At 63.1% G+C, this 57671-nt stretch carries 48 protein-coding genes (1 of these 48 running past the window's edge); 23 read left to right on the plus strand and 25 right to left on the minus strand.

All coding sequences use genetic code 11. The features are described from left to right. Together FVF58_RS38000 and FVF58_RS38005 are read left to right on the plus strand one after the other, a co-directional pair. Positions 1-395, plus strand: a 395-nt coding sequence (locus FVF58_RS38000; protein ID WP_281291334.1) for a group II intron maturase-specific domain-containing protein, incomplete at its 5' end; no start/stop codon positions are given. Between the two features lie 198 nt (positions 396-593). Next, positions 594-1454 (plus strand): class I SAM-dependent methyltransferase, encoded by an 861-nt coding sequence (locus FVF58_RS38005; protein ID WP_149674824.1) that lies wholly within the window; start codon positions 594-596, stop codon positions 1452-1454. A gap of 83 nt (positions 1455-1537) precedes the next feature. On the opposite strand, the gene FVF58_RS38010 is transcribed toward FVF58_RS38005, so the two are convergent. Continuing rightward, positions 1538-2011 carry a YqhA family protein gene (locus FVF58_RS38010; RefSeq protein WP_149674825.1) on the minus strand — a complete coding sequence of 158 codons (474 nt, stop codon included), beginning with the start codon at positions 2009-2011 and terminating at the stop codon, positions 1538-1540. Positions 2012-2444: 433 nt separating this feature from the next. Between FVF58_RS38010 and FVF58_RS38015 the strand changes: the two genes are divergently transcribed. Continuing rightward, a complete protein-coding gene (locus FVF58_RS38015) occupies positions 2445-3200 on the plus strand; it encodes an IclR family transcriptional regulator (RefSeq protein WP_149674826.1) in 756 nt (251 codons plus the stop codon). A 91-nt stretch (positions 3201-3291) separates the two neighbouring features. Here FVF58_RS38015 and FVF58_RS38020 read toward each other — a convergent pair whose 3' ends face one another. Then, positions 3292-3858 (minus strand): VOC family protein, encoded by a 567-nt coding sequence (locus FVF58_RS38020; protein WP_149674827.1) that lies wholly within the window; start codon positions 3856-3858, stop codon positions 3292-3294. Between the two features lie 143 nt (positions 3859-4001). Here FVF58_RS38020 and FVF58_RS38025 point away from each other — a divergent pair, with 143 nt between their 5' ends. The 3 genes from FVF58_RS38025 to FVF58_RS38035 all read left to right on the plus strand — a co-directional run bounded on the left by FVF58_RS38025 (position 4002) and on the right by FVF58_RS38035 (position 7895). Continuing rightward, positions 4002-4853 carry a fumarylacetoacetate hydrolase family protein gene (locus FVF58_RS38025; protein WP_149674828.1) on the plus strand — a complete coding sequence of 284 codons (852 nt, stop codon included), beginning with the start codon at positions 4002-4004 and terminating at the stop codon, positions 4851-4853. A 59-nt stretch (positions 4854-4912) separates the two neighbouring features. Beyond that, complete coding sequence (gene mhpA, locus FVF58_RS38030) at positions 4913-6445, plus strand: bifunctional 3-(3-hydroxy-phenyl)propionate/3-hydroxycinnamic acid hydroxylase MhpA (protein ID WP_149674829.1); 1533 nt, start codon at positions 4913-4915, stop codon at positions 6443-6445. Positions 6446-6563: 118 nt separating this feature from the next. After that, on the plus strand, positions 6564-7895 hold the full coding sequence (locus FVF58_RS38035) for an MFS transporter (RefSeq protein ID WP_246217371.1): 1332 nt from the start codon (positions 6564-6566) through the stop codon (positions 7893-7895). A gap of 351 nt (positions 7896-8246) precedes the next feature. Here the strand turns inward: FVF58_RS38035 and FVF58_RS38040 are convergent, their stop codons facing one another. Together FVF58_RS38040 and FVF58_RS38045 are read right to left on the minus strand one after the other, a co-directional pair. Next, the gene (locus FVF58_RS38040) at positions 8247-9074 is read right to left on the minus strand and encodes a DUF2182 domain-containing protein (protein WP_149674830.1); all 828 of its coding nucleotides are present in this window, start codon (positions 9072-9074) and stop codon (positions 8247-8249) included. Further along, a complete protein-coding gene (locus FVF58_RS38045; RefSeq protein WP_149674831.1) occupies positions 9071-9838 on the minus strand; it encodes a DUF899 domain-containing protein in 768 nt (255 codons plus the stop codon). The genes FVF58_RS38040 and FVF58_RS38045 overlap by 4 nt, the downstream gene beginning before the upstream one ends. Before the next feature lie 136 nt (positions 9839-9974). On the opposite strand from FVF58_RS38045, the gene FVF58_RS38050 reads away from it, so the two are divergent. Together FVF58_RS38050 and FVF58_RS38055 are read left to right on the plus strand one after the other, a co-directional pair. Beyond that, entirely contained in the window at positions 9975-11195 is a 1221-nt protein-coding gene (locus FVF58_RS38050) for a helix-turn-helix domain-containing protein (protein WP_149674832.1), read from the plus strand. A 9-nt stretch (positions 11196-11204) separates the two neighbouring features. Continuing rightward, positions 11205-11891, plus strand: a complete 687-nt coding sequence (locus FVF58_RS38055) for a Vgb family protein (RefSeq protein ID WP_149674833.1) — start codon at positions 11205-11207, stop codon at positions 11889-11891. 216 nt (positions 11892-12107) lie between these two features. Here the strand turns inward: FVF58_RS38055 and FVF58_RS38060 are convergent, their stop codons facing one another. Beyond that, on the minus strand, positions 12108-14228 hold the full coding sequence (locus FVF58_RS38060; RefSeq protein WP_149674834.1) for a glycoside hydrolase family 28 protein: 2121 nt from the start codon (positions 14226-14228) through the stop codon (positions 12108-12110). 936 nt (positions 14229-15164) lie between these two features. Between FVF58_RS38060 and FVF58_RS38065 the strand changes: the two genes are divergently transcribed. From FVF58_RS38065 to FVF58_RS38075, 3 genes are all read left to right on the plus strand, one after another. Next, positions 15165-16463 carry a TAXI family TRAP transporter solute-binding subunit gene (locus FVF58_RS38065; protein WP_149674893.1) on the plus strand — a complete coding sequence of 433 codons (1299 nt, stop codon included), beginning with the start codon at positions 15165-15167 and terminating at the stop codon, positions 16461-16463. A gap of 166 nt (positions 16464-16629) precedes the next feature. Then, a complete protein-coding gene (locus tag FVF58_RS38070) occupies positions 16630-17703 on the plus strand; it encodes an AI-2E family transporter (protein ID WP_149674835.1) in 1074 nt (357 codons plus the stop codon). Positions 17704-17821: 118 nt separating this feature from the next. After that, complete coding sequence (locus tag FVF58_RS38075) at positions 17822-19525, plus strand: Na/Pi cotransporter family protein (RefSeq protein WP_149674836.1); 1704 nt, start codon at positions 17822-17824, stop codon at positions 19523-19525. Positions 19526-19561: 36 nt separating this feature from the next. Here the strand turns inward: FVF58_RS38075 and FVF58_RS38080 are convergent, their stop codons facing one another. The 10 genes from FVF58_RS38080 to FVF58_RS38125 form a co-directional block, all read right to left on the minus strand. Further along, on the minus strand, positions 19562-22657 hold the full coding sequence (locus tag FVF58_RS38080) for a complex I subunit 5 family protein (protein WP_149674837.1): 3096 nt from the start codon (positions 22655-22657) through the stop codon (positions 19562-19564). Then, positions 22651-23025, minus strand: a complete 375-nt coding sequence (locus FVF58_RS38085) for a sodium:proton antiporter (RefSeq protein WP_149674838.1) — start codon at positions 23023-23025, stop codon at positions 22651-22653. The genes FVF58_RS38080 and FVF58_RS38085 overlap by 7 nt, the downstream gene beginning before the upstream one ends. Before the next feature lie 16 nt (positions 23026-23041). Then, positions 23042-23758 (minus strand): hydrogen gas-evolving membrane-bound hydrogenase subunit E, encoded by a 717-nt coding sequence (gene mbhE / locus FVF58_RS38090; RefSeq protein ID WP_246217372.1) that lies wholly within the window; start codon positions 23756-23758, stop codon positions 23042-23044. Further along, the gene (gene mnhG / locus FVF58_RS38095) at positions 23758-24102 is read right to left on the minus strand and encodes a monovalent cation/H(+) antiporter subunit G (RefSeq protein WP_149674840.1); all 345 of its coding nucleotides are present in this window, start codon (positions 24100-24102) and stop codon (positions 23758-23760) included. Before mnhG ends, mbhE begins: the two co-directional genes overlap by 1 nt. Before the next feature lie 3 nt (positions 24103-24105). Further along, complete coding sequence (locus FVF58_RS38100) at positions 24106-24348, minus strand: hydrogenase subunit MbhD domain-containing protein (protein ID WP_149674841.1); 243 nt, start codon at positions 24346-24348, stop codon at positions 24106-24108. A 3-nt stretch (positions 24349-24351) separates the two neighbouring features. After that, a complete protein-coding gene (locus FVF58_RS38105) occupies positions 24352-24612 on the minus strand; it encodes an MrpF/PhaF family protein (protein ID WP_149674842.1) in 261 nt (86 codons plus the stop codon). Beyond that, entirely contained in the window at positions 24605-25108 is a 504-nt protein-coding gene (locus tag FVF58_RS38110) for a Na+/H+ antiporter subunit E (RefSeq protein ID WP_246217373.1), read from the minus strand. Before FVF58_RS38110 ends, FVF58_RS38105 begins: the two co-directional genes overlap by 8 nt. A gap of 134 nt (positions 25109-25242) precedes the next feature. Beyond that, positions 25243-26148, minus strand: a complete 906-nt coding sequence (locus FVF58_RS38115; protein ID WP_149674844.1) for a cation diffusion facilitator family transporter — start codon at positions 26146-26148, stop codon at positions 25243-25245. A 143-nt stretch (positions 26149-26291) separates the two neighbouring features. Continuing rightward, complete coding sequence (locus FVF58_RS38120) at positions 26292-27392, minus strand: NAD(P)-dependent alcohol dehydrogenase (protein ID WP_149674845.1); 1101 nt, start codon at positions 27390-27392, stop codon at positions 26292-26294. Between the two features lie 306 nt (positions 27393-27698). Beyond that, the gene (locus FVF58_RS38125) at positions 27699-28436 is read right to left on the minus strand and encodes a protein-L-isoaspartate(D-aspartate) O-methyltransferase (RefSeq protein ID WP_149674846.1); all 738 of its coding nucleotides are present in this window, start codon (positions 28434-28436) and stop codon (positions 27699-27701) included. 212 nt (positions 28437-28648) lie between these two features. Between FVF58_RS38125 and FVF58_RS38130 the strand changes: the two genes are divergently transcribed. The 6 genes from FVF58_RS38130 to FVF58_RS38155 all read left to right on the plus strand — a co-directional run bounded on the left by FVF58_RS38130 (position 28649) and on the right by FVF58_RS38155 (position 39300). Next, positions 28649-28942 (plus strand): GYD domain-containing protein, encoded by a 294-nt coding sequence (locus FVF58_RS38130; RefSeq protein ID WP_149674894.1) that lies wholly within the window; start codon positions 28649-28651, stop codon positions 28940-28942. Between the two features lie 27 nt (positions 28943-28969). Continuing rightward, positions 28970-29173, plus strand: a complete 204-nt coding sequence (locus FVF58_RS38135; protein WP_149674847.1) for a hypothetical protein — start codon at positions 28970-28972, stop codon at positions 29171-29173. An 871-nt stretch (positions 29174-30044) separates the two neighbouring features. Further along, positions 30045-31280, plus strand: coding sequence for an efflux RND transporter periplasmic adaptor subunit (locus tag FVF58_RS38140; RefSeq protein WP_149674848.1), 1236 nt, complete (start codon positions 30045-30047; stop codon positions 31278-31280). Positions 31281-31295: 15 nt separating this feature from the next. Then, positions 31296-34427: an efflux RND transporter permease subunit gene (locus FVF58_RS38145; RefSeq protein ID WP_149674849.1), complete on the plus strand. Its 3132-nt coding sequence runs from the start codon at positions 31296-31298 to the stop codon at positions 34425-34427. Further along, positions 34424-37756 carry an efflux RND transporter permease subunit gene (locus FVF58_RS38150; protein WP_149674850.1) on the plus strand — a complete coding sequence of 1111 codons (3333 nt, stop codon included), beginning with the start codon at positions 34424-34426 and terminating at the stop codon, positions 37754-37756. The genes FVF58_RS38145 and FVF58_RS38150 overlap by 4 nt, the downstream gene beginning before the upstream one ends. Positions 37757-37797: 41 nt before the next feature. Beyond that, positions 37798-39300 (plus strand): efflux transporter outer membrane subunit, encoded by a 1503-nt coding sequence (locus FVF58_RS38155; protein WP_425469007.1) that lies wholly within the window; start codon positions 37798-37800, stop codon positions 39298-39300. Between the two features lie 587 nt (positions 39301-39887). Here the strand turns inward: FVF58_RS38155 and FVF58_RS51840 are convergent. Further along, positions 39888-40172: a hypothetical protein gene (locus tag FVF58_RS51840; RefSeq protein WP_188131062.1), complete on the minus strand. Its 285-nt coding sequence runs from the start codon at positions 40170-40172 to the stop codon at positions 39888-39890. Positions 40173-40197: 25 nt separating this feature from the next. Between FVF58_RS51840 and FVF58_RS38160 the strand changes: the two genes are divergently transcribed. Beyond that, a complete protein-coding gene (locus FVF58_RS38160; protein WP_188131063.1) occupies positions 40198-41436 on the plus strand; it encodes a tetratricopeptide repeat protein in 1239 nt (412 codons plus the stop codon). Between the two features lie 260 nt (positions 41437-41696). Then, a complete protein-coding gene (locus tag FVF58_RS38165; protein WP_149674853.1) occupies positions 41697-43355 on the plus strand; it encodes an FAD-dependent oxidoreductase in 1659 nt (552 codons plus the stop codon). 130 nt (positions 43356-43485) lie between these two features. Here the strand turns inward: FVF58_RS38165 and FVF58_RS38170 are convergent, their stop codons facing one another. From FVF58_RS38170 to FVF58_RS38185, 4 genes are read right to left on the minus strand one after another with little or no spacing between them, the layout of a single operon-like run. After that, positions 43486-44334, minus strand: coding sequence for an amidohydrolase family protein (locus FVF58_RS38170; RefSeq protein ID WP_149674854.1), 849 nt, complete (start codon positions 44332-44334; stop codon positions 43486-43488). Next, entirely contained in the window at positions 44331-45179 is an 849-nt protein-coding gene (locus tag FVF58_RS38175) for a sugar phosphate isomerase/epimerase family protein (RefSeq protein WP_246217374.1), read from the minus strand. The genes FVF58_RS38170 and FVF58_RS38175 overlap by 4 nt, the downstream gene beginning before the upstream one ends. Then, positions 45176-45916 carry an SDR family NAD(P)-dependent oxidoreductase gene (locus tag FVF58_RS38180; protein ID WP_149674856.1) on the minus strand — a complete coding sequence of 247 codons (741 nt, stop codon included), beginning with the start codon at positions 45914-45916 and terminating at the stop codon, positions 45176-45178. Before FVF58_RS38180 ends, FVF58_RS38175 begins: the two co-directional genes overlap by 4 nt. A gap of 19 nt (positions 45917-45935) precedes the next feature. Further along, the gene (locus FVF58_RS38185) at positions 45936-47267 is read right to left on the minus strand and encodes an MFS transporter (RefSeq protein WP_149674857.1); all 1332 of its coding nucleotides are present in this window, start codon (positions 47265-47267) and stop codon (positions 45936-45938) included. A gap of 223 nt (positions 47268-47490) precedes the next feature. On the opposite strand from FVF58_RS38185, the gene FVF58_RS38190 reads away from it, so the two are divergent. The 3 genes from FVF58_RS38190 to FVF58_RS38200 all read left to right on the plus strand — a co-directional run bounded on the left by FVF58_RS38190 (position 47491) and on the right by FVF58_RS38200 (position 49839). Continuing rightward, positions 47491-48405, plus strand: a complete 915-nt coding sequence (locus tag FVF58_RS38190; RefSeq protein ID WP_149674858.1) for a LysR family transcriptional regulator — start codon at positions 47491-47493, stop codon at positions 48403-48405. Between the two features lie 312 nt (positions 48406-48717). After that, positions 48718-49098, plus strand: coding sequence for an SHOCT domain-containing protein (locus tag FVF58_RS38195; RefSeq protein ID WP_149674859.1), 381 nt, complete (start codon positions 48718-48720; stop codon positions 49096-49098). A 186-nt stretch (positions 49099-49284) separates the two neighbouring features. Further along, positions 49285-49839 carry a hypothetical protein gene (locus tag FVF58_RS38200; RefSeq protein WP_246217375.1) on the plus strand — a complete coding sequence of 185 codons (555 nt, stop codon included), beginning with the start codon at positions 49285-49287 and terminating at the stop codon, positions 49837-49839. 82 nt (positions 49840-49921) lie between these two features. On the opposite strand, the gene FVF58_RS38205 is transcribed toward FVF58_RS38200, so the two are convergent. Beyond that, positions 49922-51388, minus strand: a complete 1467-nt coding sequence (locus FVF58_RS38205; protein WP_149674860.1) for a metal-dependent hydrolase family protein — start codon at positions 51386-51388, stop codon at positions 49922-49924. A 206-nt stretch (positions 51389-51594) separates the two neighbouring features. After that, positions 51595-53181, minus strand: a complete 1587-nt coding sequence (locus FVF58_RS38210) for a phospholipase D family protein (protein ID WP_149674861.1) — start codon at positions 53179-53181, stop codon at positions 51595-51597. Positions 53182-53450: 269 nt separating this feature from the next. Between FVF58_RS38210 and FVF58_RS38215 the strand changes: the two genes are divergently transcribed. Continuing rightward, the gene (locus tag FVF58_RS38215) at positions 53451-54200 is read left to right on the plus strand and encodes a hypothetical protein (protein ID WP_149674862.1); all 750 of its coding nucleotides are present in this window, start codon (positions 53451-53453) and stop codon (positions 54198-54200) included. Here the strand turns inward: FVF58_RS38215 and FVF58_RS38220 are convergent. From FVF58_RS38220 to FVF58_RS38230, 3 genes are all read right to left on the minus strand, one after another. Next, positions 54195-55748 (minus strand): phospholipase D family protein, encoded by a 1554-nt coding sequence (locus FVF58_RS38220; protein ID WP_149674863.1) that lies wholly within the window; start codon positions 55746-55748, stop codon positions 54195-54197. The two genes, FVF58_RS38215 and FVF58_RS38220, sit on opposite strands and share 6 nt — an antisense overlap. A gap of 31 nt (positions 55749-55779) precedes the next feature. Next, positions 55780-57195 (minus strand): DUF2252 domain-containing protein, encoded by a 1416-nt coding sequence (locus FVF58_RS38225; RefSeq protein ID WP_149674864.1) that lies wholly within the window; start codon positions 57193-57195, stop codon positions 55780-55782. A 433-nt stretch (positions 57196-57628) separates the two neighbouring features. Beyond that, a protein-coding gene (locus FVF58_RS38230) for a FadR/GntR family transcriptional regulator (protein WP_149674896.1) crosses the window boundary here: on the minus strand, positions 57629-57671 show its 3' end. Its footprint extends 635 nt past the window's final position; 43 of the gene's 678 nt are visible here — the last part of the coding sequence; its start codon lies off the right edge, out of view; the stop codon is at positions 57629-57631.

Here is a 57671-nt window from a genome sequence, read left to right on the forward strand (position 1 = left end):
TCAAACGCAAGGTGGCGGCCAAACCGCTGCTGGCGTTCAAACAGCGCATTCGTGACCTGACCCGTCGTTCTGGCGGGCGCAGCATGAAGGACGTGGTGGAGCGGTTGCGGCCCTATGTCCTAGGTTGGAAGGCGTACTTCCGGCTGGCGCAAACGCCACGAGTCTGGTTGGAACTGGACGAATGGATGCGTCACCGGTTGCGAGCCCTCCAGCTTAAACACTGGCGCCGTGGCACCACCATCTACCGCGAACTGCGTGCGCTGGGGGCATCGGCCGATGTTGCGCAACAGGTGGCGGCCAACAGTCGCCGCTGGTGGCGCAATAGTGACCGGCTGCTCAACCGCATGCTGACCATCGCTTACTTCGACCGGCTGGGGGTACCCCGACTCTCCTAACCTCAACTCCCCGAACCGCCCGGTGCGGACCCGCATGCCGGGTGGTGTGGCAGGGGTACGGCCTCATAGCCGTCCCCTATGCCGATTGTACCTGCACGGTCTATTTCAGATGATATTCTCGTCGCATTGCCCGATGCGGATGGTCTGTGAAAACGTTCTCCGCGATTCGCTAACGACCAGGAAACAGGATTGAAAGTCATGAACGACAAGGGAGATGCGGCGCCGGACAGCACGGCAGCGCGAGTCGCCTTGTGGCGCGCTCTGCATGTCGAGGCCGATGCCCCGCCCCACGTGCTGGAAGACAGAATCGGCCTGCAACTGCTGGCGCCCGGCGACGGATGGCGCAGTCGCGGGGACATGGACCCGCAATTCACGCGCCCTTTCCGCGCTTCGATTGTGGCTCGCGCGCGCTTCATCGAGGATCTGGTCGTGGAGCAGGCCGGCCGCGGGCTGACACAGTACGTCATTCTCGGCGCGGGCCTCGACAGCTTCGCGCAGCGCAGGCCGGAGATCGCGTCTCGCCTCGCGGTGTTCGAGGTCGATCAGCCGGGGCCGCAGGCATGGAAGCGTCAGCGCCTGATCGAGCTTGGCTTCGGCGTGCCGGATTGGTTGCGCTTCGTGCCGGTCGACTTCGAGGCGGGAGAAACCTGGCGAGACGGGCTCACGGCTGCCGGCTTCGATGACAGCAAGCCGGCGATCGTGGTCTCCACCGGCGTCAGCATGTATCTGACGAAAGAGGCGAACGCGGCGACGCTGCGTCAGGTTGCGGACCTCGCGCCAGGCTCGACGCTCGCCATGACGTTTCTGTTGCCGTTGGAGATGGCCGACCCCGAAGTGCGGCCCGGGCTCGAAATGGCGGAGAAGGGTGCGCGTGCGAGCGGCACGCCTTTCCTGAGTTTCTTCACGCCGCAGCAGGTGTTGGCGCTGGCCCATGAAGCTGGCTTCCGGGAGGCCCGGCATGTGTCGGCGGCCGATCTTACGCAGCGCTATTTCGCGGGCAGACCGGATGACCTGCGGCCGCCGAACAATGCCGAGGAATTGCTGGTCGCCAGCACCTAGCTGTTTGCATGGGTATTGCGCCGGTGCGGCAATTCGAATGATCGGTTCGTCCTGAAGCCGGCCGCGTGGCTATCGCGGCATCATTACCGCCGGCTGTTGTTCTTCATCAGAAAGAATGTCAGCGCGGCAATTAGCAGTGCTAGCGCGCCGCCAAAAGCCGCGATTTCACGCGTACCGTCCCAGGCGACGGCTTCGCGCAGAAACAGAACGGCGAGGACCGCGATCACGACGCTGACCAGATTGCCCTTCAGGTCTTCGAGATTGTTGACTTCGAGCCACTTGGGCAACGGCAGCTTGTCGTCGATGAACAGCGAATAGAGGCCGATGCTGATGATGTAGACGGCGATAGCGATCAGAAAGACGTCGACCGCCTCGACGATCCCGACCGCGAATATCTTCACCGATTTGGTCGCCACGGGGCCGTTGCGCATCGCAAAGATGACACTCGAGAACAGCACGATCGACTCGTACAGGATCAACGCCAGCGCACCCACAAACGTCCCGACGACGGGAATGATCATGATGTAGCGGCTCGAAGCCAGGATACGTCGCAGCATCGAAGGAACCTCTGTCAGGTAAGCATGATTGGGCAAACCGGGGACGGGTCATATTCCGCTTCCAGGCACGACGCAAGCGAATATTTTGCCGTCCCTTCGCGGCAACATGCACGTCTGCTCCAAAGACGCGCCCCGCGGATGCAAGCGGTGCGCCGCTCGTTCGAACACTGGCTCAGACTTTATAAGTGAAGCGGCTGTGCGTGGCAAGCTGCCGGTCCACAAGATCCACAAGATCCACTAGACCCACAAGACCCTCTCGATCCGATCATTGGCCGTATCGCAGAGTATAGATCGCTCGAAATCCGAAGCTAGTCCATCGCCTCGATCTGGGAATCGCCGGGAGCGCCACTTTGGACCCTGCGCGTGCAACAGCGGCTGCCACCCCATCCATCTGGCTATAATTTGCCGACCACAACCGGGAACTCATCCTTCGATGTCGAGTATCGCCAAGCTTCTTTCCATTCTCGAACTGTTTTCAGAGGCGCGGCCGTTTCTCAGCGCCGAAGAAGTCGCGGCCCAACTCGACTGCTCGTTGCCCACCGCGTATCGCTATGTGCGTGAACTGGTGGAGTCCGGCATGCTGGTGCGTTTCCCAGGCGGCGAATACGGACTCGGCCCGCGCATCATCAAACTCGACTATCACCTGCGCGTGTCGGACCCGCTGCTCAAAGTGGGGCAGCCCATCATGCGTGAGTTGAGCGAGCACTCCGGTTTCGACGTGGTGATGTCGCGCTGGTACGGCGACGAACTGGTTGACACGCATCGCGAAACGCACGACGTCAAGCTCGATTTGCGTTATGGACGCGGGCGTCCCCGCCCGCTCTTTCGCGGTGCCGCACCGAAAGTCATTCTGTCCACGTTCCCCAAGGCCAAGCTCGCGGCGTTGTTCGACCAGCACGCCGCGGAAATCGCCAGCAGCGGCCTAGGCGACACGCTCGATGCATTTCGCGCCGCGTTGCTGAAGATTCGCCGCGCCGGCTTTTATCTGTCGAAGGGCGAACTGGAGGACGGCGTGGCGGCCATCGCCTCGCCGCTTTTCGCCGACGATTCGGGCGAGGCGGTCGCATCGCTCGCGCTGATCGTGCCGACGCCGCGGCTCGAATTCGTGAACATCGAGCGGCTCGTTGAATCGCTGCGCGAGGCGGCCGCGCGCACTTCGCAGCGCACGCGGGCGTTCATCGCGGGCTAGGCGAGTCGCGGTGCAAGCGCGTTGAGTGTGGCTCAAGCGCTTTAAACGCTCTAATCGCGTCCAACGCCTCCGCGACTCAGCGCGCTAGCCCTCAGCCGATCCCCATTCGCTTTGCCATCTCCGCTTCCCACTCGGCGCGCGGCCGGAAGCCCGGCAAACCGCGCGCGTGACGTTCGACCGACGCCATCAATGCCTCATCGGGCAGAGAGAAATCCACAGGGAAGCGCATCGGCTGATCGACATACCACGGCGTGTCGATGAACAGCTCCAGCCGGTTGCCCTCGGGATCGCGTGCATAGAACGAGATCGCATTGCCGTGCGTGACGGGCGTGATCTCCTCCATCTCTTCCTCGATGAAGCGCCGATAAAACCGCTTCAGCGACGCGAGGCTGTCCGCCTCGAACGAGATCTGATTGATCGGATTGAACGCGAGGTGCTCGGGGCGGCCGCTCGCCAGTACGATCTGATGATGCACGGCGGGATCGCGGCTCAGGAACACCAGCCGCACGTCGCCACGCGGTGTCGCAAGACTGCCGCGATCGGTCACCGTGAACTCCAGCACGCGCGAATAAAAGTCCTCTACGCGTGCCATGTCGTTCACGTAGAAGCCCATGTGGCTTAGCGACAGGCCGGCTCGCTTCGGCTTCGTCGATGTCATCTCGTCTCCTTGGTAGTGATAAACCCTGATAAAAATCGCGTTGTATCCTGCTTGTTTGTTAGTGTATTCTCAAAATACGATAAAACAACAATTTAACGGCACAAATTTTTCAGGTCTATCGCCTCTTTCTATCAAGGGAACAAATGAAACTCGCCAGCTTTGCCACGCATGAAGGCCCGTCGTTCGGAGTCGTCCAAGGGCAGTCGGTGTTCGATTTGCGAAAACGTCTCGATGGCCGCTACGCCGATCTGAAGGCGCTCATCGTCGCCGATGCGTTCGCTGAAGCCGCGCGCGCCGTCGACGGCGGATCGGCCGACTATCCGCTCGCGGAAGTCACGCTTCTTCCGGTGATTCCGAATCCGGAGCAGATCTTCTGCGTCGGCCTGAACTACGCGGAGCACGTGAAGGAAACCAACCGTGAGACCACCGAGAACCCGGTGATCTTCGTGCGCGTGCCGGCTTCGCAGGTCGGCTCGCGCGAGCCCATGTTGCGTCCGCCCGAGTCGACGCAATTCGACTATGAAGGCGAAATTGCCGTGATCATCGGCAAGGGCGGCCGTCGCATCGCCGAGCAGGACGCGTGGCATCACATCGCCGGATACGCGTGCTACAACGACGGCTCCGTGCGTGACTGGCAACGTCACACCGGGCAGTGGGGTCCGGGCAAAAACTTCTATCGCACCGGCGCATTCGGGCCGTGGATGGTCACGAGCGACGAGATCGAAGCCAACGCCACGATGACCCTTGTCACTCGCCTGAACGGTCAGGAAGTGCAACGCGCGACAACCGAAATGCTGATTCACGGCATCGCGAAACAGATTGCCTATCTGTCGACCTTCACGCCGTTGTGCGCGGGCGACGTGATCGTCACCGGCACGCCGGGCGGCGTGGGTGCGAAACGCAATCCGCCGCTCTTCATGAAAGCGGGCGATGTCGTCGAGGTCGAAGTCGACCGGATCGGCACGCTCTCGAACCCGATCGCCGACGAAGTCTGATGCGTGCGCGCCGCTTCCTCGCGGATGCGGCGCCATCAACCTTGAAGCAGGTGAAAGTGATGAGGGATTTCATCGAGTCTTCGGCGCGAAGCGCGCCGGACTATGACGTCGCGATTGTCGGCTTCGGTCCGACCGGCGCGACGCTCGCCAATCTGCTCGCGCTGCGCGGGCTGAAGGTCGTCGTATTCGAGCGCGACAAGGACGTGTTCGTGCTGCCGCGCGCGGTGCATTTCGACGCCGAGTGTATGCGCGTGTTCCAGACCATCGGCATTGCCGAATCCATGCTGCCGGATCTGTTCATTGGCCCCGGCATGAAGTTCGTCAACGCGCGCGGCGAGTTGCTGATCGATTGGAGCCGGCCGCCCGGAATCGGCCCGCACGGCTGGTGCGCGAGCTACAAGTTCCATCAGCCGCAGCTCGAACGCACCCTGCGCACGCAGCTCGCGGCAACGGGGCTCGCGGACGTGCGACTGCGCCACGAAGTATTCGCGATCGACGAACGCGAAGACCACGTGCGCATCCGTTTCGAGGACACCGCGCAAGGAAGGCTGTCGCACACGACGGCGCGCTACGTGGTCGGCTGCGACGGTGCGCGCTCGACCGTGCGCCGCTTCATCGGCACCGAGCTGGCCGATCTGAAATCACACGAACGCTGGGTCGTGGTCGACGTGCTGCTCGATCGCGAGCGTGCGGACCTGGGCGACTACTCGATTCAGTACTGCGACCCCGAGCGGCCGACCACCTATACGCGTGGGCCGCACAACCGGCGCCGCTGGGAAATCATGGTGATGCCGGGCGACGACGAGCATCGGCTCGGCACGTCCGCATGGATCTGGGAGCGCCTTGCACGCTGGATCACGCCGGCCGATGCGCAACTCGAACGCTCCGCGATTTATACGTTCCACTCGGTGATCGCCCAGGGATGGCGGCGCGGCCGCCTGCTGATCGCGGGAGACGCTGCGCACCAGACGCCGCCGTTCATGGGGCAGGGCATGGCCGCCGGTATCCGCGACGCGGCGAACCTCGCGTGGAAGCTCGCCGATGTAGTCGGCGGGCGGCTGCCCGATTCGCTGCTCGACACCTACGAAAGCGAGCGCGAGCCGCACGTGCGCGAGTTTATCGAAACGGCGGTGCAGCTCGGCACGGTGATCCAGGCAACCGATCGCGCCGCGGCCGATACGCGCGACCGCGAAATGACCGCGGCGATCCGGCAGTTCAAGACTCCGCAGCCGCGTCTGGGCGACGGCTATCACGACGCCGCCCAGGGCGGCCAGATCGCACCGCAGCCGTGCGGCGCGGACGGCGCGCGGCTCGACGATGCCGTCGGCTATCGCTTCGCGCTGGTCGCGCTCGACGAATTGGCGCAACACGCGCAAGCCGCTCTCGACACCGAGCGTGATCAACCGGTCGTGGTCGTGCCGGCAGGCGACGGCGCGCTGCGCGACTGGCTTGCTTCGACCGGCGCGCGTGCCGTGCTGCTCAGACCGGATCGCTACGTCTATGGTGTTGCGAACGACCCCGCCGGAGTTGACGCGCTGCTCGAACGCACCGGCGTATACCGCGCGATATCACGACAGGCTGCGTTGGCCTGATGGGTTCGACGGGATGGCGGCCGTCACGGCCGCCATCCCGCTACCCCTTCCGACGTGGACGCGGGACGAAGATCCCAACGCGCCACGCCGCAATTTCATCCGAAAGTGGAGAGAGACAATGGAGACGGAGCACATGCGGGCCGCTGCGGCGGACGGCGTCGGTACGACGGGCCTGAGCCGCGCGCAATGGAAGATGATTCTGATCGCGAGCCTCGGCGGCTCGCTTGAATTCTATGACTTCGTGGTCTACGGATTCTTTGCGCACTACATCGCCGCGCGCTTTTTCCCGGCGAGCGATTCGCTGATCAGTATGTTGTTGACGTTCTCGGTGCTGGCGATCGGCTATGTGATCCGGCCTCTCGGCGGCATCGTGCTCAGCAGCCTGGGCGACCGCATCGGACGACGGCCCGTGTTCATTGCATCGATCGTCGTGATGACGGCGGCGACGATCAGCATCGGCCTGCTGCCCGACTACGCAAGCTGGGGCGTCGCCGCGCCGATCGCGCTGATCACGCTGCGCGTCGTGCAGGGCTTTTGCGTCGGCGGCGAATTGCCCGGCGCGATCACCTATGCGGTCGAGGCCGCGCCGCGTCGAGCGGGCCTCGCGGGCGGCATCATCATCTGCGCGGTCAACACCGGCGTGCTGCTCGCGACCTTCGTGAATCTTGCGGTGCAGTCGACGCTGTCGCCGGCTAATGCTGCCGCATACGGGTGGCGCATTGCGTTTCTTGTCGGCGGGCTGTGTGGCGTCGTGTCATATCTGCTGCGCCGCAAGCTCGACGAGTCGCCGGAGTTCGCGAAGATGCACGGCGCCGTGGTCAAGCAGCCGTTTCGCGAAACACTGCGCCATCATCGCGCCGCGGTGGTGGCCGGCGCATTGTCGATTGCGGTGATGGCGGGCTTCAACGGCATCATGTACGGCCACATGCCCGCGTATCTCGTGCAGACGTTGCACTACGATCCGCGCGATGCCGCCATCGCTCAGAACGCGTATCTGATCGTGAGTTCGATAGGTCTGCTCGCGGCGGGTTGGGCCGGTGATTTCGTGCCGCGACGCCATCTGCTGAGGCTTTCGTGCGTGCTGCTAGTCGCGCTCAGCTATCCTTTCTATGTGGCGCTCGTTGCGCACAGCATGAATCTCACGGCCCTGTTCGTGCTCGCGGCGTTGGTGTTCTCGCTCGCGAGCGGCACGTGGGCGTCGCTGCTTGCGGATTTCTTTCCGGTGCAGGTGCGCTTCAGCGGGATCGCGCTGGCGTATAACGTGTCCGTCGTCGTCTTCAGCGGCTTTGCAGCGCTGTTTGCGTCGACGGTGATCCGGGTCACCGGGTCCGCCGCGTCGCCCGCGTGGTATGTGATTGGCTGCTCGCTGGTCACGCTCGTCGCGAGTCTCGTGCAGTACCGGTCGTGGCGCGCACCGCACGCGCAGACGACCCTCAAGCACTCGGGCTGAACCCCAACCCCGTTGCGCGACAGACACCGCCGGCCCGGCCGCAGCGCATGCGCTGACCGTGGCCGCGGTGCGCTGTCCATGGGTCAGAAAGCGGCATCGTTCCAACTGACTGCATCCACGAATCAAATGCACCGGCCCGTCGGCGGGGCGTTTCCATCTGTTCGAATTTCGGGCCCGGTCCGCGAGTCGACGAAGAATAATTCCCCCCGAAAGCTGGTCGAGTCAATCAGGCGGGAAGTCGTGTCTCAAACGATTGGGGCGCCGCGCCCGCGGGCACCTGAAGAATGATTCATTCGAGCTACTTACTGTAGCCGAACGCAGCGGCGCCGGAACACTGCAATTGCCGCGCTTTCAACCGGTCACGAAGCTTCGCGCAACGAGAAACAGCCCCCCGCCCACCAGCACCGCGCCCACCACACGCGCGACGCGCTCGCCACCTGGCGCCAGACGCTCGCACGTAATGGCCGTTGCCACGACGGCCATCGCGCGCAGATCCATCACGCCGGCGACCAGCAGGATCATCGTCAGTCCCGCACAGCAGTGGCAGCAGTGAAGACCGAGGTGCACGCCGTGCCGCCATGCGGCGCGGGCGTCCGCCGTCAGCTTGCGGCAGTGGCCTCTTGTCGCGCGGCAGCATTCGAGGTGGCGTGCCTTCCACGCGGTGAACTGCAGCGCGCCGGCAAGCAGCACGACCATGCCGAGCGCAACCGGCACGGCGCGGGCCAGCGCGGGCAGCTGCATCGCGAGCGCGGCAAGCGTGACGCCCAGCGCAAAAACGGCGATGCCAAACATGGCCCACACGCCAAAATATCCCGCGCTGACAAGCACGGTAAGCCGCCCGACGCGCGTCCCGCCAACCGCTTCGCGATAGCGCCACAGTATCGGCATGAGAGACGGCAGCATCATCGTCACCATCATGACGACCCACATGCCGGCGAACGACGCGGCGACACCGGCCCACGTTTGTCCGCACATCGGCATCCACGCCCTCGACATCGTCCAGCCGCCGGGCATCGGCAATTCGCCCATCGCCGACATCGACGCGCTGCCCGCGATCGTCGCCGCCGTGCTGGCGGCGAAGCACAGCGCGGACACGCCGACGAAAACCGCGTCGGATCTCACGCGCCGCGAGCGCTGCGCGGTCCCGGCAGCGTGAATGGTTCGCGCGAGCGGGTTCATCGCTCGTCGTACTCGTCGTGGCGGCGCCACCAGATGCCCGTCTCGTTGCGCCCTTTGGGCGCGCGGTCGAGCCACTGGTACATGCCCCACAGCGCGTCCACGCCGCGCGCGTAGGTGGAATAGGTGTGATAGACCACGCCGTCCTCCAGGATGAACGCGCTCACGCCCGGCCGTTCGCGCGAGTAGGTGGCCGCGTCGGTGCCGGACATGGCCGCGAATTCGGCGACGGGCGGCGGCACCGGCGTCACGTCCATCGCGTGGCCGCCGCGCGCGAAGTTGTATTCGATGTCGCCGTTGCGCTGCTGTTCCTCGGTGAACGAGACGTTGAAGTCGAAGTTGAAATCGCCGCCCGCCGCCGACGCCCACGGAAACGTCCAGCCCATCCGCCGTTTGTACGTCTGCAGCTTCCCGAGCGGCGCGCGCGATACCGCGCACAGCATCACGTCGTGATTCGCCAGGTGCACCGCGAAGCCGTCGAACCCGTCCGCGATCGACGAGCACGATGGGCAACCCGCCTTATAGTCCGGCCCGAACATGAAGTGGTAGACGAGAAGCTGCGAGCGCCCTTTGAAGAGCCCGGGCAGCGACACGTTGCCTTCATCGGTCTCGAACCGGTAGTCCTTGTCGACCTTCACCCACGGCAACGCCTGGCGTTGCTGCGTCAGCTCGTCGCCGCGCCGCGTGAATTCCTTCTCCGCCTTGAGCAACTCGCGCCGTGCGGCCAGCCACTCTTCACGCGTTCCGGTCATGTGTGTCGTCGTCATGAGTCCCTCCGTGGGTTGGGCGTCGCCGTGCGAGCCATTCCCGTTACGGCGTCGTGTACCGGTTGATGGTCGTGCTAGATTAGTACCGGACATCCGGCGGATGGGAGTGACAAGTGTGGCGGGATTGGGATGACCCATGGATTCGCTGATCACGGCCGCGGCGCGAGCGCTCGCGGCGGGTGATCCGCTCGGCGCATTGAACCGTGTCGCGTTGCGCGGCGACGCGGCGGCGCTCGCGCTGCGAGGCATCGCGATGGCGCAACTCGGGGATTTCTCCCGGGCGAAGCTGCTCATGCGAAGCGCGGCGCGAGCGTTCGGGTCCGGCGACGTCGTGGCCCGCGCGAGATGTGTCGTCGCCGAGGCCGAGATCGCGCTCGCCTCACGCGAGCTGGGCTGGCCCGCGAAGGCGCTCGACGCCGCGCGGGCGACGCTCGAAGCGCATGGCGACCGAATGAACGCCGCGCACGCGCGCTATCTGCTGGTGCGGCGTCTGTTGCTGGTCGGGCATCTCGACGACGCGGAGCGGGCGCTTGCCGGACTCGTCCCCACACTTTTCCCGCCGGCCTTGAGGGCCGCTCACGAACTGGTCGTGGCAGGCGTCGCGCTGCGGCGCCTGCACACGAAGCCCGCGCGCGCGGCGCTGGCACGGGCCGAGCGCGCCGCGCGCCAGGCCGGCATTCCGGCGCTGATGGCGGAGGTCGAAAGCGCTGCACTCCTGTTGAACACGCCAGCAGCGCGTCTGATTGCGCGTGGCGAAGAGCGGCTCCTGCTGCTCGAAGAGGTCGAAACCTTGCTGGCGTCGAAAACGCTCGTCGTGGATGCATGCCGTCATGTCGTGCGTGACGGCGGCACGATTGTTTCGCTTGCCAGCCGGCCGGTGCTATTCGCGCTCGCCCGCGCGCTGGGCGAAGCATGGCCCGACGACGTGCCGAGGGACACCCTCGTCGCGCGTGCGTTCCGGGCGAAGCGCGCGGACGAATCGCATCGCGCGCGCTTGCGTGTCGAAATCGGGCGGCTGCGCGCGGCGCTTGGAACGCTAGGGGGCGTGAGCGCGACCAGGCGCGGGTTCGCGCTGATGCCGCGCCGCGCAAGCGAGGTCGCCGTGCTCGCACGGCCGGTGGACGGCGAGCATGCACAAGTGCTCGCTTTTCTCGCGGACGGCGAGTCGTGGTCCAGTTCGGCCCTCGCGCTGGTGCTCGGCGCGAGTCAGCGCACCGTGCAGCGCGCACTCGACTCGCTCGCGGCGGCGGGCAAGGTGCAGTCGTTCGGCCGTGGGCGAGCGCGGCGTTGGACGACCCCGCCCGTGCCCGGATTCGCGACGACCTTGTTACTCCCCTCTCCATTACCCTGCGATTAGGATGGCGACATGAAGCGATCGGCGGCTGAAATCATCCGTGAATATGGGCCCTTTCCGGATGTCGATAAAGTGGGTGGGGTCACGTTTGACGGCCAGCAAGTCTGGATTGCCGGCGGCGGCCGGCTGAACGCCTTCGATCCCGCGACGGGCAAGGCGCTGCGCTCGATCGACGTCGCCGCGGACGCGGGCACGGCCTTCGACGGCGAGCATCTGTTCCAGATCGCCGGCGGCAGCATCCGGAAGATCGACCCGAGCACCGGTCGTGTGCTCGCGACCATCCCCGCGCCAGGCGGCGGTGCCGACTCGGGGCTCACCTGGGCCGAAGGGACACTCTGGGTGGGGCACTACCCGGAGCGCAAGATTTATCAGATCGATCCCGAAACGGGCGCGATTCTCCGCACGATCGAGTCCAATCGCTTCGTCACCGGCGTCACCTGGGTCGATGGCGAACTGTGGCACGGCACCTGGGAAGATGACGCGAGCGAGCTGCGAAGGATCGATCCTCGAACGGGGGAAGTGCTGGAGAGCGTCGAGATGCCGGACGGAATGACCGTGTCAGGGCTTGAGTCCGATGGTGGCGAGCGTTTCTTCTGCGGCGGCGGAAACAGCGGCAAGGTGAGAGCAGTCCGGCGGCCAAAACGAGGGGACACGGACGGCAGCGGTTCTGAAATGCCTGTCGATTCGGCGAGCGAGTGATCGAGCGTATTCGGCCTCGGCCGCAGGGGTCAGTGACTATCGGCGCAACCTGACGGCGCACTCGTTCCATCCGCCGAGCAGCGACCTCGTGCCACGTAAAAGCAGCACGGCCCGTTCGAGAAACCTCGAACGGGCCGTTCAAACGGATGCGTCAACGCTAGCGTCGGCATCCGTGCGTGCAGCATGATTCACGCTGCACGCCATCGCTCACCCCGCTTATTGCGAACCCGTCCACGTCTGACCGGACGGCGACGAATCCCCGATGCCCGGAAAATCGACGTACGCGCTGCTGCAATCCACCGCGTTCGCGGTGCTCAGCGACTGCGATGCGTTGCCGTTCAGCACGACCCGGTTTGCGGTCGACGGGAAGATCGGCAGGTTCACGTTGTTCAGCGTCAGGTTCGCGTCGGACGTGGTGACTGCCACGTTGCTCGGCGAATCGGCGAGAACGTTGGTGAGCGTCATGCCGAGCGGGAGTGCCGCGTGCGTGATGCCACCGCTATTCGCTTCGAATCCCTCGAAGATCGCCGACGTGCCGCCGATGATATGGATGTTCGACAGCGAAATGTCGTGGAAGTCCGGATACAGCGGCGAGGTCGGATTCGGCAACGCCTTGGTGCTGTAGTACGGTGTGAACAGCAGCGCCTGACCGCTATTGCGAATACAGATGTTGTTGTAGTTGATGTTGGTCACGATGCCGCCGCGCGCCCAATCCGACTTGATGCGCAGCGCCTGTTCCGAGCCGTCGAACGAATTGTCGTAGACCTGGATGTTGGTGACGCCGGCATTGGTTTCGCTGCCGATCGAGATGCCGTGGCCCGCGTAAATATGGTTGTGGGCGATCACGAAACCGTACTTCCGGTCGGTCGCGACGTTGCGATTACCGTCGATGCCGAACAGTCCTGAGCCAGCCGGGCTCGGGTTGTTCGATCCCTTCGGGGAAATGTCGTCGTCGCCGGTGCTGATGTAGTTGTAGGCGAACACGGCATTCTTCAGGTAGCCGTCGAACGAGATCTTGCCGGCCGTCGAGGTCTTCGTGCTGCCGATCGTCAACGCCTGGACCACGGGCTTGGACGACGAACCCGGATCGAACGCGTCGGTGTTCTTGGCCGTGTCGACCGTCGGCACCATGCCCAGATAGTTGGGATTGCCGTTACCCGCCGGGTTCGCCGAAGCGGACAGCGACGGCGTCTGAACCTTGACGTTCCAGACCGTGAGGCCGTCGACGCCGCTAGGCACCACGTGGAAATTGGCGCTGTTGTTCAGCGTGATGCCGAACAGCGTCAGATTCTTCGCGTAGTTGAACACCATCATGCGGAAATTCGACTGCGAACCGACGCCGGTCGTGCCGTTCTCGATCATGTTGCCGAGCCATGCCAGATCCCACCAGGTCATGTGCCGGGCCGAGGCCGTTGTGTTGACGAAGGTGCCGCCGTCGTCGCAAGGCGCGCCGGTGGTGGCCTGCAGACCCTGCGAATAGGCCGCGTAGGTGTTCGTGCAGGTCAGGTCGACGCGCATCAGCGGATAGAGCTTGTTCGAGCTGACGATCTCCGACGCGGCCCGGCTGTCGATGCTGCCGCCGCCGACAACCGCCGAATTCACGAGGTAGCTGCCGCCGATCAGCGGCAGACAGTTGCTGGAACTGCCGGCCTTGGTCGAACTGACAGCCGTGTTCGCGCAGTACGGGCCAGCTGCATTGGGTGCATAGGCCATCACGTCGCGGGTCGCGTAGACGGTCACGCCGGTATCGACCCACAGCGTGACGCCGGACGGCAGCGTGAGCGGTCCGCTGATGAACGCGTTGCCCGGGCCGGTGCTCGACACCACCAGACGCACGGCGAACTGCGACGCGCGGTATTTCGGAGCCGCCAGTTGCTGCGCGGATGCACCCGCGATGTTGACGTTCGGCACCGCCGCTGCGGTCTGCGATGCCGCGGCAGAGGCGTCCGCCGCGGAGATGGCGGCGCCGACCTGGGCGTCGACCGCGGCGCCGCACGCGTCGAGCGCAGCCTGAATGCGCGCCTGATCCGGATTGAGAACGGCCGATGTCGTGCCGTTATCGGCCTCGGGTCCAAGCGCGCCGCTGGGTTGGCGCACCAGCGAGTTGCTTGCTTCGAGCGTGCTGCAGACCTGGGCGTCCGTAGGCAGTTGCGGTGCCGGCGGAAGCGCGGCGTCGTTCTTTGTCACGCCGACCTTGAACGGAGCGGGTGGCGCTGCGGGCGTCGTGGCGGTGTTGCCGGTCGCAGCGGACGATGAGTTGTCACCGCTGCCGCAAGCAGCCAGCGAGGCGGCGAGTGTGACGACTAAACATGGGATAACGCCAAATCTGTAAAGCATGGACCATCCTTTTAATAAAGAATACTAACTATTCAGATGCTTCGTCGATTCAGTTCAACGGGGTTGCGGAGGCTCTGTTTTTTTGTTCTCGACAAGTCCGGCGATCGGGGCCGTCGCCTGAGTGATCGGTGGTTTTGGTCAGTTGTCGATCAAACTGGAATCCGCTTTGAAGCGGCGATACGGGAGCCGGCACATCGGTCGCGTTGACGAAAGCGCGCTAAATGTGACGACGCGGGACGGGCTGATTTCCCCTTTGCGACGTGGCCGTTCAGAGTCAGTGAATTGGGAGACATTGCGTCCATGCACGTGCCGTTCGGCAGAATTCCGCTCATCCTGTCTCCCGGTGCCAGTTATACGATGACGTATAAATTCTATTGGATGTGAGCGTTATCGTACATGCAGTATTTACCCGAAGTGTAAGTTAGTGTTTTGTTATAGATCTGTAAATATAGGGCTAACAGCAGAATGACGGAAATTCGAAAAATTATTTGAGAATGAATAAGTGGTAGGAAGTCGTATAAGTAATGACCGCTCGAACGCCAGCAACAGCCCCGCGAGATGACGACCGCAACCGCACTTGCACCCCAACCTTCAGTGGCCTTTCAACGGCTCTTCAGCGCTCGACGGCCATCGTCGCGACAAGACAATCTGGTATCGTAAGACCGGAGAAGCGGAAGAATTGAGCGACCAGAATGAACTCGAAAGCGGTGGCTCGGGATGATCGAGCGGCCGCGTTATCCGGTTTCCTGTTCGGCATGGCTAGCGAGACAGCAAGCCACACGCGTGAGGCGATGAACATCTCCCTGTTCCGGCGAGTATCAACGGCGCTGCAAAACAACGCTCGCCGCGAGCCAGTCCACCCAAGGAAAGCCTGACGAGAGAGGGCTTGCGATGGTCAGACACAATCCGGTGCTTCAACGTGTCCAGAAAGCCCGCATGACGCGGGAGCGCCGGCGGCTTCTCATCATCTGCGTGATCGTACTGTTGGCCGTGCTCGGGTGGGCGCTGGTGACGGCGATCAAACCCGCTCTTCAGCGCACGATCGTCATCACAAGCGGTGCCGACAACGGTATCTATCGAGGCTTTGCGGATCGCTATGCGCCGCTCCTGAAGCGCGCAGGCATTGCGCTCGATATCCGCAGTTCCTCCGGTTCGGTCGAAAATTATCAGCGGCTCGCGAATCCCGACAGCGAATATCAAGTGGGCTTCATCCAGTCCGGCACCACGAGTCCCCAAGAAACGGATCAGTTGCAGACCATCGCCGCCGTGTCATATGAACCGATCTGGGTGTTCTATCGCGGCGATACCGTTATCGACAAGCTCGCGCAACTGCGCGGCAAGAAGGTTGCCGTTGGCGTACCCGGCAGCGGGCTGCTTAACGTTTCACAGGTTCTGCTCGGCTATAGCGGCGTCACCCGCGACAACACCACGCTGGTGGAAATGGATGCTTCCAGCGCATATCAAGGCCTCGAAAGCGGTCAACTGGACGCTGCGTTCTTTATCGGCAGACCCGACGCTCCGATGCAGAAGACGCTGCTGAACAGCGATCTCAAGCTGATGAACTTCGCGCAGGCCGAAGCGTTGGTGCAGAAATTCCCGTCGCTTTCGAAGGTCATCTACCCGCGTGCGTCGACCAGCATCGTCAAGGATCTGCCGCGCGAGGATGTCACGCTGCTGGCCGCCACGGCTTTGTTGGTCTCGAAGGACACGCTGCACCCGGCGCTGGTCTATCTGCTGCTGGATGCGGCCAAAACGGTCCACGGCGGCGAAGATTACTTCACGCCGCTCGGCACGTTTCCCAATCTGAACACCGAGGAGTTTCCCCTCTCCGACGAAAGCACGCGTTATTTCAAATCCGGGCGGCCGTTTCTGCAGCGTTACCTTCCCTTCTGGCTGGCCAGCCTGATCGAAAGACGATTCCTTATTCTGCTGCCGTTCATGGCCTTGCTGATCGGTTTGCTGCAGGCGTTGCCGCGCATGGTGGAGGCGCGGATCAAAAAGAGATTGGTCGTGTGGTACCGGGAAATCAAATCGCTGGAAGATGAAACGTGGAAAAGCCCGCAGCCGACCGCAAGCCAGATCGCAAAGTGGCGCGATGAAATCGACGATATCGATGCACATGCAAGCGAGATACGGATTCCGCATCGCTACTTTCAGGACGTGTATGCGCTCAAGCAGGCGATTGGCGTCGTGAGGGATCGGATTTCCCAGGTCGCGGCGAAGGTGAAGGCCTAGCTGCCGTGCCGAAACGAAATGGCCTGACCCCGGCGCCGTTGTGCCAATTGACATCGCGATGCGCTAAGGTGAGTGGCTCGCGCAGTCGGCGCAGGCGATAATTGCGGCTATCGGATTCGGCGATACCCCAACGCAAGCAGTTCGCAGATCAATGGAGCATTGACACATGACCGACAGATTGCAGGCGTCCGTATCCGTTGTCATACTGCTGCTGATTGTGGGCTGGGTGCTCTACATCGGGCGCACCGTCTTCGTTCCCATGGTGTTCGGCATCATCGCAGTCTATGTGATCGTCGGCTTCACGCGATTGCTGGAGCGAACTCCGGTGATCGGCGAGCGGATGCCGATCCAGTTGCGTTATGCGCTGTCCGCGTTCGTGATCGCAGCCGGAATTTTCCTTGCTGTCGACATGCTCGTCGAGAACTACGACGCTCTCGTCGCGCTGGCGCCTCGCTATCAGGAGTCCATCCTAACGCTGATCCAGAAAGCGGCGGTGTTTCTGCATCTGGAAACCGAGCCCACCTGGGATTCGCTGCGGCGTGACATGCTCGCCCAGTTCAACGTTCAGGCGCTCGTGGCAAGCATGCTGACGTCGCTGTCGTCGGTGATAGTCGACGTCTTCGTCGTGCTGCTGTATGCAAGCTTTCTGCTCGTCGAGCAACGCACGTTCAACGAGAAGCTGGCAAAGATATCGTCGAATTCGGCTAACGCCGCGCGTATCAAGAGCGTCGTTACCGACATCAACCGGCGCATCGGCGCCTATCTCGCACTGAAGACGCTGCTTGGCGTGGTGCTCGGCGCCATCTGCTGGGGCGCGATGCGCAGCGTCGGTCTCGAATTCGCCGGGCTGTGGGCGGTGCTGATTGCGCTGCTCAACTACGTGCCTTATATCGGCTCGGTGCTGGGGATCGTTTTTCCGACGCTGATGTCGGTGCTGCAATTCGGTGAGGTCAACGAAGTGCTGATCGTGCTGTTGTCGCTGACCGCCATTCAATTCATGATCGGCAACATACTCGACCCTTACCTGATGGGCAACTCGCTGAACCTGAGTCCGTTTGCGATCCTCGCGAGCATGGCGGTCTGGTCGGCGATCTGGGGTGTCTCCGGCGCGTTCCTCGCGGTGCCGATCACCGTCATCGTGATCATCATTTTCTCGGAGTTCGAAATGACGAGACCCGTCGCGGTCCTGTTGTCGAAAAACGGCCGGCTGAATTACGATGGAAACTCGCCGCTCGCGTGAGGCGGCCGAACAGTAACGAACGCTTGGTTGCGCCACATCGCGCGGGACGGAAGGAACCGGCAGACCGTCCGCGGTGATTCTTTTCATGAACGCGCATCATGACCAAAGGCACAGCACCATGACTCCTTATTCCGCAGGAATAGATGCCAGCAGCCTGAATCTGGTCGAGATCTTCGGGCTGTTGATCGGCGGCCTCGCGCTGTTCCTGCTCGGCCTGGAGTTCCTGACCGGCGGCCTGAAGTCGATCGCCGGATCGAGGTTGCAGGCGCTGCTGGGCATGCTGACCGCGAACCGGTTCCGCGGCGTGCTGGCCGGCGCCGTCGTGACCGCGCTGCTGAATTCGTCGACCATCACCACGGTCCTGATGGTCGGGTTCGTTTCCTCCGGCTTGATGACGCTGACCCAGTCGGTGCCGATGATCATGGGCGCGAACATCGGCTCGACAGTCACCGCGCAGATCATCGCTTTCGACGTATCGAGACTGACGCCGTTCATGCTGGCGATCGGCTTCGTGCTGCATGCGTTCGGCGGCCGTGAGCTGTTGCGGCAGATTGGCCGGGTGCTTCTCGGGCTGGGTCTGCTGTTCCTCGGGATCGAACTGATGGGCGATGCGACGCGTCCGCTGCGCACGTTCCAGCCTTTCATCGACGCGATGCAGGACATGAAGAACCCGGTGGTCGCCATCCTGGTAGGCGCCATTTTCACCGCCGTCGTACAAAGCTCGGCGGCGACGCTCGCCATCGTGATCGCTCTGGGCGCGCAGGGCCTGATGCCGCTCGAAGTGGGCATCGCGGTCATCCTCGGCGCCAACGTGGGCACGTGCGGCACGGCGCTGCTCGCGTCGATCGGGAAGACAGCCGAGGCGGTCCAGGTGGGTGTTGTGCATCTGGTTTTTAATGTGCTGGGCGTGCTGTTCTGGGTGTTCTTCATCCCGCAGATGGCGGACCTGGTGCGGTATGTCTCGCCGTCGCATCCCGAGCTGCAAGGCGTAGCGCGACTGGCGGCCGAAACGCCGCGCCAGGTCGCCAATGCGCACACGATATTCAGCGTGTCAGGCACGCTGATCCTGATCTGGTTCACCGGACCGATTGCCCGGCTTGCCGAGTTCATCGTGCCGAAGCGCGCGCAGGAGGCCAAACGGACAGGCGACCCGGTTTATCTCGACAAATCGTCGCTGACGGTGCCTTCGGTCGGGCTTCAACGAGTGCGCATCGAGCTGACGCGGCTGGGCGACGAGGTGCTGAAGATCGTCCGGCGCGGCACGCAGATGGTGTCCAACGGCACCATCGAAGAGATCAACCTTCTGCTCGATCACGACAAGGAAACCGACCGGCTGGCCTCGGAGATTCTTCAGTATATCGGCCACTTGTCACAGGTGGAGCACTCCGAGGACGAGGGCCGGCAGATGGTCGGGTTCACACAGGTCGCGTCCAACCTGGAGAGCATCAGCGGCATTGTCGGGACCAACCTCGTGTCGGCCAGCCAGCAGAGGCTGACGCACCAGATCGACCTCACACGTTTGCGCGATCCGGCGACCACGCAGTTCACGGACGTCGTGATGCGCAACCTCGAACGGGCGATCCGTACGATCGACGAGGCCGGCGCGAGCGAAGCGTCGGAGGTCATCGCGGAAAAAGGCGAGATCGAAAAGCTGGCGGCGGCGGCGCGCCAGGTGGTGCTGGCGAAACTGCAACTCGCCGACAAGGCCGATGTGCAGACCTTCCGGCTGGCGATGGATCTGATCGAACACGGCCGGCAGATCTCGCAGTTCGCAAGGGCGATAGCGAAAACCGCGGAGGAGTTGCGCCAGGACGTCAGGTAGAGGACACGAAACCGGGGGCCGCGATCAGCGCGGTTCCTATCGCGCCCAACCGCCGCCAAGCCCCGTGCTGGCGAAATAGATCACCAGAAAATAGCCGAGTACGTGAAGCGCGTAGGTCTGCGCATTGCCGGTATAGACCTTGCGTATCCCGCCCGCGGCGGCGAGCGCGAAGTGCGACACGCCGCGCCAGAACATCATCGCAAACGGCGGAACCGTACGCGCGAGGATCGGCCGGTAGAACCTGAAAAAGCCGGGGACCTTGCTGTCCTTCCGGCGCCGGCTGCGATAGAACAGCATGAACAGCGCGAACAGCACCGCGGCCACGGCCAGCACCACGAGTACGACCGGCGTCGGATTCCAGAAACCGTAGATGCTCTCCAGCGACATGCCTTCCCACACCAGCGTCGAGGCAAACTGCGGATCGATCGCCGCCGAAACCGGTTCGATCAAAAGCTTCGGGAAGAAGGACAGCACGATGATGCCGACCACCAGAACCAGTTGCGGCACGAGCAGCAGAAGCGGCGCTTCGCTCACTTCGGGCTGTCCCGCCCGGCGACGCCCGAGGAACAGCCCGCTGACAATGCGGATCATGTAAAGAAAGCCGACGAAGGTCGCCATCAGTGTGCACACCGCGAGGCCGTACCAGCCCTTGTTCGTCATTGCACTCAGCAGCAGCCACTTGCCGCCGAAGCCCATCAGCGGCGGCAAGCCCGACATCGAAACGAGGGCGACCAGCACCAGCGCGAAGGTGAACGGCATCGCACGGGCAAGGCCGCCGGTTTCGGCGAAGTTGTGCGTGCTCGTGCGCAGGATGATGCCCGCCAGCGCGAGGAACAGAATGCCCTTCACCAGCATGTGGTTGGCGATCAGATACAGCGCCGTGACCCAGCCGAGATGGCTCATCAACGCTATCGCGGTGACGATATAGCCGAGCTGGCTCATGCTGGAATACGCGAGCAGCCGCTTGAAGTCGTTTTGCCGCAGCGCCATCAGTGCGCCCGCGAGGGTCGTCAGCATGCCGATCCACGCCATCCCGTGCGCGAGGTCGAGTCCGACTTCGGAGCGTATCGTCAGATAGGTGCCGATCAGCAGGCCAAACATCGCTACCTTGCTGACGACCGCCGACAGCATCGCGGTCACGTCGTCTTCCGCTTCCGTGTACGCGCCCGGCAGCCACACATGCACGCCGATGGCGCCCGCCTTGATCAGAAAACCGGCAGCCAGCAACACGAATGCGCGGCTCGCGTCCGGGCCCGATCTGACGAGCGCCGCCAGTTCGATACTGCCGTCGAGCGCGGCGACGGCGGCGAAACCGGCCAGCAGAAAGAACGCCGACAGCAGCGAGAACAGCAGGAAGGTCAGCACGTGCGGCCCCGCGCTGCGGCATTTCGCAATCAGGAAGCAGGACGACAGCGTGATGATCTCCCAGCTATAGAAGAATTCGAGCGTCGTGGTGGAACGCAGCAGCGCCGGGATCGACAGCAGTAAAACCACCAGCATCGGATAGAAGCCCGAGCGCACATCGTTGCGATAGAGGCTCGCCGCCGCGATGACGAAGCTGCCGGCGAGCAGCAGCCACGCAAAAAGCTGGGCGATGCCCTGGGTCGCTTCGGCGAGCCACGGGCCCACCAGCGCGACGATGATCAGCGTCAGCACGCCCTTGAGCCGGCCCGGCAGACGATCGCCCGCATAGAGCAGCGCGCCCGCGACGAGCGGCGAAAACAGCCATGCGGATGCCGCGCCCGAGAACGAAGCGCCGGCATAGCCAGCGGCGATCAGGAGCACCGCCACGCCAAATAGCGGCAGCAGCGCGGCCAGCTCCGGGCCGGCCGTGACCTCGTCGTCGGACGGATGCAGCGCCCGCACGAACCAGTGGAACATGTAGGCCGCTTCGAGCAGCGAGCCGGTCAGAATCAGCGCGATCCAGTAGGGCTTGCCGGCGACGGTCAACTGCATGACCAGTTCCCATTTCGCCCAGAAGCCGGGAAACGGCGGCAGCCCCGCAATCGCGACCATGAAGAGGCCGAGCAGACCGATCAGCAGCGGACTGCGCGACAGGATCGCGCGAGCGTAGACGCCGTGCCGCCTGAGAATGCCGATGAGCCAGAACAGCCCCGCCTTGGCGAACAGATGGTTGATGAACAGTCCGCCGACCACCAGCGGGATCGAGGTATCGGCGCCCACCTGGCGCAGCAGCGCGAGCGCCAGCATCAGCAGGCCCATCTGTCCGATCGACGAATAGCCGAGCACCCGTTGCGGTTTCGTCTGCTTGAGCGCGAGCAGATTGGAGAACAGGAAGGTCAGGCCGCCGGAGACGGCAATCAGCCCGAGCAGATTTTCAAACAGCGGCAGCAGCTTGAGCAGCGCGAAGAACACGCCGGCCGACACGCCGACCGACACCAGCGCGGCAATGCCGCTCGGCGCGGTTTCGTAGACGTCGAGTCCCCAGCCGTTGGCCGGAAACGGCTTGAGTTCGATGATGAGGCAGGCGAACACGAGCAGCACCGCCGTGACGGCGATCGGACTGTCGAGGCCCGCGCGGACCGCGATCAGGTCGTCGATGTTCAGCGTGCCCGTCACGTAGTAAAGCAGCACCGCGCCGAGCAGGAACAGGGTCGACGCGATGACCGTCGCCATGATGTACTTGAACGCGGCGGCCAGCGCAGCCGGCGTGCGATCCAGCCCGAGCAGCCCGTACGTGGCGATCGAGACGATCTCGAGAAACACGAACAGATTGAACAGGTCACGGGTCATCACCATGCCGTCGATGCCCATCACGAGAATCAGATACAGCAGCAGCGCGGCGTAATTGCCGCGCAGACGGTCCCACAATTGCAGCGCGCCGAGCAGTGCCACCACGTTGACGCTGAGCGTGAAGAAGCCTTCCCATACACCGAAGCGCAGATTGATCGAGACCGGCGGCTGCGCGCCCGCGGTCAGCACTTCGATCGTCTGGCCGCCGTCCAGCAGACCGAAGAACGACACGCCGCTCACGAGCACGATGCCGGCGAGCGCGATGAAGAAGCCGGCGGTCAGCCACGGTTTGCCGAGCCGGTACAGCAGCGGAATGACGAAGCCGCCGCCCAGGCCGAGAATGAAGATATGCAGCGGATGAAACAGCGCGGCTACCATTTCGACTCGGTGAATGCGTCGATGGAAAGCGTCTTTTTCGCCGCGTACAGACGGATCGCGAATGCCAGCATGACCGCCGTGACCGACAGGCCGATCACGATTGCCGTGACCACCAGCGCCGAGGGCACCGGGTCGATCGCGCGCCGCGCGGCGTCCGCCTTGCTCAACGCAGCGTCGATGATCGGCGCCGTGCCGCCGCGGATATAGCCCGTCGCGACCATCACGATATGCAGCCCCGTGTCGATCACCGCAAAGCCGATGATGATGCGCAGGATGTTGCGCTGGGTCAGCATCCCCCACAAGCCGATCAGCGCGAGGCAGAAGCCCGTGATCAGCAGGATGGTCGAAACCGGCAGGCCCGTGGTCATGCGCCGTTCTCCTCGCTCAGCTTCTGAACCGGTCGATGATGACGCTCAGCTCCGCGCCGACCTTCACGCCGAGCAACGCCGAAATGAGGGGTATCGCGCCGGCGCTGAAAAACGCGCCGAACTCGCCGCGCGGCAGAAAGCGGGCATCGAGAAAGCCGCCCGCCAGCACCAGACCGAGAATGCCGATCATCACATAGATCACGCCGGCGAACGATTCGACGACGCTCAGCAGCGCGACGTTCAGCGCCGCGCCCGGCCGCGCGAGCAGCATCAGCATCGCGCCGGATGCGACGATCGCGCCGCCCTGGAAGCCGCCGCCCGCCGACAGATGACCGTTGACGATCACGTACGCGCCGAAGGTCAGGATCATCGGCAGCAGCACCTGCATGCCGGTTCGCACGATCTCGCCGGGTTGCCTGCGCGCAACGTTGTCGTCTTCAGCTTCGGCTTCTGTTGCTGCCTCGGTTGCAGTTGCGGCGCTTTCGCTTTTCAACAGCAAGCCGACGCTCGCCGCGACCATGAACAGCACCGCGACTTCGCCAAGCGTATCGAAGCCGCGGTAAGTGATCAGAATGCCGGTGACGATGTTCGGCGCGCCGAGTTCGATCGGCCCCTGCACGACGTAGTATTGCGCGAGCGGCCGCAGCACCTGCAATTCGCTGTAGCCGTCGATGAGGCGCCAGAACACCAGCGCGAACAGCGCGACCGTCACCATGACAAACACGCGGCGCATCACGACTCCTTCGGCGCGGCTGCGCGCTCGTCCTCGGCGGCGAGCGCGTCCGTCACGGTGGACGATGTCATCGGCGTGCGGATCAGCCACGCCGCGCGCGACAGCGCATGCGACGACACCGGGTTCGTCACCAGCACGAAATAGATGACGAGGATCAGCCTGAACGTCCAGCTCGGGTGATAGAACGCGAGCCCGATCAGCACCAGCATGTTGCCGAGCGTTGAGGCCTTGGTGCCGGCCTGGATGCGGGTGTACGCGTCCGGCATGCGCAACAGGCCGAGGCCGGCGGAGAACAGGAATATCGCGCCCGCCAGGATGAACACGCTGCCGATCAGTTCGATCATGCGCTAGCCCTTCTGATAGCCGGTTTTACGAATCGCGTAGAGAAAGATGAACGTCGCGAGCCCCGAGCCGATCGCCGCCTCGGCCATCGCCACGTCGGGCGCGGCGAGCAGCAGGAAGGCCACGGCGGCGAACAGGCTCGCGAGCCCCGAACTGACCATCGCGGCCATCAGATTCGTCAGGCAGACGGCCAGGATGCCGCTGACGAGAATGCTGGCGCACACCAGCAGCACGAGCAGTTCGAGCACGGTTCAAAGCCCCCTTTCCAGAAAGCGAGCCATCGCGAGAACGGCGAGAAAGCTGAGCAGCCCGTAGACGAGCGCCACATCGATATAGACGAAACGGCCCGACACCTGAGCGTACAGCGCAATCAGCGAGATCGAGATGACGGTGAGCATGTCGATGGCGACGATCCTGTCGATCAGCGTCTTGCCGAGGATCAGACGGATCACGCCGAACAGGATCGCGAAGAAGATCAATACCGTGGCGATCCGCAGCATGATCTCAGCCAAAGACTTTCTCCAGATGCTTTTCGAACGGGATCACCAGCGCTTGCGTGGCCTCGTCGATATCCGTTGTCTTGACGTCGAGCCAGTGGATGAATAGTGTGTCGTCCCGAATATCCATGACCAGCGAGCCCGGCGTGAGCGCAATCGAATTGGCGAGCGCGAGGCGGCCGATCGGCGATTCCAGACGGGTGCGCACCTTGACGATGCCCGGCTTGATATCGATGCGCGGCGCGTACACATACGTCATCATGTTGAGATTGGCGCGCACCAGTTCGACGACGAAGGTGCCGCTATAGGCGACGAAGTGATAGAGCGCGCGAGGCGTGAGTCGCAGCCGGCTCCATGCTTCGCTCGACGACGCAAACATGTGGGCCAGGACGAACGTGATCGCCGCGCCGACGAGCGCCGGCTCCACGGCCAGCGACGCGTTGGCGATCATCCAGATGACGAACAGGATGACCCACAGGCCCGGCATGCCCTGAGGAACGAATGACGACACCGGTTTTCCGCTGTTCGAAGTCACGTCTTCAGGTTCCAGAAGAGGGCGCTAGCAAAAATTCTAGGTGACAACCTATGGCAAATCAACCGCGGCCCGGATCGCGCGCGGAATTTGCTTTCGCTTCGGGCGGAGCGTTACAACCAGCGCGCGTCGCGTGTGAACGCCACGGTCAACCAGCGGTCGGGGCCCGGTTCGCCGATCGCGTGAGAGATCCGCTCGCGGATCAGATCGAGTTGACGGATGCCGGCGTGCTCCATCGCCTCGGGCAGAACGATATGAACTTCGACGAACAGGCCGCGCCCCACGCGTGTCGCGTAGTGCGAGTGCGACACGAAACCATAGTCCGACGTCAGCGCGTGCATCAGCTCGCGCAACGTGCGGTCGAGGTCTTGCGGGGTAATGAGCAGTACTTCCTTGACTGCGCCGATGACCGTGCCGACCGGCATCGGTATCAGAACCAGTGTCAGCAGCGCCAGCACGCCGGGGTCGAAGTACGGCGTCAGATGGCGGTAACGCGTGCCTTCCAGAATCCATGCTATCGAAAACGCGAGCAACAGCGCCGAGCTGATGCAGGCCGACATCAGCCAGCTTTTGGTGTCGAGGCCGACCAGTTCGGATTCGATGCTGCGATTCAGGCGACGCTGTCTGAAGAACATGAAGAAGCAGAAGATGCTGACCACCACGGCATAGAACATGCCCCAACCGAACTCCAGTTCATGCCCGCCATCGAGCATGCCTTTGATCGCATTGACGAACGCGTAAAAGCACAGCACCGCTAACAGACTGCCGTTGAAGGTCAGCACCAGCGGTTCGATATGCCAGAAGCCATGCTGGAAACGTCTGCTGCTCTGCTGGCTGAGCAGGCGGGTCACGAGCAGCGAGAGGCTGCACATGGCCGCGTCGAGTGCGGAGAACATCCCGTCGAAGATGATCGAGAGCGAGCCGCTGAGAATGCCGACCGTGATGCCGAGTACCGCGATCAGCACCGTGCCGAGCAGCGATCGCTTGAGTATGCGCTGTTCGAGTTCCGTAGCTTGCATGGTCCGGGTGGCCTGTTGGTTTGACTCGGATCGCCCTCGGCAGGCGGGCGCGCGTTGGGAACCGTGCCACGAAGAGCGGCCAGGCCCGGCAACGGTCCGCTGCGCGCCCTCGCACAACGAACCGCTTCCCGCACCACCTGCGCTCAATGCGGCTTGATCGCCACCTTGAGCACTCCGTCTCTCTGATTCGCAAACAGATCGTATGCTGCGACGATGTCGTCCAGCTTGTAGTGGTGCGTGACCAGCGCGCCAAGGTCGACGCGCCCCGACTCCACCACGTTCATCAGGCGTCTCATGCGCTCCTTGCCGCCGGGACACAGGGCAGTGTTGATCTTATGATCGCCGAGGCCCGCGGCGAACGCCACAAGCGGGATCGTCAGATCGGACGAGTACACGCCGAGACTCGAAAGCGTGCCGCCCGGTTTGAGGATGCGCAGCGCCGACTCGAACGTGCCCTGCGTGCCGAGCGCTTCGATCGACGAATCCACGCCGCGCCCGCCGGTGAGCTTCAGGATCTCGTCGACCACATCGCAATTTTTGAAATTGAGCGTGACGTCGGCGCCCATCTTGCGGGCCATGCCGAGGCGATGGTCGTTGCCATCCACCGCGAAGATCGTGGTGGCGCCGAGCAGGCGCGCACCCGCCGTGGCGCACAGGCCGATCGGTCCTTGCGCGAACACGGCCACGGTGTCGCCGATACGGATGTTGGCGTTTTCCGCTCCCTTGAAGCCCGTCGACATGATGTCGGGGCACATCAACACCTGCTCGTCGGTCAAGCCGTCGGGGATGGGCGCGAGGTTCGCCTGCGCATCGGGCACGAGCACATATTCGGCCTGCGTCCCGTCGATCATATTGCCGAAGCGCCAGCCCGCCGTCGCCTTATAGCCATGGCAACCGCACTGGCCCCTGGCGATCAGGTAACTGCCGTCCTGCGACGCGACGCCGTCTTGCGCAGCATAGGAATTGAAGTTGGGACAAATGGCGCCGGCGATCACGCGCTGTCCTTCCTGATAGCCGACCACCGCGTTGCCGAGCTTTTCGATCACGCCGACGGGCTCATGGCCGATCGTCAAGCCTTTGGCGACGGGGTATTCGCCTTTCAGGATGTGCACATCGGTGCCGCAGATCGTGGTGGTGGTGATGCGCACGAGCGCGTCGTTGGCGCCCACGTCGGGCAAGGGCTTGTCGGCGAGTTCGATACGGCCTGGTTCGATGAATACGGCGGCTTTCATCATGGCGGTCATGAATTTCTCCTTCCGGTTTGGCTCAACAGCATCTCGCAAGGGTGCTCGCACTTCCTTCGACAGGCCGGTGCTGACAGCGAACACGGCGCGGCTGATGCGCGACTGCTCACGGGCGTAGCCGCGTTTGCATCTTACTCCGCTGGGAATCGTGCTTGCCTGAACACAGATCATCAAACCCGAAGGTTTTTGATGCGCAGAAGTCCTGATGGAAATCAGCGCGGATCCGCAGAATCAGAAGAACGACGCGACGAGAGCTTCAGTTTCCTTCTCGCCGCATCGGCTGAGCGAATCCGCGTCCGCTCTGTGCTATCCGCAGCCGATGCAAGCGGCGCGCGCAATTGCGCCGAGTCGTCCGTGGCAGATACCGCTGCCCGCATTGCGCGGTTCGCCGTCCTGCTCGGGCCAGCCATCTTCGCCAACGAGCGGCACGAATCTCACGTCGCCGAGCCAGCTCCTGTCGAAGTCGGCTTCAGTGCGCCGGACGACCTTGATGAGCCGCTGATAGTGCTGATCGCGACCCACCGGCATCACGATCCGCCCGCCGAGCGCGAGTTGTTTGCACCATGCGTCGGGAACGCGCGGTCCGCCGGCCGCCGCGATGATCGCATCGAACGGTGCGTATTCCGCGAGACCGAGCGTGCCGTCGCCGAGATGAACCGTCACATTGGCGATCCCCAGCCGCGCCAGGATTTCGCGAGCCGTATCGACGAGGCCGGCGTGACGCTCGATCGAGTGCACGTGAGCCGCGATCGCCGCGGCGACGGCGGCGGCGTAACCCGAGCCGGTGCCGACGTCGAGCACCCGGTCGCCCGGGCTCAGTTCCGCTGCGTCGATCATCGACGCGACCATCGCGGGTTGCGAAATGGTCTGCTCGTTGCCGATGGGTAGCGGCGTGTCCTCGTACGCGTATTGCCGAAGATCGGCGGCCACGAATTCCTCACGCGGCACACGGCGCATCGCGGCCAGCACACGGGGATTGCCAATGCCGCGCCGCTCGATTTGCCACTCGACCATCCACTCGCGGGCCTCCTTGAAATCAGTCATAGCCACCTCCGTGTTGCAGCCGGCGCGCGCCTGCCCGCGCGTCGCATTCCAGCGCTGCGCCAGATGCGGGCAAATAGCGCGTGGCGTGCGAATGGATTGCCTAGAATCAGTTTACGCGCGAGACGGCCCTGGCAATACGGAAAATGAAATTGCGTCTTGCGGTGCCGGCGGCGCGCGGATCCCAACACGTTTCAATCGTAAGGGGAATTATTATGGTGACTTATGTGGTTCTGGCGCAGTTTACCGATCAGGGCATCCGCACGGTCAAGAACAGTCCTCAGCGAGCCGTTCAGGCGGCGGAGATGGCGAAAGGCTTTGGTTGTGAAATGAAACAGATCTACTGGACGTTAGGCGAATACGACATCGTTACGGTCGTCGAGGCGGCAGACGACCAGAGCTTCACCGCCTTCGGTTTGGCGCTGGGTTCATTGGGCAATATCCGCACACAGACGCTACGGGCTTTCAATAAGGACGATATCGGCTCGATTATTGCTCGGCTCCCCTAACTGGCCGACTTTCCTCAGGAGATGACGATGAATGCGGACAACAGGAGCGACACGCAAGCTTTCGTACAGACGGCCGAGCAAACCGGGGGCTTCGTCTGGGTCATCACGCTAGTCGACTTCGGCAGCCGGGAGGTGAAGCGTTCGCTCGTTTCGGACGGCACCTACGAAACGCGTGCCGCCGCGAAAGATGCTGGCGACGCGCATCTGAAAGCGCTGGCAGCAGACCATTAGGCCCGCGCAGGCCAAGTCTCGGCGCTTGACTCGATGCTTCACGCGCATGGCTGCTCCGCGAATGCGCAGCGGCGCTGATTGCGTACTGCGCCACTCGCGGTGAAGCGCGACAGGTTTTGCCGGGCGTGATGCCTCGCACAGAGCGGGGGTGCATTCGCGCCGTCCCGCCTCCACACCCGGACGAACGGCAGACCCGGCGTCCGGGGCCGGGTCGTATTGTCGCCGCGCCGCACAATCATCGCTTCGGATACTGAACGAATTCCTTCATACAGTCGTCTGCTCGGCACCAGCCGACTAGCCCACCGAATTTCAATAAGCTTTCGGCATTCACTACCGCTTGTTGGGTCCGACCTTCGATAACCACGCCCGCATCCAACGATCCGTCGGCGCGAGTTTCAAGCCGACGAGACCAGGCGACGTCTTTCAGACGCCAACATGTTGCACTCTGGTAACTCAGACCTCGTCCGAGCCGGGTACATTGACCCCATGCCTCGATGCAACCGGTGTCGGTCCTTTTCCATCAAGGCGGATCTGAAGAACATACGGCGTGTCGGCATGATCGCACCGGCAGCAGCGCGGCAATCGGCGGTCCGCCGTAAGCTCCATTGCGACAGGGGCCGATGATCAAACATTACTGCACGTTACGATGCGCGTTGACTGTCACGCAGGGCAATCGCCACGCCGTAAAGTCTGCCTGTGCCGTCACCCCGTTGCGCCGCTCGCGCAGCCATCTGGCTTACGTCTTGATAACAAACTGTCGCGGGGATCGCCAGTCGATGACAACGCATAGAAGCCGTGGCACTGTTCAATCCCGGCTGAGGATCATTCCGGGCCCCGTCATCGAGGACAGCATCTGTTTCCGGAGCTACCTATGAACGAAGCCGTGTCCAAGCAGCCCAAGCGCTCCCGACGCGGGCTCATCCTGTTCGTGGTTATCGTGCTGGCGCTGATCGCAGTTGCCGCCGTCCACCTGTTGACGCGCAAGAAACCCGGCCGCGAGACTGCGCCCATCGTCGTCACGGTGGCGAGCGCGACACTCGGCTCGATGCCGGTCACGTTGAGCGAGCTCGGCACGGTCACGCCGACCGCCACCGTGACCGTGCTGCCGCAACTGAGCGGTTACCTCACGGCCGTCGGCTATCACGAAGGCCAGGAAGTACAGAAAGGCCAGTTCCTCGCCCAGATCGATCCGCGCCAATATCAGATCAGCAAGCAGCAGGCTCAGGCGACACTCGCCAAGGACCGCGCGTCGCTCGCGCAGGCGCGCGCCGATCTTGTCCGCTACACGCAGTTGAACGAGCACAAGTCGATCGCCCAGCAGATCTTCGCGGACCAGCAGTTCCTCGTCCAGCAGGACGAAGCCGCGGTCCAGTCCGATCTGGCCACCATCGCCCAATTCGACCTCGATCTGGCCTATTGCCGCATCACCGCGCCAGTCTCCGGAAAAGTCGGCCTGCGGCTTGTCGACCCGGGCAACTATGTGACGGCGTCGTCGTCGACGGGGATTGTCGTCATCACCACTATCAAGCCGACGACGGTGCAGTTCACGGTGCCGCAAGACGCGCTGGGCTCCATCGTGCAGCGCCTGAATGCGGGCGCCACCTTGCCGGTCACCGCGTACACCAGCGACAACTCGCGCGAGGTGGCCACGGGAACGCTGTATGCCATTAGCAACCAGATGGCCACAGCGACCGGCACGGTCACCTTGCGGGCCACTTTCCCCAACGATGACGAGGCGCTGTTCCCCAACGAGTTCGTCAACGTCAAGCTGCTGGTCGATACGATGCGCAATGCGGTGCTGGTGCCCACCCCCGCCGTGCAAAGCGGCGCGCCGGGCGACTTCGTGTACCTCGTCAATGCGAACAATTCGGTTTCCGTGCATAAGGTCAAACTCGGCCCGAGCGACGGCAAGAACACGGTCATCCTCTCCGGCCTGTCCCAAGGCAACGTGGTGGTCACGGACGGCACCGATCGACTTAACGACGGCGCAAAGATTCAGGCGGCCAAGGCGAAACCGGCGGCGGCCAGTGCCCCGGCCAGTGGCGCCGCCGCCTCGGGAGCCGCCGCTGCGTCCATGGCGGCGTCGGCGAATGCAGCGTCGTCGTAGCGGGCTCACGCGCCGATGAATATCTCCCGTCTGTTTATTCTTCGACCGGTAGCCACGCTGCTGCTGATGATCGCGCTCGTGCTGGTGGGCCTCGTCGCCATGCGCGTGCTGCCGGTTTCGTCGCTGCCCAACGTCGACTATCCGACCATCCAGGTGCAGACCTTCTATCCGGGTGCGAGCCCGGACGTGATGGCCACCACGGTCACCGCGCCGCTGGAAGTGCAGCTGGGCGAGATCCCCGGCCTGCAGCAGATGACGTCGTATAGCTCGGACGGCGCGTCGGTCATCACGCTGCAGTTCGATCTGTCGCTGAACCTCGACATTGCCGAACAGAACGTCCAGCAGGCCATCAACGCGTCGAACAGCTATCTTCCCTCAGGCCTGCCGGCACCGCCGACCTATGCGAAGGTCAATCCAGCCGACCAGCCGATCCTGACGCTGGCGGTCACCTCGAAGTCGATGTCCTTGACCCAACTCGAGGACGTCGCCAACAACCGCCTCGGCACCAAGATTTCCGAAGTGTCGGGCGTGGGCGTCGTCACGACGAGCGGCGGCAACGTGCCGGCCATCCGCGTCGAAGCGGACCCGCACAAGCTCGCCGCCTACGGCCTGAATATCGACGACCTGCGCACATTGCTCAGCTACGTCAACGTCAGTCAGCCGAAGGGCAATTTCGACGGCCCGGATCTCGACTACACGATCAACGGCAACGACCAGATCACCGATCCGAAGGATTATCTGGACACCGTGATCGCCTACCAGAACGGCTCACCGGTGTTCATGCGCGACGTCGCGCGAGTCAGCCAGGCCGCGCAGGACGTGGAACGCGGCGCCTGGTACAACGGCTCGCCCGCGATCGTGCTCAACGTGCAGCGGCAGCCTGGCGCGAACGTGATCGCCACGGTCAACCAGATCATGAAGCAGTTGCCGCAGCTCGAATCGACGCTGCCGGCCGGCATGAAGGTGACCGTGGTGTCGGACAGCACGGGCGTGATCCGCTCGTCGGTCTCGGACGCGGCGCTCGAACTGATCCTCGCCATCGTGCTGGTGGTGGCGGTGATCTTCGTGTTTCTGCGCAACGTGCCCGCCACGCTGATTCCGAGCATCTCGGTGCCGGTGTCGCTGATCGGCACGCTCGCCGTGATGTACCAGTTGAACTACTCGATCGACAACCTCTCGCTGATGGCGCTCATCATCGCCACCGGCTTCGTGGTCGACGACTCGATCGTGATGATCGAGAACATCGTGCGCTATCTGGAGGAGGGCAAGACGCCACTCGAAGCCGCGCTGGAGGGTGCGGGCCAGATCGGCTTCACGATTCTGTCGCTGACCATTTCGCTGATCGCCGTGCTGATTCCGCTGCTCTTCATGGGCGGCGTGATCGGGCGCCTGTTCAGCGAATTCGCGGTGACGCTCGCGGTCACGATCGTCATCTCCGCGGTAGTGTCGCTGACCGTGGTGCCGATGCTCTGCGCGCGCATGCTGCGCGCCCGGGCCGAGCGTCATCCGAGTCGCTTCGAGCGGATCAGCGAAGGCCTGTTCAACAAGACGCTCGCCGCCTATGAACGCGGCCTGCGCTGGGTGCTCGATCATCAGGTGCTGACGCTCGTGGTGGCGGTCGGCACCGTCGTGCTGACCGGCATCCTGTATGTGGTGATTCCAAAGGGGCTGTTTCCGGTGCAGGACGTCGGCGTGATCGAGGGGATCAGCGTGGCCGACAACTCGGTGTCGTATGCCGCGATGGTGAACCGCCAGAGCGCGCTCGCCGACGCCATCCTGAAGGACCCGGATGTCACTTCGCTGACCTCCTACGTGGGCATCGACGGCACTAACTCGACGCTCAACAATGGCCGCTTTCTGATCAATCTGCGCGACCGTGACCAGCGCTCCGACACGGCGCAGGAGATTGCCCGGCATCTGCAGCAGGAAGTGGCCAACGTGCCTGGCGTGAAGCTGTACATGCAGCCCGAGCAGGATCTGACGCTCGACACGACGGTCTCGCCGAACCAGTACAGCTTCGTGCTGCGCGGACCGAGCCGGCAGGCGTTCCAGAAGTACGTGCCGGAACTGGTGTCACGCCTGAAACAGATTCCGTCGCTGGCCGACGTGCAAAGCGACATGAATAGCGACGGCCTGAGCTTGAACGTCGAAGTCAACCGGCAATTGGCCGCGCGCTTCGGCATTACGCCCGCGACCATCGACAACGCGCTATACGACGCGCTCGGCCAGCGGATCGTCTCGACGATCTTCGAACAGTCGAATCAATACCGCGTGATTCTCGTCGCCAAACCGGAAACGCTGCCGAATGTGCAGTCGATCGGCGACCTGTATCTGCCGAGCCAGACCAGCAGCACGGGTCAGGTGCCGCTATCGGGCATCGCGAAGATCCAGATCACCAAATCGCCGCTGGTGATCAGCCATCTGGCGCAGTTCCCGTCCGTCACGATCTCGTTCAACCTCGCGAAGGGAGCGTCGTTGAGCACGGCGGTTACGGATATCCATCAAGCCGAGCAATCGGTGAACCTGCCGTCGTCGATCACCTCGTCGCTGCAGGGCGCGGCCCAGGCTTTCGAGGACTCGTTGTCGACTGAGGTCTACCTGCTGATTGCGGCGCTGGTAGCGGTGTATATCGTGCTCGGCGTGCTGTATGAGAGCTTCATCCATCCGGTGACGATTCTGTCCACGCTGCCTTCGGCGGGGATCGGCGCATTGCTCGCGCTGATGCTCGCCGGCAGCGACCTGGATGTGATCGGCATTATCGGCATCGTGCTGCTCATCGGCATCGTCAAGAAAAACGCGATCATGATGGTGGACTTCGCGCTGGACGCCGAGCGCAATCACGGCAAGGCGCCGCGCGAGGCGATTTTCGAGGCGTCGCTGCTGCGTTTCCGCCCGATCCTGATGACCACGCTCGCCGCCATGCTCGGCGCGCTGCCGATGCTGCTCGGCACCGGCACGGGTTCGGAATTGCGCCGGCCGCTGGGTCTGGCGATCATCGGCGGTCTGACTTTGAGCCAGATGCTGACGCTCTTCACTACGCCGGTGATCTACCTGTTCTTCGACAGGATGGCCGAGCGCGTGAGGCGCCGGCGCGACCGCGATAGTCCGCGGAATCCGCCTGACGGCGGGGCGGAGGACGCGCGTTGAACATCTCGGCGTTATTCATCCGGCGCCCGGTCGCGACCACGCTGCTGGCGATAGCGATCCTCATCTCCGGGGCGCTCGCCTATTTCCGGCTGCCAGTCGCGCCGTTGCCGAATATCGCCTTTCCGGTCATCGTGGTGCAGGCCAACATGGCGGGCGCGAGCCCGGACATCATGGCGGCCACCGTGGCCGAGCCGCTCGAGCGGCGGCTCGCCACGATTGCCGACGTCGAAGAGCTGACTTCGATCAGCTATGTCGGTTCGTCGATGATCATTGTCGAATTCGGTCTGAAGCGCGACATCAACGGCGCCGCGCGCGACGTCGAGGCGGCTATTCAGGCCGCCCGCGCCGACTTGCCGACCACGCTGCGCAGCAATCCGACCTATCGCCAGTACAACCCGGCGGACGCGCCCATCATGGTGCTCTCGCTGACGTCGGACACGCTCACCAAGGCGCAGCTCTACGATTCCGCCGATTCGGTGATCCAGCAGCAGCTCTCCCAGGTCAAGGGCGTAGGCCAGATCACGCTCGGCGGCGGTGCGTTGCCGTCGGTGCGGGTCGAGCTGCAACCGGGCAAACTGAACAGCTACGGCATCGGTCTGGAAGACGTGCGCGCGGCAATCAGCGCGGCCAACGCCGACAGCGCGAAGGGTCATCTCGACGTGGGCAACCAGCGCTACGTGGTCACCTCCAATGACCAGATCACCCACGCCGCGCCGTACCGCGACCTGGTGGTCGCCTATCGTAACGGCGCGCCGGTCCAGTTGCGCGACGTGGCCGAGGTCAGGGACTCGAACGAAAATATCCGCAATGCAGGGCTCTTCAACGGCAAGTCGGCCATCCTCGTCATCGTGTATCCGATGCCGGGCAGCAATGTCGTGAGCACTGTCGCGCAGATCCGACAGGTCTTGCCGTCAATCGAAGCGACGCTGCCGAGCAGCGTGCATGTGGGCGTCGCGATCGACCGCTCGGAGTCGGTCCGGTCGTCGGTGGGCGACACGGAGCGCACGCTGTTCATCGCCGTGCTGCTGGTGGTGGGCGTGGTGTTCATCTTCCTGCAGTCGCCGCGCGCCACGCTGGTGCCGGCAGTCGCGCTGCCGCTGTCGATCGTGGGCACCTTTGGGCCGATGTACCTGCTTGGCTACAGCATCGACAACCTCTCGCTGATGGCGCTCACCATCGGCACCGGCTTCGTGGTCGACGACGCGGTGGTGGTGCTGGAAAACATCGTGCGTCACATGGAGTTGGGGCTCAGTCCCAAGGAGGCCGCGCTCAAAGGCAGCGGCGAGGTGGGCTTCACGGTGATCTCGATGAGTCTGTCGCTGATCGCCGTGTTCCTGCCCATCATGCTGATGCCGGGCGTGGTTGGCTTGCTGTTCCATGAGTTCGCGGTCACGCTGTCCATCGCGATCCTGATTTCCCTGGTGATTTCGTTGACGGTCACGCCAGCCATGTGCGCGTATGTGCTGAGCCGCGACAACGCCGGTCATTCGAAAGCCCGCTGGGCGATGTGGATCGAAAAGCAGTTCGATCGCTTCAAGAATGCGTACGCACGCTCGCTCACGGCCGTCCTGGATCATGCGCTGCTCGTCATCCTGCTGTTGATCGGCCTGCTCGTGGCCAACGTGTTCCTGTTCAAGCTGGTGCCGGCCACCTTCTTCCCCGAGCAGGACACGGGCATCCTGATCGGGCAGATCATCGCCGACCAGAGCATCTCCTTTTCGGCGATGCAAAAGAAGCTCGCGCAATTGCAGGGAATCGTGCAGACGGACCCGGCCGTGGCTTCGGTGGCGGGCTTTACCGGCGGCCGCGCGCTCAACACCGCGAACGTGTTCATCGAACTCAAGCCGCTGGCGGAGCGGCACGTCACGGCCACCGAGGTCGTGAACCGCCTGCGGCCCAAGCTCAACGAGGTCTCCGGCGCGCGGCTCTTTATTCAGGCACAACAGGATCTGCGGATCGGCGGACGGCAATCCGCCGCCGAGTATCAGTACACGCTGACCAGTGACGATTCCGCCGCGCTGTTTAAGTGGACGCCGCGGCTGGTCGCCGCGCTTGGCAAGGAACACGACCAGTTGCTCGATGTGAACTCGGACTTGCAGCAAAACGGTCTGCAGACCTATGTCAGGATCAACCGCTCGACGGCGGCGCGTTTTGGCTTCGCACCGAACCAGATCGACAACGTGCTGTACGACGCATTCGGCCAGCGCACCGTATCGACCATCTACAACCCGCTGAACCAGTACTTCGTGGTGATGGAGGTGGCGCCGGATTACTGGCAGTATCCGCAAACGCTCCACCAGATCTATCTGAGCACGGCCTCGGGTAATGCTACTGGGACGGCGGCCACGCAGATGCCGAGCGGCACGGTGTCGGCCGCGACGGCGGCCACCGTCACGAGCACGGCCACATCGTCCGGTACGAACGCGCGCAACTCGAACGCGCAAGCCAACGCGACCACCAATAGCATCGCCAACAGCAAGGGCGGCAGTTCGACCGGCAGCGCGGACAGCACTTTGGCGGAAACCATGGTGCCGCTGGCGGCACTGGCCTCGTACTCGAACAGCCATACGTCGACGCAGGTGAACCATCAAAGCGGTCTCGTGGCCGCGACGATTTCGTTCAACCTGCCGGCGGGCGGTTCGTTGAGCAAGGCGGCCGTGTCGATCAACAACACGATCCGCGAGATCGGCATGCCAGCCAGCATCCACGGATCGTTCGCCGGCGCGGCGGCGGCTTACTCGCAGTCGATGGGCACGGTGCCGCTGCTGATCCTGGCGGCGCTCGGCGTCGTCTATATCGTGCTCGGCGTGCTGTATGAAAGCTCGATCCACCCGCTGACCATCCTGTCGACGCTGCCGTCGGCGGGCATTGGCGCGACGCTGGCGTTGCTGATCTTCGGCACGCCGTTCTCGGTGATCGCGATGATCGGGATTATTCTGCTGATCGGTATCGTCAAGAAGAACGGCATCATGATGGTCGATGTCGCGATCCAGTTGCAGCGCAGCGAAGGCATGTCCGCGCGGGACGCGGTTCACAATGCCGCCGTGATACGTCTGCGCCCGATCATGATGACCACGTTCGCTGCGGTACTCGGGGCGGTGCCGCTGGCCATCGGCATTGGACAGGGCGCGTCGCTGCGCCAGCCGCTCGGTATTACCGTGATGGGCGGCCTGATCCTGAGTCAGGTCTTTACGCTGTATACGACGCCGGTGATCTACCTCTACCTCGACCGCCTGCGTTTCAAGCTGGTCAGGTGGTCCGCAAACCTGCCATGGAACCGGGACGCGGAACAACCGGGCCAACCGGGCCAACCGGACACGAAGGCATGATGATGAAGATCTCCCGCAAACGCCTGGGGCCGCTTGGTCGCATGGGTCGCGTTGGTCACCGCAGCCCGCTTCGGCCGCTAGTCGTCGCAGCGCTGACCCTGCTCGGCGCTGGCTGCACGGTCGGCCCGGACTACCACCGCCCGCAAGTCAACGTACCCGCTACGTTCTCGGAGCTGCCGGGCTGGACGCAAGCCGTGCCGGACGCAACGGGACCGAAGGGCACATGGTGGACCGCCTTCAACGATCCGCTGCTCGACCAGCTCGAGCCCCTGGTGTCGGTGTCGAACCAGACTGTGCGTGCGGACTACGCGAACTATCAGGAAGCGCTGGCGGAAGTGCGGGCTGCGCACGCCAGTCTCTTTCCGATTATCGGCGCGACCGGCTCGGCCACCAAGGAGCGTGCCGCGAGCGGCAATGCGGCCAGAGTGGTCAACGCGGGTTCGCTGGAGGGCAATGTGAGTTGGGCACCCGACCTGTGGGGCCAGGTGCGGCGCACGATCGAGGAAAGCGCCGCGTCGGCGCAGGCAAGCGAAGCAACGCTCGCCAATGCGACGCTCGCCGAGCAGGTGGCGCTCGCCACGGCGGTCATCGAACTGCGTACCAGCGACGCCAATATCGACCTCCTGCAAAAGACGGTAATCGCCTATCAGCATTTTCTCGACGTGGTGTCCGAGCAGGATCGTGCGGGCACCATCCCGCCGAGCGACGTGATCACGGCTCGCACCCAGTTGGACACCGCGCAGTCCAACCTGATCGCACTCGGCGTGGCGCGTGCTCAAAACGCGCATGCGATTGCCGTGCTGGTGGGCAAGAACCCGGAAGAGCTGTCGATCACGCACAGCACCGCGATGCCGACGCTGCCGGACGTACCGGTCGGTGTGCCGTCGACGCTGCTCGAACGCCGGCCCGACATCGCCGCTGCCGAGCGCAGGATGGCCGCGCAAAACGCGGCGATAGGCGTGCAGGTGTCGGCGTATTACCCGACGATTTCGCTCTCCGGACTGGTCGGCTTCACGCAGTCGCCGTTGTCCGGTCTGCTGAACGTGGCCAACTATGTCTGGTCGCTGGGCGGGAGCGCCACCGAAACGCTCTTCGACGGTGGCTTGCGCAGCGCGGACGTCGACGCGGCGAAGGCCGCCTACGACTCAGCGGTCGCCAGTTATCGCGGCACGGTGCTCACGGCGTTCCAGAACGTCGAAGACGACCTGTCCGGCTTGCGCATCCTGGCCGAGCAGGCGATCGTGCTGGAATCGGCCGTGCGCGACGCAAACCGTGGCGCCGAGATTGCCTTCAACGAGTATCAGGCCGGCACGGTGGACTACACGACGGTGGCGGTCGCCCAGGCCACGCAGTTGAGCACGCAGCAGACCGCGCTGAGTGTTCAGGAGTCGCGCCTGCTGGACGCGGCGTCGCTCTTCGGCGATCTCGGCGGCGGCTGGTCGACCGGCGAATTGCATGATCCGCGGCGTCCAACGGCGCGACAGGCGACGCCCACGCAAACCGATGATGCCTCCGCGCACGACGCTGAAGTGAAGGCGCGATGACAGCGGATCACGCGAGCTGAAGCGATACACGCGAAGGACTCTCGCGCAGAACCACCGAAAAGCAAGGACGCTTCTCCAGGCCCCGACTCGCACCGGAGCGGGACACGATCGCGCATGCTTCAACACCCCACACGCAAGAGCGGGCACCTGGCGCGGGACGCATGTCCACCACGAGGCCGCCCCAGCGCAAGAGTCTGGCCAATCCGCTCAGCGAGCCCTCGACACGCCCGCTCCGATACGAGCACAACGCGTATCTCGCGCCGACGCGCCGTGACCTCCCGCCTCCCGTTCAAGCATCGAATTGGCTGGCAAGACCGAACTTTCGGTGCTGACCTGTCGGTCCGGCGCTAACACTTCTAGCGACAGCAAGGCTGCCCTATCGTCGCAATCCATTGCAGGACAACGGTTTGCGCGCAATGGCACGGGCAATGCAACAACGCGTTGTGCGACGGCATGACGCCGTCCCTGGAGATAGCCATGGAGTTCTTTACACCGACCAAGGCGTTTGGCTACGGCGTTGCCGTTCCACTCCTCGTGGTCGGCGCTTTTCGCATCTTTGCCGAGCCTGCGACGGTCGTTCAACCCATTCAGGTGTCGGAGTCGTTCAGGAAGAACGGCTTCACGGAACAGACACTCCAGCGCATGCTGGTCGATACGCTGAGCGAACTGCGCACCACGGCAAAAGGCGTCACGCCAGAAACCGCAGACGGCGAACAGGTCCTGTCCGAACTGGATTTTCCAGACTTCTCGGTGCCGGACACCGGGCTTTCCGTGCGTTCGCTGATCGGGTACGCGCGAATGGTGTTGAAGCTCGACTCGTCGCTATTTGGAAGTGTGACCGGCTCGTCGGCGGGATTCTCCGTCGAACTCACGCTTCGGGATTCGCAAGGAGAGGCGGTGGTGATTCATCGCACGGCTGCGAACAAAACGCCGTCCGGGCGAAGGACCAGCGAGACGTCCGCACATGGTCCGACTGATACTCAAGCGCTCGAGCAAACGCTCCGGGATGCGGCGATGGAGATACTCAAGCACCAGAGCGCTTTGCTCTATGCCGATAACCTTCTGCAAAACCAGCAACGCGAATGTTTTTCTGAAAAGGCGAAATGCGACTTTCACGAAGCGCGAGAGAAATACGGCCAGATTGCCGCTGGCGGGGGAGAGGAGTCGCACGAATCGAAGCGCAACACGAGTTGGACGAAGCGGATGTTGTCCACGCTCCACCTTTCGACTGACAACCCGAAAACGCCGGGTACGAAGAGCAACGCTCCCTGGGCGGAACTCATGTTGTCCAAGCTCGATGAATTGGACGGGAACTACGAAGGTGCGATCAGGCATGCGAGCAAGATCGACCAGCAGAGCAAACGGGACAAATCGTGGGAGAAGGCAGTGTCATGGGCTTATTACAACTGGGGCGTGGCACTCAACGATCTAGGCTGTTATCAGGCCGGTGTCGACGTGCTGAAGGCGTCAGTTACCAGGAACCCATCTTATGCACCCGCGCACAATGCGCTCGCTCGTTCATACAACGCGCTCGCGGCTGCGAGCATCAATGCCGAACCGAAGACTGCTGCGCTGACCGATTTTCGCGCGCAGGCACGCGCAGAGGCTACGAAAGCAGTGGAACTCGATCCCGGTTATCAGGAGGCGTTCGTGAACCTGGGCGACGCCTTACGACCGCAGCGCGCGGCGTCGACCGGTCGAAACATGAAGGCGGCTGATGATGGCAACGAGAAAGAAGCCCGAGAAGCGTATGAGAAAGCGATTGCGTTGAACGTCGACACTGCCGGGCGGGCGCGTCAGCAACTCGCATCGATGCCGGGCGGTTATCCGGCGACTGTCGGTGAGCGAATTGCGAAGAAGCGGCCGGAATGCCGGCAGGACCTACCGCCTTCTCTCCTCGAAGCATCCGGTTGCAGCGACACGGAGATCCGTGCGGCGGCCACTCACGGAAGTGAAGCCGTCAGAATCGGACTCACTGGCAGCCACAAGGCGGCCGGTGTATGCACTAATCCGGCGCTGCTGCTTCCGCAAAGTGATTTCATCGCGAACCCCGTTGGCAAAAGCGGGCAAATCACCGAGGTACAGCGAGATGTCGAGGGCACGGGCCGCTTACACACGCGCCGGCAGCGAAGCTGAAGCCGGGCAACGGATCTCGGCAATGCAAATGATGGACAAGCGACGCGCAAAGTATCGATGCACGCCCATCGCCTGCCACCATTCTTCACGAGGAGACCGTCGCCGCTTTGCGGGCTTGCCCAAATGAAAATCTGGAAACGTGAAAAACCGGGACTACACTGTCCACTGACACAGGGATACTGGCCGGCACGGTAGCGCGTCTTCGGAGCTAAAGTCCGCCAGGACCGGCCTTCACTTCATTTGCCTGCTCGACGAAAACCATGCTGACAATCGACGACATCCGGGCAGTCCCGCTATTCGCCACACTCGCCGACGACGAACTGGACCATCTCGCGCACACCTCCGCCGACCTCCATCTATGCGCAGGCGAGTTCGCAGTTCATGAAGGCGGCGAGCGCGCGCTGTACGCCGTGCTCGCCGGCAAGATGGAAGTCATCAAGACGTTCGACGGCATCGAGCGCACGCTCGGCTGGCGTCTGCCCGGGACCATTTTCGGCGAAGTGCCGCTCGCGCTGAGTTCGCCGTTTCCCGGCGCGTATCGAGCTGCGGAGCCCTCGCGTGTGATGCGTGTCGACGCTCAGCGTTACTACGCGCTGGCTGCCGCGTCGCCGGACGTGGCGGTCAAGATGGGGGCACTGGCGCGTGAGCGCATCGGCGGCCTGCAAGGTTTGTCGGCCGAGCCGCCCAAGCTGCGCGTCACGATGGTCGGCAATCGCTGGGACAACGCGTGTACCGCGCTGCGCCAGTTTCTGGCCCGCAACCAGATCAGCTACGACTGGATGACGCCGGATGCGCCCGAACTGCCCGCGCGCTGGCCGGGAACCTGTCCGGCCGACGAGCAATGTCCCGCGGTGCGGCTGTTCGACGGCACCGTGCTGAACCGGCCAGAGACGCGTGAGCTGGCCGAATTGCTCGGCTTGCAGACGCAGCCCCACCTCGCCGAATACGACACGATGATCATCGGCGGCGGCCCGGCTGGTCTCGCGGCAGCGGTGTACGGAGCGTCCGAAGGATTGCGTACGATCGTGCTCGAGCGCGAAGCGCCAGGCGGCCAGGCCGGCACCTCGTCGCGCATCGAGAACTATTTGGGCTTTCCCAACGGCGTGTCCGGCGACGAACTCGCGAGCCGTGCATTGCAGCAGGCAAGGCGGCTCGGCGCCGAGATACTGGTCACGCGCTCGGTCGCGCGAATCGCGGTTGAAGATCGTCAGGTTCACCTCGACGGCGGTGACGTGATCCGCGCGAAAACGATCATTCTCGCGACGGGCGTGACGTGGCGGCGCTTGCTGATAGACGGCTTCGACCGGTTTATCGGCAAGGGCATCTACTACGGCGCGTCACGCAGCGAAGCGAGCGCGACGCATGGGCTCGATGTTTATCTGATCGGCGGCGGCAATTCGGCCGGCCAGGCCGCTTTGTATTTTGCCAATCACGCGCGCATGGTCACGCTGATTCTGCGCGGCGATTCGCTGGAGAAGAGCATGTCGCGCTATCTGGTCGAGCAGCTTCGCGGCAAGTCCAACGTGGCGGTGCAACTGCGAGCGGAAGTCGTCGGCGCATTTGGCGAAACACATCTGGCCGCGATCGATGTACGCGATGCGTCGAGCGGGGCAGTGCGCCGGCATGACTGCGGCGGATTGTTCGTGTTCATCGGCGCCGATGCCGAGACCGGCTGGTTGCCCGCGGAGATCGCACGCGATGCACGCGGCTACGTGCTCACCGGCGACGACGTCGTGAAGGCGGGGCGCTGGTCGTACAGCCGCGATCCGTACCTGCTCGAATCGAGCGTGCCCGGCGTGTTTGCCTGTGGCGATGTGCGATTGAGCCCGGTGAAACGTGTCGCGTCGGCGGTGGGTGAGGGGAGCATGGCGATCGCGTTCGCGCATAAGTATCTACAGCAGGATGCGCGGTCAGGCTGAACGGAACACGGCTTACGCAATTCCGCGGTTCTTGACCGGGGAGCCGCGCAAGCCGACTTTGTCCGATGAGGTGGTATTCGGGCGTGTTACCCGAGTGACGACGAGAATTCGCTCACGTCGCGTGGGACTGTCAATCTTCGTTGCCGGCGCCAGGCGCGAAGCCGAACAGCTTGCGCGGGGTCGTCCACATCACGCGCCGACGCGCGCCGGCGTCGGGAATGAGACGCTGAACGAGCGTCAGCAGCGGTGCGTAGTCCATCCGCTGCGGCGCGCGCAGGAACGGCCAGTCCGAGCCCCAGACACACTGGTCCGGTCCGAACACGCGAAGAAGCTCTCGTGCGAACACTTGCGCGTCTTCGTATGGATAGGCGAGCTGCGAAAATTTCTGCAGCCCCGAAATCTTGACGGCGGTACGGCCGTTGTCGGCAAGACGCAGCAGCGCCTGGAAGCCTGGCTGATCGACGCCTGCCGCGAGTTCGGGGCGGCCGCAGTGGTCGATGAGAAGCCGCGTGCGGGTCCGGTCAATCAGCGGCTGCAACGCGACCAGCTGATCCCCCACGGTCTGGATCTGGGCGAACATGTCGAGGTCGGCCAGCGTGTCGAAGAGGGCGTCAGCGCTCTTCATCGAGTCGACACCGTCCATCGCCGGATTGAACGCGGCGCCCACCACGCCCGCGCTTTTCATCTCGACGAGTTCCGCACGGCTCACGTCGTGCTCGACCACCGCAATGCCTTTGAAGCGACCACCGCCTCGCGCGATTGCATCGAGCATGCAGCGGTTGTCGGTACGGTAGCCGCTCGTCGGTCCGACCAGCAGCGCATGCTGAACACCGCACGCGTCCATCAGATGAGAGAACTGCGCAGCGGTGCCGATCTCTTGCAGCGCGGGCCGGTAAGCGGTGTCGTCCCGATACGCAAAGCGCGCGGGGTCGAACACATGGTTGTGACAGTCGATCTTCTGTTCGTCGAAAATATTCATTGACGGGATGCTCCGAGTGATTCTTCACGGCGCCGCGCAACGTCGAGAAGTGCGCGCGTGCTCTGGTAGGCGAGTTCGAGCCGATCCTTGGCGGGCAGCGACGGCAGCGGCATCTCCACGCCGAGCGTCGTACCGGCGGGCAGCGCGGCCAGCAATCCGGTGAGCGGCAACACGCCGCTGCCCGGCGGCAAGCGGCCTGTGCGCGCTTCGAGGATTGTCGCATCATCGCCGACCGGCTCGTCTTGCGACGCGTCGCAAAGCTGCACGGCGCGCAGCATCCCGTCAGGCAACCCGCGAAGGTCGTCGGGGCAGCCGCCCGAGCGGGCGAGATGCAGCGCGTCGACGAGAATCGCGAGATTCGCGCTGCCGGCTCGCTCGACCGCCGCGCGCGCCTGTTTCAGCGTGCCGACATGACGCCAGCGCATGAATTCCAGATCGACACGCAAGCCATATTGGCCCGCCAGCTCGCACAACGCAGCAAGGTTTGCGGCGAGACGCGCGGCATCGGGGTCGTCGCCCGAGACTGTCACGCATTGGGCGCCGAGATCGGCCGCCGCGTCGAACATCGCCGCGTACGACGCGACATCGATATCGGGCAGCAACGGAATGAACTCCACGTCGTGCACCGTCATCCCCTCGTCAGCGAGCCGCCGCCGCAGCGCGAGATGCGCGTCGCTACCCGTGCGCGACGGATACGCGATCGCACCCGCGGCGGTGGGGTTCATCCGCAGTCCCACCGCGCCGAATCCGGCGCGCGCCGCTTGCCGTACCCACTCCTGCGGCGCCAGTTCCAGCGCGGTCAGATGCGCGACCGCGAGTTTCGGCGTGATCGTTGGCGCGTTCAATAGGTAGCCCTCCCGCCGGTCAGATCGAACGTGAAGCCGGTCGTGAAACTGCATTCGGGACTGGCGATCCAGCTGACCATCGCGCCGACCTCGTCGATCTGAAGGAAGCGTCCCATCGGAATCTTTGCCTTGCTCGCCTCGATGTGCGTGTCCGACATCTCGCTGAACAGTTCGGTTTCGACCATCGCCGGCGCGACGCAATTGATCAGCACGTTGTCTTTGGCGAGTTCCTTCGCCGCGGATTTGGTGAACGCAATCACGCCAGCTTTCGCCGCCGAATAGCCCGAGATGAACTGCACCCCTTCCTTGCCCGCGATCGACGCCACATTGACGATCCGGCCGCCGCCGCGCGCGCGCATGTGCGGGATGGCGACGCGGCAGCAGTAGAACACGCTGTTCAGATCCACCGCGATCACGCGTTGCCACGCCTCCACCGGATACTCCCAGCACGGTGCCACCGGTCCGTTGATCCCCGCGTTGTTGACGAGAATATCCACCTGGCGCAATGCGTCGAGCGTGGCCGCGAAGGCCTGTTCGACGGATTCGGCGGACGCCACGTCCACTTGCTGGAGGTGGTCCGGTGTGAAGCCCAGCCGTTGCGCATTGCAGTCGGCGACATTGAGGTCCCACACGGCCACGCGTGCGCCATCGGCTTTCAGCTTTTGAGCGATGCCCAGACCGATGCCGCGCGCCGCGCCGGTGACGATGGCGACTTTACCGTCGAGAGAGCGAGTCATTGTTCGATGCTTCCTTACGTTAAGAAATGGTGTTGCGTAGTTCGATGCGTTTGATGTCGCCGACTACGAAGATGTATGAGAGCGCGCCAGCCAGCGTGACGGCCGAAATGAAGGCCAGCGCGTACACGAACGAACCCGTGGCGTTGACGATCAGGCCGATCACCAGCGGCGTGACGATCCCCGCGGCATTGGCGAACAGATTGAACACACCGCCGCTGAGTCCCAGCAAACCTTTCGGCGCGATGTCCGAGACGATCATCCACGCGAGCGCCGACATGCCCTGCGCGAAGTAGGCGACACAGAGAATCGCGATCACGGCCGCGGTGGACTCGACATAGTTCGCGAGCACGATGCTCGACGCCGCGAGCAGCCCGACGATGACGGGCAGCTTGCGCGACCAGTTCAGCGAGATGCCCCGGCGCAGCATCGCGTCGGAGATCCAGCCGCCGGCAAGCGTGCCGACCGACGCGGCAATGAACGGCAGCACCGCGACCAGCCCGACTTTCAGCCAGGGCATATGGCGCTCCGCCACGAGGTAGGTGGGGAACCACGTAAGAAAGAACACATTGGTGGAGTTGCACGCGAACTGGCCGAGACAGATGCCCAGCATGCTGCGCCGCTTGAGTAGCGCGCCGAGGTCCGACCAGCGAAAGCGCGTCGCCTGCTGGCTGCCGTCCACGACGCCGCCGCCATCCGCGATGTAATCGAGTTCGGCCGCGTTCGCGTGCTTCGACTGATGCGGCTCGTGAAAGCGCGCGAGCCACACCCACGCGAACACGACCCCGACGGTCCCGACTATGCCGAACAGCGCGCGCCATCCATATTCCTGCTGCAGCCAGAACAGCAATGGACTCAGGAAAGCCAGCCCGACGTATTCCGCAAAGGTGTACACGCCCGTCGCGCGGGCGCGCTCGCTCTGCGGAAACCATACGGCGACCACGCGGCTGTTGGTGGGAAAGCACGGCGCTTCCGCGATGCCGATCAGCAAACGCATGATGAGCAGCGAGACGAAGCCGGCCGCGAGCCCTTGCAATCCCGTGAACAACGACCAGAACGTCAGCGCGAAGAAATACGTCCAGCGGGTGCCGACACGGTCCAGCATCACGCCGCCGGGAATCTGCGCCGCCGTGTACGTCCACGAAAACGCGGAAAAGATCACGCCCATCAACGCCGGATTCAGGCCGAGTTCGTGGCTCATGCTCGGCGCGGCAATGCCGGCGACGCTGCGATCCAGATAATTGATCATCGTGCCGACCGCCAGCAGCGCGAGGATGCCGAAGCGGGTGCGCGTTCGCCGTGCGCTGATGCCGGCGTCGATTGCAGCGACGCCTGACTGGGTTGCCTGATTCATCGTGTCTCCTTTGTTTTGCTTGTCGGCGGACTTCGCGACTCGCCGGTTTGCCCATGTCGAGGCGCGCTTCACGCCGGGCGAGGCGGCGCCCGGCGGGCAGTTCGGGAAGGGCTGTCTCCCTGTGAGCAGATACTAGATAGATGTCGTCCGGCTGTCGTATGCCGAGTTTCGGTTACCCTATAACTTTTAGTTAATACCGACGGTTACGGGTTCTGGAGGCCGCATGCGGTTCAAGCTCAGGCAGATGGAGGTGTTTCGGGCGGTCATGCTGACCGGCTCGATCAATGCGGCGTCGAAGATGCTTTATGTGTCGCAACCGGCGGTCAGCAAGCTCGTCTCTCACACCGAGACCACGTTGGGGCTGCGTCTGTTCGAACGCACCAAGGGCAGGCTCGTGCCGACGGCGGAGGCGCAGGCGCTTTTCAGGGAAGTCGAGCAGGTGTATCAGGCGGCGTTGCGCGTCGATGAGTTTGCGCGGGCGTTGTCGCTCGGGCCCGCGAGCCTGCTGCGGGTGTCCTGCAGTCCGTCATTGGCGATGTCGATCGTGGCGCCCGCGATCGTCGAATTGAAGCGGCAATTGCCGGGCCTCAGCGTGGACTGGCACACCACGTTAATGGCCGAAATGCCGCTCGAAGTGCTGAGCAAGGCCGTCGATGTCGCGGTGTCCTCCACGCCAATGGAGCATGAACATCTCGACGTGGTGCCGTTCATGCGCGGCCGGATGGTCTGCGCGGTGCCGCCGGGCCATCGTCTGGCCGACCAGCAGCGCATTGCACTAGCGGACCTGGTGGATGAACCCATGATCCTCTTCAGGCGCGACATTCCGTTCGGCACGATGATCGCGCAAGCGTGCCAGCAAGCGAATGTAGAACTGCAGTCAATCGTGGATGTCACGCGTGCCGATCAGGCCATGGCGCTTGTGAAAGGCGGCCTCGGACTCGCGATCGTCGACGAATTCGCAGCGCACGGACAGGATTGTGTGATCCGACCGCTGATCGAAGAACTCGAACTGGTTTCGACCTTTGTCTATTCGAAGTTCTCTCCGCCTTCGCACAATACCGCACTGCTGATGCAGGCGGTCTACCGGCAGGCGCAACGAATGAAACGGCATATCACCAGTGCATCATTACCGGCCTGAGCTTGCATCGTGCGCACGATGTTGCAACGCAAGTTTGATTTAACAGTTTCGCGATTGACAGCGGTGCTAACCATCGAGCCAGATCCCAGGACTGCTAAAAAACTTCGCGTCACGCTGCGGATATAGGCTATAAAGTTTAAAAGTTGGGTATCAAGCGGCGAAAAGCCCGATGAGAAGATGGAATGCGAACTCGCTCTCATGGTAAATTGCCAGCGCCACTGCGCTGACCGTGCGAGCTGTCCGTAGCGGGTGACCATACGTAGATATTTTGTTACGCCTTTCAATCGCAATCCGAATGACTGGAGAACAAGTATGCTCTTTGACGGTGGTTTCACATTCCCGAATTTTCTGGCCGACATCTTTTCCGTTTTCATGTTCATCCTGTGGTTCTGGTTGTTCATAACGGTGGCGAGTGACCTGTTTCGCCGTCATGATGTGTCGGGGTGGCGCAAAGTTCTTTGGGTGATCCTGCTTATCGTGTTGCCCTATATCGGCATTTTCGCCTACCTCCTGACGCAACACCGTGGGATGGCCGAACGCGAGCAGGCGCGGGCCAAACAGATGAGGGACGATCTGCGCCAAGTGGTTGGCTTCAGCGCGGCGGACGAAATAGAAAAACTCGACCGGTTGAAGGCGGCGGGATCGATTTCGGAAGACGAATACTCGCGCCTGAGGGCCCGGCTCGTGCAGTAATCGCAGTCTTCCACGAATGCGGCTCGCAATCATCAGGCTTCGAGCCTGATCGATGGCGTCACTCCGGGCGTCATCCCCGGCGCACACAGGCGGTGTGGGGGTGACTCGCGAACGGAACCGGCGACGCGGATATCTCGGGTGTGGTTGCACCGCTCATCGCGCTACTCGACGTAACCGGAGGAACTCATGCGCGCCTTCTTTGCTCGTCTTGCCGACTCCGCCGCGCCGGCGGCGCGTGGGTCGTTGCCTGTGCGTCGCGTCGCGGCGATCTGTGTTGCGGCGCTGACGCTGGCAGCGTGTGTACAGCCGTGGCAGCAATTTCAGGCCGGTCAGGATCAGTCGGCGATCATTGCGCGCATGGGGCCGCCGCGCGAAGTTTATGAACTGCCGGATGGCGGGCGGCGGCTCATGTGGCCCACCCAGCCGATGGGCACGACGACAGTCGCCGCCGATATCGACTCATCCGGCAAGATCGTGAACGTGCGTCAGGTGTTGCAGATCAGCGAATTCAATCGTGCACAAATAGGGAAATGGACACGTGAAGATGTACTGGTCAATTTCGGCCGGCCTGCACAAACCTCGTTTTTCCGGCTTTCACAACGCGAAGTCTGGTCGTATCGCTACGTGGAAAACAACATCACGCATATGCTTTTCAGCTTTTCGTTCGATACCAGCGGCGTTCTGCGTGAAACGCAGCGAGGCCCCGATCCTTTGCGCGACCGGGATTTCCGACGGTTCTGATCGTTTCGATCACGGGGTGGCTCAGCGGCACTTCTCGTAGGGCTCGCAACTGCGCGGCGCACTGCCCGGCAATTGCGAGTTCTCACACCTTGAGCGTGTTCTTGTGGATCGTCCCGTCTTTCATGATCACGAGCAGATTCTTCGACGGATCGGCGAGGAGCGCGAGGTTCTCGACCGGATTGCCGTCGACCAGCAACAGATCGGCCATCGCGCCGTCTTCGATCACCCCTAGTTTGCCGGGATACGGATTGCGCGGTCCCGACAGCGCGAGCAGCTGGCCGTTGGTTGCCGTCGCCATTTTCAATGCTTGGGCGGGCGTGTACCAGCTCAGCAGGTGTGTCAACATCGTGCCCTGACGCGCGGCGAGCACGGGCGAGAACAGCAGGTCCGAGCCGAATGCCGTTTTGATCCCGTGTTTTTTTGCCAGCGTATAAGCGTTATTGGTGCCCGCGAAAACCGCGAGCATCTTCTCATGGCTGGGCCCGGTGAGCGGAACGGTGTCCTCTTCGCTGACGAATGGCTGAATGCTAAGCCATGTGCCGTTCTTCGCCATCAATGCGGCTGTCGCGTCGTCCATCAAATGAGCATGCTCGATGCACTGCGCACCCGCCGCGATGGCGCGCTGGACTGCCGGCGGCGTGTACGCGTGCACCATTACATAGGTGCCCCAATCCGCAGTGGTCTCGACGGCCGCGCGTAGTTGCGGCTCGGTGAAAGTGAGCATGTCCAACGGACTGCGGGGTGTGGACACGCCGCCACTACCCACGATTTTTATCTGCGAGGCGCCCTGCAAGAACTGTTCGCGCACACGCTGCCGGACTTCATCGGCATTGTCAGCGATGATGCTGCCGCCCGTTTGCTCGGAACTGCTGAGCTTGCCGCCGGATCTGGGGATATCCGCAAGCGAGCGGAAGTCGGCGTGACCGCCCGTGGTGGTGATCATCGCGCCGGACGGATAAATGCGCGGGCCCGAAATGATCCCTTGGTCGATGGCCTGTTTCAACGCGAACGAGGGGCCGCCCGCATCGCGCACCGTGGTGAAGCCGCGCATCAATGTGCGCTCGGCTTCGGCGCTCGCGGCCAGATGCAGGAAGCCGATGTCGGCGGTCAGCACGGCCTGTAGCGGCAGCGCGGCGATTATCGTATGCCAGTGCATATCGATGAGGCCGGGCATCAGCACCCGGCCGCCGCCATCGATGATCTGCGTGCCGTCGGCCACCGCCGGCTTGCCTGGCGTCACGCTGTGAATGCGATTGCCGTCCACGAGCACAGAGAGACCGTCGCGCAATGTGCCGGTTTTTCCATCGAACAGCCTGATGTTGGTAAAGAGGACAGGGCGCGTGGGGCTGACGGGTAGAGGCGCAGTTTGCGCACTGGCGAGCTTCGGCAGGATGAGCGTCAGCATGGAGGCGGCCATGCCGGTGACAAAGCCACGTCGCGAAAGATCGGCGCTGATCCGGTTATTCAGGAATTCGATCTCCGACTTCTGGCAGAAGCAGGCGAACGGATGAGCGGAGTCTTCTTGATTGCCCGGCTTGCGAGAGAACATCGATCCCCTCCAGATAGTTTTTGGACTTTCCGTGCGGCGGCGAGTAGACAGTATAGGTAGGCAGGATCAAAAGTGAAATGCGAACTATCTCCATTCGGCTGAAAATCGGATTGCGCCGGTTCGAAATGCGTACGATCAATAACTTGCAGCGTGATGCTTACAAAAGTGAATGAAAAATACGGTTACAAAAACGATTGCAAGAGCGATTACAAAAGCGATTCGATCGGCAGAATAGACATCATCCACACGCCCAGTCGCGCATACCAGGTCGTATTGGGTTCCGTGTCGTGGCGGATTTCCTTGTCGCCGTTGCGCTCGATCCAATAGAGCTTGCCGTTCTCGTCGAGCCGCACCGAATAGGCGAGTTGCGGAACGAGCGCGACGAAGGTCGCCTCGATTTGGCTGGCCAGTTCAGGGCTCTCGATCACGAGCCCGAGTTCCGTATTCAGATGCGCCGAGCGCGGATCGAAATTGAACGATCCCACGAATACCCGGCGAGAATCCACCGTGAAAGTTTTCGCATGCAGACTGGAGCCCGAACTGCCGAAGGGCCCCGGCGACTGTTCTTTCTTCTGATGGCTTATCGGCGAGCGCCGCAATTCGTACAGGTGCACGCCACCGGTCAGCAGTTCGATGCGCCGTTTCGCGTAGCCGGAATGAACCGCGGCGACATCCGTCGCTTCGAGCGCATTCGTCAGCACGAGCACATCGACGCCGCGCGCTGCGAGCCCGGTCAGGTGCTGCGTGCCCGATGTGGCCGGCACGAAATAAGGCGACACCAGATCGAGTTCATGCGTGGGCTCGCCCAGCACTTCCCTTAACTGATGCGAAATGAGCGCCTCCGGCGGCGCGTTGTTCAGGCCTTTTGCGGGGTCATCGCTGATCATCTCTGTCTTTGCCCATTCGAACGGCAACGTCTCGTCCAGCATCTTCTGCACGACATGCGGACCGCGCAACGCCTCCATATAGGCTTCGGCGGCCGGGTCCTGTTCGATGGCCTTTGCCTTGCGTTCAAGCTCGCCGAGCTGGCCCGCGTCCGCGTGCGGCACGATCCGCTCGACGGGATAGGCCGACGCACTCGCCCAATAGCGGTCGAAGTCTCGTGCCACGTCGGCCGCGGCGGGTCCGACCGCCAGCACGTCGAGGTCCGCGAAGACGACCCCGTTGGTGGCGTCGAAGTACTCGTCGCCGATGTTGCGGCCGCCGAGAATGGTCGCCGTGCTGTCCGCGGTCAGCGACTTGTTGTGCATGCGTCGATTGGCGCGGGAGAAGTCCGTCAGGAAGCCGATGAATTTGGGCTTGCGAACCACGAACGGATTGAACAGGCGAACTTCGATGTTCGGATGCGCTTCGAGCGCGGCCAGCGTCGGGTCGAGAGAAGAGGGGATGCCGAGGTCGTCCAGCAGCAGGCGCACACGCACGCCGCGATCGGCGGCTGCATGGAGTTCTTCGAGCAGCAGCGTGCCGGTCAGATCGTTGCGCCAGATGTAGTACTGGATGTCGAGCGTACGCTGCGCCGAGCGGATCAGATCCATGCGGGCCGCAAACGCCACATGCGCATCCGAGAGCGGATAGATACCCGTCAAGTCCGCATGCGTTGCAAGCCCAGGGGCGACGGCACGGCCGAGCTTCGTGGAAGCGGCTTGCGAGGGCGTCAACGCGGTCGACTCCGTGCGATTTTCGAGCGAGGGCAACGCGCAGCCCGTTAGCACGCACGCGCAAAGCAGCAGCGCTGAAATCCCGCCGGTGGATCGGCGAATCGAGTGGAACAGTTCGTGTTTCAACGATCGCATACGGTCCATAACTTCCTTCAGGTCATTACCATCCGTCTGGTTCTACAATGGCTACGTCGGGTGAACTGGCAAACATGGCAAGATCGCGGCGATGATGAGCGACGAGCGGCCTTTCAGTTGACTCGTGCCCAATCCGGCGCCTTGCATTGTGTGATCAGAATACTATGACTGGCGGATTGCCGGAATTGGCAACAACGCGTCATTCCTGTCGCAGAAACGAGTTCGCCTGATGTCGGTCGAGCGTTTCGCACTATCCGGAGTCGAGCAACGTGAAGATATCCCGCTTGCTGCTTGGCAGTGCTCTGCTTTTCGCGATCGGCACGGTATTGCAGTTCATATGGCCGCTTTCGCAGCCGGCGTCTTATCATCACTTCGCCGATGAGCGCTCGCTAGGCATGCTTCCCAACGCTTCGGACGTGCTGTCGAACCTCGTCATTCTGGCTGCGGGCCTCGTCAATTTCAGGTGGGTGATCCGGCATGCGTCATACCCGCCGCTCCAGTTTCCCGCAATGGTGGTCGCGGGCCCCGGCCTGATCCTCACGGCGTTCGGCTCGGCCTACTATCATGCGGCGCCTTCGGATGCGTCGCTGGTGTGGGATCGATTGCCGATGACGATCGTGTTCGCCGGCATCCTTGCGATGCTCTGGACCTCGGTGACCAGACAGCGCGTGGGCTGGGTGCAGATGGTGATCCTCGTCGCGGTATCGCTCGGCACCATCGAATACTGGCTTGCCTTCGACAGCCTTTGGCCCTATGCGATATTGCAGTTCGGCGGACTCGCCATCGTCGTCGGCATGACCGTCGCTCGCAAAGTCGATACGCCGTTCGCATGGGCGATGGTTATCGCTTTCTATGGGCTTGCAAAGGTCTTCGAAAGTCTCGACTGGCAGATATGGGCATTCACGGGTCATCTGTTCGCGGGACACGCGCTGAAACATATCGCGAGCGGATTCGCCGGCGCCGCGCTGCTGCTGATCGCGCAAGCGCCGCAACGACTCGGCGCACCGGTGTCCCTATAGCTGCGATTCGATCGGCAACAGCCCGAGGAACCAGATGCCGACGCGCTTGAAGCCCGACACGCCCGGCTCGTCGAATTGCGTTTGCGTTCCGGTGGCGGTGGTGTCGATCCACACGATCCGCGTCTTGCCGTCGGCATCGGACTGCTCTTCAACCCGCCAGGCAATCTCGTCGAGCTTCGGTTCGAGTCCGTTGGCCACCTGCGCGGCGAGCGCAGGGCTTTCGCAATATACGCCGATCTCCGTATTCAGGCTGATCGAGCGCGGGTCGAGATTCATCGAACCGATGAAGATACTGGACTTGTCGAACACATAGGTCTTCGCATGCAACGAGGCTTTCGACGAACCGAACAGCGACTTCTTTTTCTCACGCGACTCCTCGGACGCGACGGGTTTCAGCTCGTAGAGATGCACGCCCGCGTCGAGCAGAGCCTTGCGGTAGCGCTTATACCCGGCATGCACGGCCGACACGTCCGTGGCGGCCAGCGAGTTGGTGAGGATGGTGACGCGAACGCCGCGTCCGGTTTCCTTGCGCAGCCACGCGACGCCTGCTTTCCCGGGCACGAAGTAGGGTGAAATGATGAGCATCTCCTTTTGCGGCTGGATGCTCAATGTCTTGAACTGCGACAGCAGATGTCCGGTCGGATCGTCCGGGGAGCGCGTGATCTTCGCGGGATCGTCGTGAAGCAGGGTCGCTTTCCCCCAGGAAACATCGATGTCGCGCAGCTTCAGCGTTTCCTCATAGCGCTGCCTCGCCTGCGTGACGTAGGGCGTGTCGCGTTGCGACTCGATGAAGGCTGCCAGCCGCGTGCGATAGTCGGCGAGCGCGTCGGGGTCCGCCGGATGACCCGTCAGGTTCTCGATCGGGTAGGCCGCGTCAGAATTCCAGAACTCGTCGAAGGCGGCGGAGATGTTGCGGACCACGGCGCCATACGTCAGCACGTCGAGGTCGCCGAATGACACGTCGTTCGACGCGTTGAAGTATTCGTCCCCGATGTTGCGCCCGCCAACGATTGCCGCTTCGTTATCGGCAATGATCGACTTGTTGTGCATGCGCCGGTTCACCCGCTTGAACTCCAACGCCGTGCCCAGCGTTTTGAAGCGGCGGCTCGCGACCGGATTGAACAGCCGTATCTGAATGTTCGGATGGGAGGCGAAGGCGAGCAGCACCTGGTCGTCCCCGCCGGTGCCGAGGTCGTCCAGCAACACGCGCACCCTGACGCCGCGATCCGCCGCGCGCAGCACCGCATGCGCCAGATGCCGGCCGGTCAGATCGTCATGCCAGATGTAGTACTGCAGATCGAGCGTGCGATCCGCGGCCTCGGCGAGTACGATGCGGCTGAGCAAAGCATTGACGCCGTCGGGCAGCAGGTGAAAGGCCGTTTGGTCCGGGTGCAGCCGCTCCTGCGGCGTAAAGGCTGCGCCAAGGCGCGTGCTGTCCGACGGTTCGATCGCATGCGTTTCGATGCGCGCCGTCTGCGGCGGCAGACCCGCGCAAGCCGACAACAGCGCCAGCAGCAGGACCGCGAAGACGTCGCGCCACTTTGCCATCACAGGGCTCCAGACCGTTATGCCGCGAACTTCACGCGACGAAATCAGCCGCCATGTCGGCATCGGTGCGCGCTTCGAGTTGACCGGTGCGGCACGCGTGGCGGAACTTCTCGTAGTCCTGTTCCACCTGGTCTGCGTAAGCGCGTGAATAGCTGACGAGCGCTTCCGCCATCTGGTCGCCATTGCCCAGATAGCCGGCCACCTCCGTGGCCTGTCCGCCCGCTTTCGCATGCGCTCGCGCGAGCACCCAGCCGCACAGGCCTGCGTAGTCGCGGAACGTATCTTTCTGAAACAGCTCGAGCGTGGCCGAGATCTTCATGTCGCGCAGTTGACGCCCGTAAATGGTTCGCCCGAACGGACCCGAGCTCCAGCCCAGGAACGGATCGCTCGCGCCCTGCATGAGCCGCTGGCCGTGGACGACGCGGTGGCCTTGATGCCTCGGCGCCGGCGCGTCGAAATATCGCGAGATGACGGAGGTCGACGCTTCCTTGAACTGGATGAAGAGTGGCTTCTCATGGGGATCGACCATCAACAGAATCAGACATCGCGTGCCGACGCTGCCGACGCCGACCACCTTGAACGCGACATCGTGCATCTCGAAGTGCGCGAGCAGATTGCCCCGCACCGCGCCGAGGGACTTCAGATAGTGCTTGTAGATCGGCCCCATCAGCTTGCGCCAGTCGCCGAGGCCGAGCCAGTCGTCGTCGTGCGTGAAAAGCGTGGTCTTGCCATGCACGTGGAAGACGCCGGGCGGCGTGTCGCGAATCTGCCAGATGCCTTCGCGCCGGCTGGCGAGCTTGGGGAGCATCGTGTCGTGCGTGCGGCGCGAGGCTTTTTCGATTCCGTTGCGAATGCGTTGCCGCGAGTCGTCGCTGGTCACGATCCGTTCGAGACGCTCGAACGTGATGAGTTCGTACCAGAGTTCGAGCGGGCTCATCGCCGCATACCTCTCGGTCCAGTACTGATAGCTGTGCACGGCGAGTTCAACCACCTCGTCGGCGAGTCTGTCGCCGTGGCCGAGGTGCCTGACCGCAATGCAAAGGCTGGCGCTCAGGCGTTTGAGGTCCCACTCCCACGGGCCGACCGCCGTTTCGTCGAAGTCGTTGATGTCGAAAGCGAGGGCCCGTTCCGGGGTCGCGAAGCCGCCGAAATTCATCAGGTGGCAATCGCCGCATATCTGGAAATGAAACCCGCTATTGGCGGTCGTCGAGAGATCATGCGCCTGGATGATCGCGCTGCCCCGATAGAACGTGAACGGTGACGCAAGCATGCGTCCGTAGCGTAGCGGAACGAGGGCTTCGACGCGTCCCAGACTGTTCTCGCGCAACAGATCGACCGGGTCGCGATGCGTGTTGCCGATTTTGGCATGCGCGCTGCGCGGCGTCTCCTTACGCGCCTTGCGTCCCAGCGCGCGGCGCTCTCTGAGCAAATCGGATGGCGTCATCATTTGCTCCCGGCTGATGCGGCGAGGCAACCTGCCCGAAAGCCGCGCGACGAAGCGTGGATCAGGGCGGCATTCGCGTTGGGGGCGGGTGGTGGGAACGTTTGAGCAATGGCCGGCGTGCCGCCGTGAGACGACCCGCAGAGGCCCGGCATTGCGCCGCCTGGAAGGGAGTGGGTGAACACGCTTGCGGCAGCCCGGCCGGCCAATGCGGCGATCGTTCTCATCTGTTATTCCCCTTGACTTGACGCTTGCATGCCGCAGCGCCCATGCGCCGCGATCTGATAAAGGCGTTCTACGAGTAAGACGGGAAAGCGACTGATAAAGACTGCATGCCGGACGAGTCCGTTTGTCTGTTCAAACTCTAGCTTGTCTCCCTGATTATTTCCATAGGACCCGCTCCGGGGCTCCGTGATCTTCAGAGCGGTATTCAGAGCCGTCAGGCGTGGCTGTCGACGGCATCGTCCCGCCCCGCGGACACG

This window comes from Paraburkholderia panacisoli (assembly GCF_008369935.1).
Classification (GTDB): Bacteria; Pseudomonadota; Gammaproteobacteria; order Burkholderiales; family Burkholderiaceae; genus Paraburkholderia; species Paraburkholderia panacisoli.

Coding starts and splice junctions, on each gene's coding strand:
- FVF58_RS38130 (WP_149674894.1), top strand. CDS start 28,649: ATGGTGACTTATGTGGTTCTGGCGCAGTTTACCGATCAGGGCATCCGC.
- FVF58_RS38025 (WP_149674828.1), top strand. CDS start 4,002: ATGAAACTCGCCAGCTTTGCCACGCATGAAGGCCCGTCGTTCGGAGTC.
- FVF58_RS38040 (WP_149674830.1), bottom strand. CDS start 9,074: ATGAACCCGCTCGCGCGAACCATTCACGCTGCCGGGACCGCGCAGCGC.
- FVF58_RS38055 (WP_149674833.1), top strand. CDS start 11,205: ATGAAGCGATCGGCGGCTGAAATCATCCGTGAATATGGGCCCTTTCCG.
- mbhE (WP_246217372.1), bottom strand. CDS start 23,758: ATGCGCCGCGTGTTTGTCATGGTGACGGTCGCGCTGTTCGCGCTGGTG.
- FVF58_RS38220 (WP_149674863.1), bottom strand. CDS start 55,748: ATGGCAAAGTGGCGCGACGTCTTCGCGGTCCTGCTGCTGGCGCTGTTG.
- mhpA (WP_149674829.1), top strand. CDS start 4,913: ATGAGGGATTTCATCGAGTCTTCGGCGCGAAGCGCGCCGGACTATGAC.
- FVF58_RS38170 (WP_149674854.1), bottom strand. CDS start 44,334: ATGAATATTTTCGACGAACAGAAGATCGACTGTCACAACCATGTGTTC.
- FVF58_RS38045 (WP_149674831.1), bottom strand. CDS start 9,838: ATGACGACGACACACATGACCGGAACGCGTGAAGAGTGGCTGGCCGCA.
- FVF58_RS38200 (WP_246217375.1), top strand. CDS start 49,285: ATGCGCGCCTTCTTTGCTCGTCTTGCCGACTCCGCCGCGCCGGCGGCG.
- FVF58_RS38195 (WP_149674859.1), top strand. CDS start 48,718: ATGCTCTTTGACGGTGGTTTCACATTCCCGAATTTTCTGGCCGACATC.
- FVF58_RS38225 (WP_149674864.1), bottom strand. CDS start 57,195: ATGATGACGCCATCCGATTTGCTCAGAGAGCGCCGCGCGCTGGGACGC.
- FVF58_RS38060 (WP_149674834.1), bottom strand. CDS start 14,228: ATGCTTTACAGATTTGGCGTTATCCCATGTTTAGTCGTCACACTCGCC.
- FVF58_RS38120 (WP_149674845.1), bottom strand. CDS start 27,392: ATGACCGCCATGATGAAAGCCGCCGTATTCATCGAACCAGGCCGTATC.
- FVF58_RS38085 (WP_149674838.1), bottom strand. CDS start 23,025: ATGACCACGGGCCTGCCGGTTTCGACCATCCTGCTGATCACGGGCTTC.
- mnhG (WP_149674840.1), bottom strand. CDS start 24,102: ATGATCGAACTGATCGGCAGCGTGTTCATCCTGGCGGGCGCGATATTC.
- FVF58_RS38155 (WP_425469007.1), top strand. CDS start 37,798: ATGGGTCGCGTTGGTCACCGCAGCCCGCTTCGGCCGCTAGTCGTCGCA.
- FVF58_RS38075 (WP_149674836.1), top strand. CDS start 17,822: ATGACTCCTTATTCCGCAGGAATAGATGCCAGCAGCCTGAATCTGGTC.
- FVF58_RS38145 (WP_149674849.1), top strand. CDS start 31,296: ATGAATATCTCCCGTCTGTTTATTCTTCGACCGGTAGCCACGCTGCTG.
- FVF58_RS38015 (WP_149674826.1), top strand. CDS start 2,445: ATGTCGAGTATCGCCAAGCTTCTTTCCATTCTCGAACTGTTTTCAGAG.
- FVF58_RS38190 (WP_149674858.1), top strand. CDS start 47,491: ATGCGGTTCAAGCTCAGGCAGATGGAGGTGTTTCGGGCGGTCATGCTG.
- FVF58_RS38165 (WP_149674853.1), top strand. CDS start 41,697: ATGCTGACAATCGACGACATCCGGGCAGTCCCGCTATTCGCCACACTC.
- FVF58_RS38135 (WP_149674847.1), top strand. CDS start 28,970: ATGAATGCGGACAACAGGAGCGACACGCAAGCTTTCGTACAGACGGCC.
- FVF58_RS38050 (WP_149674832.1), top strand. CDS start 9,975: ATGGATTCGCTGATCACGGCCGCGGCGCGAGCGCTCGCGGCGGGTGAT.
- FVF58_RS38140 (WP_149674848.1), top strand. CDS start 30,045: ATGAACGAAGCCGTGTCCAAGCAGCCCAAGCGCTCCCGACGCGGGCTC.
- FVF58_RS38035 (WP_246217371.1), top strand. CDS start 6,564: ATGGAGACGGAGCACATGCGGGCCGCTGCGGCGGACGGCGTCGGTACG.
- FVF58_RS38125 (WP_149674846.1), bottom strand. CDS start 28,436: ATGACTGATTTCAAGGAGGCCCGCGAGTGGATGGTCGAGTGGCAAATC.
- FVF58_RS38010 (WP_149674825.1), bottom strand. CDS start 2,011: ATGCTGCGACGTATCCTGGCTTCGAGCCGCTACATCATGATCATTCCC.
- FVF58_RS38020 (WP_149674827.1), bottom strand. CDS start 3,858: ATGACATCGACGAAGCCGAAGCGAGCCGGCCTGTCGCTAAGCCACATG.
- FVF58_RS38180 (WP_149674856.1), bottom strand. CDS start 45,916: ATGACTCGCTCTCTCGACGGTAAAGTCGCCATCGTCACCGGCGCGGCG.
- FVF58_RS38210 (WP_149674861.1), bottom strand. CDS start 53,181: ATGCGATCGTTGAAACACGAACTGTTCCACTCGATTCGCCGATCCACC.
- FVF58_RS38070 (WP_149674835.1), top strand. CDS start 16,630: ATGACCGACAGATTGCAGGCGTCCGTATCCGTTGTCATACTGCTGCTG.
- FVF58_RS38005 (WP_149674824.1), top strand. CDS start 594: ATGAACGACAAGGGAGATGCGGCGCCGGACAGCACGGCAGCGCGAGTC.
- FVF58_RS38115 (WP_149674844.1), bottom strand. CDS start 26,148: ATGCAAGCTACGGAACTCGAACAGCGCATACTCAAGCGATCGCTGCTC.
- FVF58_RS38080 (WP_149674837.1), bottom strand. CDS start 22,657: ATGGTAGCCGCGCTGTTTCATCCGCTGCATATCTTCATTCTCGGCCTG.
- FVF58_RS38205 (WP_149674860.1), bottom strand. CDS start 51,388: ATGTTCTCTCGCAAGCCGGGCAATCAAGAAGACTCCGCTCATCCGTTC.
- FVF58_RS38065 (WP_149674893.1), top strand. CDS start 15,165: ATGACGCGGGAGCGCCGGCGGCTTCTCATCATCTGCGTGATCGTACTG.
- FVF58_RS38185 (WP_149674857.1), bottom strand. CDS start 47,267: ATGAATCAGGCAACCCAGTCAGGCGTCGCTGCAATCGACGCCGGCATC.